The following is a 57,671-nucleotide window of genomic DNA, read 5'->3' as shown; positions in this document are numbered from 1 at the left end:
GAAAGGAAAGCGCATATAACAAAGGCACCAATGGCTTCACTTAAACGGTAGTCACCAATACTCGTTAATAGAAAAGCCGCACCAGGCGTAGACCATGCGGTAACAACGGGCAGTTTAGAGAGCCATGAAAACAAAATACAGGTAATGCCCATACCTAGCCCGAGTGCGAATAACCAGCTCACCACCATATCGTCGCTGGCGCCGGCTTTGCGCGCAACATCAATGATGATAACAACAGAACTGCTATAACCTACCGTAACGGCGGTTAGCCCTGCGCTAATATGGCTTAACTTCCATTTGCTCATGAAAATACTCGTGCTAGAACGTCGATTCGACATTGATTGAGCGATAAGAAAAAGCTCACCATGTTTATCGAATTTTTATTGTTAAAGTATGCTATCTTAACTATCTGTGCGTTATAGCGCACAGAATGTACCATAGCACTTGTGCGCTATAACGCACAAGTGGTTTGATAGCATCGGCGACTAAATAAAGGGCTTTGATTAGATGACAAAAGCGAATATGCAGCCTTCTGCAATGTCAAAAAGTATTTCACATCACCTGCAGTCGGTTCGCAAAACACGGGGGCTTTCCCTTGATAAAACAGCGCAGCTGACGGGGGTATCTAAAGCTATGCTCGGGCAAATAGAGCGGGGGGAGTCGAGCCCTACCATCGCGACACTATGGAAGATAGCCACAGGCCTTGAATGCTCGTTTTCTTCATTTTTATCCGATGACGACTTGGAACCTTCGTCTGAACACGCCGACACCAAGTTCGCTAACGACACAAACGTAACCATAAAAACCTTGTTTTCATTTAATGCCGCGACGCAGTTTGAAATGTTCGAGCTTTGCTTAAAAGACTGTCACGAACAGCACTCATCTGCGCATCAAATAGGCGTCACCGAACATATTCACGTATTACAAGGAAAGTTAGGTGTGTTGCAAGACGGCCAGTGGCAAACCTATCAGACGCAAGAGCAATGTGTATTGCGCGCAGACCAGCCCCACGGTTATAGAGACGAGGTAGGGGAAACCCGTTTTATTGTGGTAATTCACTATCCTACTTGAAACGGCAGTAAGGCATTTACCGCAGCGAAAGTAGGTAACTGAAAAGAAAGCGTAATTGAATGAGAGCGCTGAAAAGCCTAATCACCGCTGAAGCAATTAGGCATTGGAATAGTGGTAAGTTATCTTACTCTTTTCCCTATCAATTTTATGTACTTTTTATTCGTTTACAAACAATCTTCGTACTTACAAACTCTCGTCGTTGAGATTGAGTGCGCCACGAAGAAAGTTAAGCAGCGTACAAATTTCCGCTGACATTAGCGCAAATTCTGCGTCAAGACGGGCCTCTACCTGATCTTTCGGTACGTCGTCAGTTTCTTCTTTAATGCGGTCGGTGAACTTAATGCGCTTAATGGCACCGTCTTCACACATGATAGCCGTTAGTGTTTCTGCATATTCGAATGCGACTTTTTGAACCAGCTTACCTGCATCTAGGTGAATACTGATTTCTTCGCTGTCTAGCGGCTGATTTTTACAGCGAATAACGCTGCCTGTGTCATCGGTTGATTTAAGTTCAGCTTCTTCAAGTAACCCTACGCCCTCTGGCGTTGACTCAGTAACCCAATGCGTAAGTTCGCTTTGAAGGCTTCTGCGTGTAAACGGCACAACGGGCAGCGAGCCGATGGCCTTTCTTACCATAGCCAAAAAGGCCTCGGCTTTTCCATCAGATGACGCGTCAACCACTACCAAATTGTCGGCAAGCGATATAAAGCCGTGAGTGTAGGTATTTTTTGTAAAGGCCTGGGGCAGCAAGCGGGTCTGAATTTCTTGCTTAAGGTCGGCTTTGGCTTTTTTGCCAACCGGCGAGCCGGTTTCCATTTCAATCTTAGCTGTCATTTCATCAAGCTCGGCATTTACCACAGCCGAAGGAAGGATCTTTTCTTGTTTCTTAAGCGTTATCCAAAAACGCTGCTGAACAACATGACACATGGTGCCTTGCTTTCCAGCTTGAGAAAACGGGGAAGCAAACCCCATGGTTGCCAAATCTTGACTGCCGCACGGTCGGAAAGCATGCTCGTTAAGGGCGCGCTCTAGATCGCCCTCGTCTAGCGATAACGGCTGAGTAATTTGATAGGCTTTTACATTTTTAAACCACATAGTGTAAGCATTCTCTTGATAGAAATAGGGCGCAAGCGTACCAATGTAGGACGAGCTGTGCAATTGATTAAAAGACGCTTATAAGAATAAAAGCGCGTACGCTACGCGCTTATTGAAAAGGAAAACATTACAGGGCTGGATATTAGTTTTTAGGAAAGCGAATGAAGTATTCTAAGCCCTTGTCTATGGCGCTTTGCGCATCTATCTGTCCATGTAGAGACTGTGTTACTAGGTTATACATAATGTGGGTTCCCAAACCACTGCCGCCTTTGCCCCGTTTGGTGGTATAAAACGCATCAAAGAGTTTACTTAACTCTTCTTCACTGAGTCCCTTGCCATTGTCGCTGTAATAAAGACTTACGATGTTGTCTTTTTCTTTTACCTCTAAGGTAATAGTGCCCGTAGCACGCCCTTCAAAACCATGAGTGATCGAGTTTATAACCATATTTGTTACGATTTGAGCAATAGCACCTGGCGCGCATGTAACCACGAGGTTATCTGGACAAGAGACATTAATTTGGTATTCGGTATGTTTAAAGCTTGGCTTCAACGATTGAATGACCTCATTGATATAGTCATTCAAAACAATTTCACGTTCAGTCTCGCTTGTTTGGTCTACCGCAACCTGCTTAAAGCTAGCAATGAGGTCAGAGGCACGCTCCAAATTATTTAGTAATAACAGCGCAGTTTGCTCCGCTTCATCGATAAAGCTCGCCATATTTTTACTGGTGAGGCTTTTGTCTTCAAAGTCAGTTTTTAAATTATTAAGTCTTTCCTGGAGAAAACTAGCGGCTGTGACGCTAACGCCCAGAGGCGTATTTACATCATGTGCAATACCGGCAACCAGACCACCGAGTGATGCCATACGTTCAGATTCTAGCAACTGCTCTTGTGCTTGCTTTAGCGTATCCATTGAGCCTGCCAACTCCTTATTGCGCTGCCTAAGCTCCGCTTCGATGTATTGGCGGTTTTCGTTTTCTTGCCGAAGCTCTCGCTGATGGGCTATCAGTTCGTCTTTTTGTTGTTCGAGGTCGAGCATGATTTGCGATAAAGAGGCGGTTTTTTTCGCGACCTCTTGTTCCAAAATGAGGTTTTGGTCATCAAGTTTTTTGTTCGCGAGGGTTAACTCATTTTGCGCTTCGTTTAACTTATTATTCGATGCAATAAGGTCGTCAATGACACCATTGTAAGACCTTTTAAGCTGAAGTAACTCATTGTCATCATCTAACTTAATGCTGAGTTTGCTTTCTTCGGGATGCTGAGGATCAAAGTTCCCCATCTGCTCGGTAATGTTTTGCAGGGGCTCTGAAAGCATGGTGCGAAACGCCGTCATGAATAGAAAAACCAAAAACGTGGTTTTCACAATAGCGTTGCCGATTAGAAAAAATACCCCAACTTCAATACGACTAAAAATCGTGTCGAAGCTTGAATATAGGGTTACGTCGCCAACAGTAGACTCTCGCCCAGAAAATTTAAAAACTAAAGGAAAACTAAAGCTAAATACACCGCCAGAGTGATCCTCAATAATTTCGCGATCCACGGGAGCGGGGGAACGTCTAGCACGGAGCCCGTACTCGGCAATATAATTGCCATTTTCGCCGCGGACTTGTAGGCCTTCAACAATAGGCAGGGACATCAAGCCTTCGGAAATAGCGCGGACTTGATCATGATTGAGTTCCCACAACGCCCGAGTAAGGCTAGAAGAAAACGTATTTTTCAATGTCTGTAGTTCGCTTTCCACGTGATTCTTCGTGCTGAGGTACTCTGTAAAGATCTGACCTACCGTAACAAGTAGTGTCAGAGAGAAGTAAACTGACAATACTCTGGTTAAGAGCTTCCTTGATAACCCTGTCTTGACCGCGGCCATTTATAAACATACCCCTGTTACATCAGATCTTTGATTTACGACACCTTTGCAACTTGAATGCTGATAAGGTGTTGGTAATTTTGACAATTCAAGAATATGCGTAAACGAATGAATAAACAAGATTGAGCGGTTAAACTTTGGACGGAACATGTTTATAACTGTCTTAAGCTTGACACATTAATGTAATCGTTTTAATAAAACTGTCACAGACCACATTAATAATAGCGACGATTAAAAATGAGCAGGAATATAACGATGTCTCGTACAGTGTTGGTGGTTGAGGACGAAGCGCCTATCCGTGAAATGTTAAAGTTTGTGTTGGAACAATCAGGATTTAACATTATTGAAGCGGAAGACTTCGATGTCGCGCAGGAAAAGATTTGTGAGCCGTATCCCGATTTAATATTGCTAGATTGGATGTTGCCCGGTGGTAGTGGTGTTCAATTAGCGAAAAGCTTGAAACAGCACGAGTTCACCCGTGATATTCCCGTCATTATGCTTACAGCTCGCGGAGAAGAGGAAGATAAAATCCGTGGTCTTGATGCGGGCGCGGATGACTATGTGACCAAGCCCTTCTCACCCAAAGAACTGGTCGCGCGAATAAAAGCGGTAATGCGCAGGGTTACACCCACCTCTAGTGAAGAGCCAATCGAATTTAATGGCCTTAAATTAGAGCCGGTATCTCATCGCGTTATGGCAAATGACGACCCGCTAGACATGGGCCCAACGGAATTCAAACTCCTTCACTTTTTCATGACGCACCCAGAACGCGTATACAGCCGAGAGCTATTGCTTGATAATGTGTGGGGAACCAACGTATATGTTGAAGATAGAACAGTCGATGTGCATATTCGACGTTTGCGTAAGGCTATCTCTCGTCACGGTCACGATGCAATGATTCAAACAGTACGCGGCGCAGGTTATCGTTTTTCTACTAAGCTATAAAGTGAACACAATGAGGGGAGAAACACGTCGTTGCTCCCCTTAGTTTTTTCGCCCTTATTGATGTGCGCTTCTTTTTACTCTTAACAACGCGAGCTATCTCATGTATTACCCTTTCTCTTGGCTGAGAAGTACACTGCGCTTAGTCTTATTCCTTGTGATATTTGCGCTGGTCGGGTGGTATTTAGATGACATGCTATTTGCGGTTGCCATTGGCGCAACGCTTCTCCTACTGTTTAATTATTGGCATCTTTATAAGCTAAACCGCTGGCTGTGGCACAGCCGTAAGATGTCTCCTCCCACGGTGCGCGGCGTGTGGGAACATATTTATGAAGGTATTTACTACCTTCAGCGTCGCAATAGGAATAAACGCAAAGAACTAGGCGAACTCGTTAAGCGTTTTCGGGAAGGTTCTGAAGCCTTGCCTGATGCGGCTGTTGTTGTAGACGCAAAGGCGTGCATTATGTGGTGTAACCGCCTGGCCCGCTTAGATTTGGGATTAAAATGGCCTCAAGACTCAGGCCGCCGCATCGATAACTTGATTCGCCACCCTGAGTTTATTCAGTATTTTCATGCGGGCAACTACAAGTATCCCATTGAAGTTCCATCGCCCACCAATCCAAACAAAACCTTTGAATATCGCATCATGCCCTATGGTGACGAGCACCTTTTACTTATTGCCCGTGATATCACCCGTGTTTCACAGCTCGAGGAAATGCGAAAAGACTTTGTAGCGAATGTGTCTCATGAGCTCCGCACGCCGCTAACGGTAATAAATGGTTATTTAGAAATTCTACCCATAGATGAAGACGCTGATCCATTTATGCAAAAAGCGATGAAAGAAATGACATCACAAACCCAACGGATGCAAAGTTTGATAGAGGACTTGTTGGTGTTGTCTCGCATTGAAGCAAGCTCAGAGCGAATTTACGAAAACGTCGTTAATGTTCCTGTGATGCTCGCGCAAGTTGAAAGAGAAGCGCAGTCACTTAACAAAGATAAAAATCATACGATTACATTCCATGTGGATGAAGACCTTTACGTATTCGGTGTAGAAACTGAGCTTAGAAGTGCGTGTTCGAACCTTGTTTTCAACGCAGTACATTATACCCCCGCTGGTGGTGAAATTAACGTGTATTGGCAGCGTAAGACTAATGGTGCAGAATTTTCTGTTGTTGATAATGGAGATGGTATTGAGCAAAACCATCTCAATCGCCTAACCGAACGTTTCTATCGGGTTGATAAAGCGCGTTCAAGAAAAACCGGCGGGTCAGGTTTAGGCTTGTCCATTGTAAAACACGTGCTCAGCCATCATAATTCGCGCTTAGAAATTTCAAGTACGTTGGGAGAGGGAAGCAACTTCTCATTTGTTCTGGACAACGAACTCATTACAGAAACACTTTAGATTGGGGATGTTACGTGGTTAAAGGCCGAGGAAAGATGAAAAGTCTGTGGTGTTTTCTTTCAAACGTACTTTTACTAGCAGTGGTATTATTGTTTACCAAAGCGTTCGCTACTACCTCGAACAAAATGCCCACTCAAATAATTTCTCAGGTTTACGACGTTCCAGCTTACGAGCGAGTTCCTGGCGTAGCGGGAAAAATATCGTCTGTGGGCTCAGATACGCTAGCTAATTTAATGACCTTTTGGTCACAGGAATTCAAAACGCTCTATCCCCAAGTCGGCTTTCAAATCCAGGCGTCAGGTTCATCGACAGCACCACCTGCGCTGATTGAAGGCACGGCAACTATTGGCCCTATGAGCCGAGAATTAAAACCCAGTGAAATTCGAGATTTCACGCGTATACACGGCTATCCCCCAACGGTTTTAAAAGTCGCAATGGATGCGATTGCTATCTTTGTAGATAGACGTAACCCACTTCCAGGTATGACGTTAGAGCAAGTCGACGCTGTGTTTTCGGAAACACATTTTTGCGGAAGTGAAAAGGAAATAGCAAATTGGTCGCAGCTTGGTGTTGATGATATCGCTTACCGTTCTCCTATCCGACTTTATGGAAGAAATTCTGTTTCAGGAACCTATGGTTTATTCAAAGTGATGGCATTGTGCGATGGTGACTTCAAAAACACGGTGAATGAACAGCCAGGCTCTGCATCTGTAGTGCTATCTGTGGCCAGTGGTACAGGTGCTATTGGCTATGCCGCGTACGGCTACAAAACAGCAGGCGTTCGTGCGTTGCCGCTGGGGAATTCGCTAGATAATTTAATACCGTTATCTATCGACACCGTGCGTAACGAGACCTATCCATTTGCTCGCTTTCTCTATTTAGTGATTAATAAGAAGCCAAATGAACCGCTACCCACATTAGAAAGAGAATTTCTTCGCTATATTTTGTCAAAGGAAGGGCAGCAGCAGGTATCAAGAGACGGGTACTTTCCAATAAGGGAAGATGTTCTTGTGCGTCAACGACGGTTATTAGCCGAATAAACAATTCTTCCTATGTGAGTTCACATACGCGGCGCATAAAATTTGTCATAATTGCGTCACAAATGGAGTTTCAACGCTCTTGGTATTTAGGTCTTGGTGGTTGAATCTAGAAGTTGTCATCTCTCGGCATATCTGGTGGCCAATTTTATCGAATCAGCAAAGCTAGCCATAAGTATAAGAAAAGTAAAAATAATTGCTCCGATTTGGTTATTTTTCCAATTTACTTATCCTCGAAAGCCAAAAATTGAACTTTTTATATGAAACTTTTGTTACAGCGCCTTAATGTAACAAATGTGTCATTTACCTCAGTTAAAGTTTCCGCGTTTTCTAAATCCATAATTATACCGTACTTGGAGAAACACATGGAACTTAAGCAACTTTTCAAAGCTTCAGCTATTGCTACTGCGCTTGTGCTAGCTGGCTGTGGCGGCGACATCAATATTAGCGAAGGCGATATTGATAACAGCGTTACTAATACAACTAATAACAATGGTAGTGACACTGACGGCGGCAATACAGGCGGTGATACAGGCTCAACTGACACGGCTCCAGGTGAAGTAAGCTCTTTTCTAAGTGGCGAAGTTTCTGAAGCGTTCGGCCAAACGGTAGAAGTACGCGTTCTTTCTGGTCGTTTGACTGCTGAAGATGCAGACGACCAAGGTGTTATCACACTAACAAACGACAAAGTATGGGCGCTTGAAGGTCCTGTATTTATTGGTAACGACAAAGCCGACAGCGTAACGCTTGCTATTGAAGAAGGCACTGTAATCTTTGGTCGTACTGGTGCTGATTACCTTGTAGTTAGCCGTGACTCAAAAATTGAAGCAGAAGGTACAGCATCTTCTCCAATCATCATGACTTCATTCAACGATGTTGTTGGCGACGAAGTTGGTGCTGGTCAATGGGGTGGTGTTGTTATCCTTGGTAACGGTACATCAACTAAGTGCCCACAAGATGGTTCTGACTGCGCGCTTCAGGTTGAAGGTGCAGAAGAAGGTGCAGTATTTGGTGGTACAGACGATACAGACAGCTCTGGTATCCTTAAATACGTAGTAGTTAAGTACGCTGGTTTTGAAATTGCGCCAGACAACGAACTTAACGGTATCACTTTCGGTGGTGTTGGTTCAGGTACAGAAGTTGACTATGTACAAGTACACAGCAACGCAGATGACGGTGTAGAATTCTTCGGCGGTGCGGTAAACGCGAAACACCTAGTTTTAACGGCTAACCAAGATGACTCAGTAGACTGGGACAACGGTTATAAAGGTAAGCTTCAGTACGTTTATGTTCAGCATGCCGCTGACAACTCTGACGCGAACCGCGGTATTGAAGGTGACGGCGACGGTGGTGACGGTCTAGAATTCTCTAAGCCAATGATCGCTAACATGACAGTGATCGGTAACACTTTCGATACAGCTGACGCTGACTCTGAAGGTCTACTACTTCGCGACCAAACTGGCGCAAACCTAATGAACTTCCTTATCACTGGTCCAGAAGCAATGGGCGAGTGTTTAGAAATGGACACTGACGAAACGGTTCAAGCTAACCTTTCTGACGGTGACCTAACCATGACTTACTCAGCGATTGCTTGTTCTGAGCCGTTCAATACGCCAGAGGGTGCAGTTGACCTAGAAGCATGGTTCACAGGCCAAGAAGGTAACCAGCTAATCGCGTTTGAAGACCGTGCAAATCTTGGTCTTAACCCGGACGGTACACTTACAGCAGAAAGCGCACTTCTTACTGCTGGTGGCGACGCATCTACATTGCTTGATACTTTCTTTGAAGCAAACACATTCGTTGGTGCTGTTGGTGAAGACGACTGGCGTCAAGGTTGGGCATTCGGTTTCGGTGGCGGTAACATCGAACTAGCACAATCTGCTTCTGGTTGCCCTTCAGGTACAACGTCAATTACGCCAGTAGACGGTTCAACCACTACGTGCGAAGTGTCTGGCACTATCACGTCTGACCTAACACTTACAGAAGGTAACTTCTACGCGCTTTCAGGTGCAGTATTCGTAGGTGGCGACAAAGAAAACAGCGCAACCCTTACTGTCGAGCCTGGCGTAACTGTTTATGGCGCATCTGGTAACGACTACCTAGTAATTAGCCGTGACTCAGAGATTAATGCAAACGGTACTGCTGAAAACCCAATCACGTTTACTTCACGTGACCACGTTGTTGGCGGTCTTGAAGCGGGTGAAGCTGGCCAATGGGGCGGCATGATCGTTCTAGGTAACGGTGAATCTACTAAGTGTCCTCAGGACGGTACTGATTGTTCACTTCAAGTTGAAGGTGCACAAGAAGGTGCAGTGTTCGGTGGTACAGATAACACTGATAGTTCTGGTACGCTTCGCTACGTTCGCGTAATGCACGGTGGTTTCGAAATCGCCCCAGATAACGAACTAAACGGTATCACGTTTGGCGGTGTAGGTTCTGGTACTACTGTTGAGTATGTACAAGTACACAAAAACGCGGATGATGGTGTTGAGTTCTTTGGTGGTGCAGTAAACGTTAAGTACCTTACGCTAACAGGCATTCAAGATGACTCTGTAGACTGGGATAACGGCTACGTAGGTAAGCTTCAGTTCGTACTAGTTAAGCACGCTGAAGACAACTCTGATGCTAACCGCGCAATTGAAGGTGACGGTGACGGCGGTGACGGTCTAGCGTTCTCTAACCCAATGATTGCTAACATGACTATCATTGGTAACGAGTTCGACACTGCTGACGCTGACTCAGAAGGTGTTCTACTTCGTGACCAAACTAACGCGCAGTTATACAACTTCGTAGTCACTGGCCCAGCGGGTATGGGTGAATGTTTCGAAGCTGACCTTAGCGATGGCGACACTACGCTACTTGCTAACATGGACGGCACTAACACGCCTCAGCTTACTTTTGAAACATCTGTACTAGCGTGTGCGGAAAATATCAAAGACTCTGGCGACTTTAGCCAAGAAGAGTGGTTCACTGCGCAAACAGGTAACAGCCTACTTGATAATACTGCGACAGTACTTAACGGTATCTACACAGTAGACGCAACTGCTGCGACTGACGTATCGACGCTAGACAGCTTCTTCTCTTCTGTAGACTTTATCGGTGCAGTTAAAGACGCTGACAACGATTGGACTGCGGGCTGGACTGTAGGTCTTGAATAAGACCCACATCGCATAGCCTAAGACAAGCAAGTGTGTTGCGGATAGTGACGCACTTGCTTTTAAGTTTGTAAGACACGAATTTTTCATTCGTAAAAGTATTCCTTTCTAAAGAGGTTAATCATGAACAGACCTGCTAACAGGTTTCTTCTAAAACCCATCAGCTTAGCCGTTGCAGCAAGTATCTTGTTTCCAACGACTATGGCCTACGCTCAATCAGATGAAGATGAAGTGATTGAAGAGGTAGTGGCTACCGGTACGCGCCTAAAAGGCACCGCAACGGCAGTAATGGAAGAACGTAAGAATCAGGCTTTTGTTGCCGATATTATGGGCGCAGAGCAAATTTCACGTACAGGCGATAGCGATGCTGCTGGCGCACTTAGACGTGTAACCGGTTTGACCCTTGTAGATGGTCGTTTTATCTACGTTCGCGGTCTTGGTGAGCGTTATTCATCAACGCAATTAAACGGTGCAATCGTACCTAGTCCGGATCCAACACGTAACGTAATACCGCTGGATTTATTCCCTGCAAGTATTATCGAAAGCTTGGCCGTTCAAAAATCATACTCACCGTCAATGCCTGCTGCATTCGGTGGTGGTAACGTTGATATTCGCTTAAAGTCAATCCCAACGGAGCGCGTTTTCAACCTGTCAGCTGCTGTTGGCATAGATACTGAAAACTCGGGTGATGTATTAGATTACGCTGGTGGCGGTCGAGATTGGACGGGTGAAGATGATGGTACACGCGCAGCTTCAGAAGCTATCCAGGATCGTTGGGATTCTAAGAACTTCTTAGACGACCTAGAGCCGGAAGAAGCACTAGAGTTGTTTAAAGGTACGAACAGAGCATACGGCTTAGAAAAAACATCAGCCGATCCAGATATGCGCTTTAACGTTACCTACGGTGACAGTTACGACTATGACGACGATTGGCGTTTTGGCTTTTTGGTAACTTCTCGTTACTCAGCCCAAACTCGCTCTTCTGAAGAATACGAGCTACAAGACCCTGACTTAGTGGGCGATGACATTATCAATGTGCGCTTCTTTGACGATATTCAGGGTACTGAGCAAACCGTTACTTGGTCTTCTCTGTTAACGCTTGGTGTAGACTACAATCGTCAGCACCGTATTGACTACAGTCTTATCGTACTAAACGATACCCGTGATGAAATTCGCGAAATGTTTGGTAATACAGAAAACTTGAACCAAGCAGAAGGGTTGCGTATTCGCGATATCGACATCCAGTACGAAGAGCGCTCGCTGTATACCAATCAAGTGAAGGGCCAGCATACATTCCCTGAACTTAACTTTATGGGTGTTGACTGGACGTATTCACTGGGACGTTCTGTTCGTCATGCGCCAGGTAACTTCAATGCGCGTTTCGTTATGGAAGACGTGAATGATGACGGCATCTTCGACGATGAAAACGAAATTTTCTTGGCAGATGCACAAACTGCGGCACGTTATACCTTCCAGGACCTTCACGATCGTTTGGAGAACTTTGGCTATAACGTAACTTATCCAATGACATTGGGTAAGTGGGAAACTGAGTACAAAGTGGGTACAAGCTTTGTAACTAAAACACGGACTGCTGAAAACCGCCGTTTTGACATTAATACACTTGGTGTTGAAGACCGTTCAATTTTAGACGGAAACGACTTTAGTCAAATCTTTAGCGACGATGTATTAGATACGCTTTCATTGTCTAGCCGCCCAATTATACGTGACACTACCATTGCTGGTGACGATTACGTTGCAGGGCAGAAAATTGATGCTTACTATTTTGAAGCTGACTTTTTCTATGACAACAAGTGGCGATTCACTGGTGGTGTGCGATGGGAAGACTTCCGTCAGGTTGTTGCTCCACTCGACCCACGTACTAACCAGTTCGATTTAAGCGACGAAGCCGATCGTGCACAGTTAGCGTTCCAAGAAGATGATTTCTATCCAGCGCTAGCGGTCACGTACTTCTTACAAGATGATATGCAGCTACGTGCAAGTATCGGTCAAACGGTTGTACGTCCTGACCTTCGTGAAGTTTCTTCAGCGACTTATTTGGACCCGTTGACGAACTTCCCAATTGCAGGTACGCCTGGTGTAAGTACCACCGATATCATCAACTATGATGTGCGTTGGGAATGGTATCGCGAAGCGGGTAACAACGTGTCGGTAGGTCTTTTCTATAAAGACATGGAAGCGCCTATCGAATCCGTTCAGTCTCCAGCTCAGGATGGTCCGCCACTTATCCGTATCGCGAACGCCGAATCAGGCGAGGTATATGGTATGGAAGTCGAATTCCTGCAAGACTTAGCTTTTATCGGCGACGGTATCTGGGACAACTTGTTCATGACAGGTAACATCACAGTCAGTGACTCTGAGATTGTGTTAGATCGTCAGCAAATCGTTGAACAAACCGGTGTATCAGCAGCAATCACTAATGAAGTTCGTCGAATGACGGGACACTCTCAGTACGTGTTGAACATGCAGCTAGGCTATGACTCAGACAACGGCGAACACTCAGCATCTTTAGTGTACAACGTTTTCGGTGAGCGTATCTTGATTGCCGGTATCGATGGATTTGACGATAACTTTGAACAGCCATTCCATTCACTGGATATGGTGTACAAGTACTATCCTGATTTTAATAGCACTGTCACATTACGTGTTCAGAATATCTTAGGTGAAGATCGTGAAATTGAATTTAACGATACCCTGCTTAGGTCTGAGACACGAGGTACTGGAATTAGATTGTCATATAAATATGACTTCTAATTACCGAACTTATCCTTAAGGCCGCTACATGCGGCCTTTTTTATGAGTTAAACATGACACTTTCGGTTCTAATATGACAGTTTCGTAATAAAACTGTCACAGAAAAACTCTATCCTACGCGCAGAAATTTATAGTCGGATACAACCGATTTCTTTTAACTTTAAAGGTTTGAATGTATGAAGCTTATCAATGCTTTGCTAGTTGCAGGTGCGCTGACAGCGACACCAGTACTGGCACAAGACGATGAAGTCTTAAAACCCGTTGTCGATGAGGCAGCGAAAATCAATGAGTCAGCGGCAAAATCGCAAGAAAAAATAAACGGTATTACCGATCAAATTGACAGCAAACTTCAACAGTTCAAAACATTGATGAAAGAAATCGAAGGCCTTGAGGTTTATAACACTCAGCTTCGTAAGCAAATCAATAACCAAGAACAAGAAATGGCAGACCTAAACTCGGCTATTGACGAAGTGTCTGTTGTCGAGCGTCAAATCACGCCATTAATGATGCGCATGATTGACGGCCTAGAGCAGTTCGTTGAATTAGATGTTCCTTTTCTTCCAGAAGAGCGCGCGAACCGCGTTGCCGACCTTCGCGCCATGATGGACCGTGCCGACGTTGCTGCGTCTGAAAAATTCCGTCGCGTAATGGAAGCTTATCAAGTAGAGATGGACTACGGCCGCACTATGGAAGCGTACAGCGGTATTCATTCAATTAACGGTCAAGAGCGTGACGTTGAATTCCTACGCCTTGGTCGTACAGCGCTAATTTATCAAACACGTGATGCAAGCATGCAGGGTGTTTGGAACAAGCAAACCCGTCAGTGGGAAGAGCTTGATAGCAGCTACCGTACACAAATCACAAAAGGTCTGCGCATGGCAAAGAAGCAACTTGCACCAGACTTGCTAATGCTGCCAGTGGCAATTACAGACTAAGAGGTTGATGAGAATGTTTAACACAGTAAAACGTATCGCTGTTGGTCTAGCAGCCCTTAGCATCAGCGTTGGTGCTTTCGCACAAAGCGACCGTGCAATGGACTTGGACGCACTTCTTAAGCAACTAGAAGAAGGTCAGTTCGCACAGTCTCAACAAAACAAACAGCGCGAGCGTGATTTCCAAGCGCAACGTGCAGAGCAAGATCGCATTCTTCGTGAAACGCGCGAGCAGCGCGATCAAATGCTTGCGCAATCTGAAAAGCTCGAAACTCAGTTTGAAGAAAACGAATTCAAACTAGCAGACCTTAACGGTGCACTAGACACACGTCTTGGTTCACTTAAAGAGCTATTCGGTGTGTTGCAGCAAATCGCTGGCGACACCAAAAACAAATTCTATAATTCAGTGGTTTCTGCACAAATTCCTGGCCGTGCTGACTTCCTTGATAAGATGGCGCAAGACATGGGGTCAAGCTCAAAACTAGCATCAATTGAAGAAATTGAGCGTGTTTGGTTTGAAATGCAGCGTGAAATGACAGAATCGGGCAAGGTGACTACCTTCACCACCGACGTTGTTGAAGCGGGCGGTGAAAAAGTGAACAAGCCTGTTGTGCGCGTAGGTCCTTTTGCGTTAGTTGCTGACGGTAAATACCTTGAGTACAACGGTGTCACTGGTACAGTGTCTGAGTTAGTACGTCAACCTGCTGACCGTTACATGAGCTCTGCTGCTGAACTACAAGCATCAAGCGGTGAATTAGTACAGTTCGGTATCGACCCAACGGGTGGTTCAATCCTAGGTCTTCTTGTTCAAGCGCCTAACCTTCAAGAGCGTGTAGAGCAGGGCGGTGTAGTAGGTTACATCATTCTTATCGTTGGTGCGTTCGGTCTTCTACTTGCCTTAGAGCGTCTTGTAACGCTGTCGCTTATTCGCATGAAAGTGAATAAACAGCTCAAGAGCAAAGAAGTAAATACAAACAACCCGCTTGGCCGTGTTCTTAAAGTACGTGACGAGCATCCAAACGCAGACGTTGAAGCGCTTGAACTTCACCTTACAGAAGCGATTCTGGGCGAAGTGCCTAAGCTAGGTCGTAACCTAACTATCATTAAGATTATCTCTGTTGTAGCGCCGCTTATGGGTCTACTAGGTACAGTAACGGGTATGATTAACACCTTCCAAGCAATCACGTTGTTCGGTACAGGTGACCCGAAACTGATGGCGGGTGGTATCTCAACAGCGCTTGTAACAACAGTACTAGGTCTTGTTGTAGCGATTCCTATGACACTGCTTTACGCAATGCTTAACACACGTTCTAAAAACATCGTGTACATCCTACAAGAACAGGCGTCTGGCGTAATTGCAGAGCGCGCTGAGCGAGGCTAATCATGATCGAGTTTCTAGAAGCAATTCGCGATTTCACAGAAACAGGTGGCCAGGTTCTCCTAGTTATCGGTCTGCTGATATTCGTTATGTGGCTTTTGATCCTCGAGCGTGCGATGTATCTGATGGTTTGGCATAAGCAAGCTAAGAAAGAAGCGGTTGCAATGTGGACAGCACGTGCCGACCGCTCTTCTTGGTTCGCAGAGCAAGTTCGTCAGAAAACAATTTCACAGTTAACCATGCGCCTAAACGGCAGCATCCCCATTATCCAGTCACTGGTTGCGCTTTGTCCGCTGCTAGGCTTGATGGGAACGGTTACCGGTATGATTGAAGTGTTCGATGTAATGGCGATTGCGGGCTCAGGTAATGCTCGTTCAATGGCGTCAGGTGTATCGAAAGCCACCATCCCCACAATGGCGGGCATGGTTGGCGCACTTTCAGGTGTATTCGCCGCTACCTGGTTAACTCGTATGGTGAAATCAGAACGCACGCATCTTGAGGATGCATTGATTATTCAACGTTAATGCTAGCAAAGCATTAAGGTAAGGTATTTATTATGAAGCAGCACTTTCAAAACCTAGTCGATGAGGAAGAAGCAGCCATCGACATGACGCCCATGCTGGACGTTGTATTTATCATGTTGATCTTCTTTATCGTGACTGCGTCATTTGTGAAAGAAGCAGGCATTGACGTTAACCGCCCAGAAGCAGCTACTGCTGTGAAAAAGGACCGCGCTAACATCCTTATCGCTATTTCAGATAAAGGCGAAATTTGGATTAACAAACGCCGCATCGACGTTCGCGCAGTTCAGGCGAACATTGAGCGTCTTCGCGCAGAAAACCCACAGGGTTCTGTTGTCATACAGGCTGATAAAAAGTCAACAACAGAAACGCTGATTAAGGTTATGGACGCGTCGCGAGCCGCTGGCGTTTACGATGTTTCGATTGCAGCCCAAGAGCAATAAATCATGCCACGATATTTAATCGCATTTGTACTATCCCTTGCGATCACGTTAGGCCTGTTCTTCTTGATGCAATCGCTTATCAAGATGGGTGGCAGCGCTTTAACTGAGCCGCCTAAGGGAAGCGTGCTTGATTTCGTAAGGGTCAAGCAGGATGAACAGGTTGAGAAAAAAGATCGTAAGCCGAAGAAGCCACCTAAGCCAGAAGAGCCGCCACCGCAGATGGAGCAGCCTCAAATGGATTCACCTTCTCCTGATGCAGAAGGCACGTCGATGGACTTTGGCGCTGAAGTGGGTGATGACATCTCACTGGAAGGCGGGTTGGCCCTTGAGTCTGGTGACGGTGAATACTTGCCTATTGTTAAGGTTGCGCCGGTTTATCCACGACGTGCGCTTCAGCGCGGTATCGAAGGCTTCGTTATTGTGGAATTTACAGTAACTAAGCAGGGCGCGGTGCGCGACCCCATTGTTGTTGAAGCGAACCCAGAAGGTATATTCGAACAAGCGGCCATCGACGCTGCAATGAAGTTCAAATATAAACCTCGTGTGGTAAATGGCGAAGCAACAGAGGTTTCTGGTGTGCAAAACCGTATTACGTTCCAAATTGACGGGTAACAGAACATGATGAAAAAACAGACGAATACATTGCTTAGTGCACTGGCGTTTGCATTTGCATCGGCCACGGTATCTGTACCTAGCATGTTGGTTGCCAACGACGCTGTTGCACAAGAGCAAAAGGCCAGTGAGAAGAAAACTCGCCGTGTACCTACATTACGCGGCAAGGTTTACGAACAGCTAGCTCGAGCACAAACGGCGGCGGATGAAGCAGGCAATATTGAAGAAGCTATCGCTATTTTGAAAGAAGTAGAAGATAAGTCTGACTCGATGAACGCCTACGAAAAAGCCATGATGTATAACTTTTTCGGCTTCATTTACTACAACAACGAAGACTATGCGAAAGCGTTGGAGTCGTTTGCTAAAGTGGTAGAGCAGCAGCCAATTCCTGAAAAGTTTGAAATGACGACACTTTTCAGCTTAGCGCAGCTCAATCTGATGCAGGGTAATTACGACGAGACTATTACTTATTTAGAGCGCTGGGAAGTCTTAAACGAAGGGCCTATCCCACCAAAGAATAAAGTGATAAAAGCGCAAGCGTATTATCAGAACAAGCAGTACGAAGAGGCAGCGACGTGGATTGCAGAAGCTATTGCAGGTCACGAAGCCGAAGGCATGATCCCTGATGAAGGGTGGTTAATTCTTCAGCGCGCTATCCATTACGAACTAAAACAGCCTGCCAAGGTAAAAGATGTTTTAGTTAAAATGGTGAAGTTGTTTGATGAACCTAAATATTGGATCCAGCTAGCCGGTATGTACGGTGAGCTAGGTGAAGAGCGCAAGCAACTGGCTATTATGGAAACCGCTTATCAGCGCGGGTTCGTCAATACGTCAGCCGATGTGTTTAACATGGCACAGCTTTACTACTATCATCGCGTACCTTACAAAGGTGCAAAACTGATGGAACAGGCGATGAACGATGGTGTGCTTGAGAAAAACCTGCGCAACCTTAAGTTCTTAGGTCAAAGCTGGTCGCTTGCCAAAGAGCAAGACAAAGCAATCCCGGTTATGATGCAAGCGGCTGAACTGTCTGAAGACGGTGAGTTAGATGCTCAGATTGCCCAAATTCTTCTGAATGAAGAGCGCTTTGATGAGGCCATCGCCGCGGCAGACCGTGCGGTTGAAAAAGGTGATTTGAGAAACCCTGGTTTGGTTTACTTGATTAAAGGCATGGCGCTTTACAATAAAAAGCAATATGCCCTAGCGCTTAATCAGCTAGCTGAAGCAGAAAAGCATCAGAAGAGCCGTGCAATGGCGCAGCAGTGGAAACAGTTTGTTCAAGGCGAGAAACGTCAGGCAGACGCACTTGCTTCTGAGTTAGGCGCAAGCTAAGCTCAGCGCATTGGGACAGTCTGAAAATTAAAGGGTCGAGAAATCGACCCTTTTTTGTGCGCGCTAGTTATTAATTTCATGAGCAATATAACCACGCTAATTATGCCAATATCCTAACTTTACCTGTGTATGTGCGGATAGTTTCTTGTGCCTGTATGCCGTTAACTACAGTTTTTTAGGGAGTAAATCACTCACTGATACAACTTTTCCTTCCGCTTCTAATTTGTTCCAATAGTGCTTGGTTTCGATAATTTCTTCTTTTATTGATAAAAAGCAGTCAACTAATCTAGGGTCAAAATGCGCACCTGCACCTTGACGTAAATAGTCGAATGCTTCCTCGTCATCCCACGCCTTTTTGTAAGGGCGCTTCATAGTAAGTGCATCAAAAACATCAGCAATGGCTACAATACGGGCGCTTTCTGGGATGTTCTCTCCTGCCAATCCTTGCGGGTAGCCTGCACCATTCCATTTTTCGTGGTGACATAGGGCAATCTCAGCAGCAAGATTAAACAGTGGCGTATCACAACGGGAGAGAATTTTATGTCCTATTTGCGCATGAGATTGCATAACTTCCATTTCACTGTTTGTAAGCCTGCGCGGCGCTTTTAAAATTGAGTCAGGGATGCCAATTTTCCCCGTATCGTGCATGGGGGCGGCTTGTGCGAGTAAGCATGCATCATCATAAGACCAGCCCGAGGCCATGGCTAAGCATTTGCTGTAAGCAGCCATGCGCCAAATATGATGCCCTGTGTCAGTATCATTGTAATGGCCTGCAGCAGCTAGCATGGTAATAGCGCTTTGCTGACTTTTGCTTAGTTCCTCAGTGCGTTCAGCCACTAAGTTTTCGGTAGTACGCATTTGATGTGCGAGACTGAGATGAGTTTTTACTCGCATCAGCGCTATGCTAGGTGAGACAGGTTTCGTAAGGTAATCTACTGCACCAAGCTTAAACCCTTTTTCTTCGCTTTCTCCTTGGGTAAGTGCTGTTACGAAAATAACGGGAATCTGGCTAAGTACTTCATCTGATTTAAGTCGCTCACATACCTCAAACCCATCCATATCCGGCATCATGATATCGAGTAAGATGAGATCAGGCGTGTGTTGCTTTGCAATTTTGAGGGCTATAGGCCCTGAGGGGGCGACTTTAACATTGTAAAAAGGGCTGAGTATCCCAAGCAATATATCAATATTCGCTGGCTCGTCGTCAACGACAAGTATATTGAATACATGTTCATCTATGTTAGGCACGTTCATGGGTAATTTCATTAATAAGCGTTTCTATAATAGTTAAAGCGCCTTCAAAATCATAAACAGAAGTGAGTTGCTTTAAGTGGGCTATGGTGTGTGAATAGCTTGATTCACTGTATTGAGTGGCAAGCAGGGATATGTGCTCTAATGCTTTTGCATCATAGGTTTCAAGGGCGCTTTTTGCGTTCTTTAATGTGGCAAGTAAAGCTACATTGTCAACATGGAAATCATCATGAGAAGTTCCACTTTCTTCATTTTTATCAATGGTATGAGCAATAAGACGAAGTGTGGCATCCAATGCATAAGACAAGTCAGCAACACGCTTCGCGATAGCTGTGTCAGGCCTTTGAAGCGACTCAAGTAACACCTCCAGACAGTGCGCTAATGTAGAAGCCCCTATTTTATGAGCATCAACGAGTAACGCGTTTAATAGGTCGCTCGTATTTGATGGCGAGTACAGGATGCTAAGCAAGTCTGTCATTACACTGCGTTGGCTATATGTGTCGTAGAAGGCCAATAATGATAAGGTAAAGTCATCGGCATGTTCGGGCACATCAATGTCGATGTAACCAGCGTGAATGTGAGAGTCAATAGTGTGGACTATTTCATCAGCCGTTGCTGGCTTCACTAAGTGATAGCACATACCTGCCGTTAATGCTTTTTCTGAAGCTTCATTTGTCTCATCTGCACTCAACGCTATGATAGGGGTCAGCCAGCCGTCTTTATTTACGAGCTCGTCTGCAACATCGTAGCCAGAAATTCCAGGTAAGTGACAGTCCAGTAAAATCGCGTCAAAGGTGTTCGATTCGCACAAGGTTAGTGCGTGTTCCCCAGTGGTTGCCGTTACGACTTTCATGCCTAAATCCACTAAGATTTGCTGGCTTATTTCAACGCTGATTAAGTCGTCATCTACCACCAAGATACGTTTGTTAGACAAACGTTTGATTCGCCACTTTTTACTCTCAAGTTTGTCATTTTCAGTCTCTCTCGACGGCAGTTGAAGTGGAGATAGCGCTGAAAGAAGCTCTTTATCAGAGAAAGGTAATTCCACCACTCTGAACTCATTGTAACGCTTTTTGCCTAAGTGTTTTTGTACGTTGGCCTTGCTGAGTGGGCTTACTAATATATTGCAATTTAGCTGAGCATCGTGGTTATTCTGCAACGGGTTTGAAAAGGTTTTCCAGTCGGCGTCGCGATCGCTTAAAAATGCAATGGCTTGTTGTCCGGATGAAGTAAGATGCGCTTCGCGCTCATCAACAATCTCGCAGTTTATATTCAGCCTCTTCAGTGTTTGCGCAAGAATCTGACATCCTCGCGCTACGCTTTCGTGGGTTTGTATGCAAAGTACTTTTGAAGGCAATGATTCCGGGATGAATGGTTTTACAGCAGCGTCGTCGACGCAAACTGGGAGTGAAAAAGCGAAACAACTTCCTTCGTTGATTTTGCTTTTAAGAGTAAGCTCTCCGCCCATCAATTCCACAAGACGTTTGCAGATCGCTAAACCGAGCCCCGTACCACCAAACTTCCTAGATATGGAAGCATCTGCCTGTACAAATGCATTGAAAAGCTTGGACTTACCAACGTCGGTAATACCCATGCCGGTGTCGCTTACGCTGAAAAAGAGCCTATCTTCCCGTTTGTTTACTTTAAGTAAAACATAACCGTTGTCAGTGAACTTGATTGCATTACTTAAAAGGTTCAGCAGAACCTGATAGATTTTTTCGCTGTCACCACGGCATGGCGAGTTTGTGTTGTAGCGTATATCAAAAAGCAGCTGTAGGCCTTTTTGTTGCGCTTTGACTTGAAATACTTGTGCAAGCTTATCAATGGTTTTGGTTAGCGTGAAAGGTTCGTTTACGATATCTACCTTATCAGCTTCTACTTTAGAAAAATCGAGAATACTGTTCATTAGTTCTAGCAAGGCGTTAGCGCTTCGCTGAACTTTTTCAAGGTATTGCAGGCGTTGGTCATTGTCCTGCGTTTCCAAGGCCAAGTGAGTAAGACCAATAATGGCATTCATTGGCGTTCTAATTTCATGGCTCATAGTAGCGAGAAAATCGCTTTTCGCTTTGTTGGCACTTTGGGCGTTGTCGTAAGCTTTTTGTAATTTATGCTCGATAGCTTTTTGACTACTTATGTCGCTAAAGACTCCCACATGCCCATCTGGTTTGCCGTTATCGTCTAGCAGTGGAACGGCAACAATAGAGATAGGGAATAAGCGTCCCCGTTTATCCGTAAAAAAGTCTTCGTAAGAGGAGTATGATTTGCCCGTTCTGATAGTCAAATTAACTGGACATTCCTCTCTAGGTAGAAACGTGCCATCACCTTTTTGATAATGAACAGTATCGTGAAAACGTCGGTCTTGAAGATCCTCGACAGTCCAACCTAACAGTCGTGAAGCGGCTGGGTTGAGAAACTGAGCTTTTCCTTCGCCATTTACCGCATATACCCCTTCACCAATGCTATTGGTGATACTTTGGTAAAAAGCACGATCCTCTTTGAGCTTGCGGGCAAGGCGCATTTGTTCTGACATGTCTGTGCAGATAACGACAAGGCGATTGACCCGTTTATTGTATTCTACAATCGGCACGACGGTCGCAAACACAGTCCATGGCTCATTTTTCTTAGTAAAACTATGCAGTTCCCCTTGCCATATTTCACCCTTAATTAGTGTTCCTAATATTCTTTCTTGCTCAGAAATTGGGATGTTTTGGATACGAAAAATGGCGGTACTCTTTCCTATTAATTCGTCGCGAGAGTATCCGGAAAGCTGACAGCATTTATCGTTCGCCGACAGCAAAATGCCGTTGAGATCTATAGTTGCTACGATACCGTGTTTATCCATGGCTTTGCGCTGAAGCAATAGCTCATTATTTGCATTTTTCTGTTCGTTGATCAGTTCATAGGTCAGCGTACTGAGATCGGAAAGGTTGGTGAAATGTTCATCTATAAGCGGCTTGTTTCGCTCTTCGAGCAATTGGTTTACCGCCCGTCTAAGGGTTTCAATTACCGCTTTCTGCTCGTCGTACTCTTGGCGAACTTTCTCATTTACCGTCATCAGTTCCTCTGAACTGATGCGTAAACTTCTATCTCTTAACGTTATATCTCTTTCAAAGAAAGCGTAAGACTCATTGACCCGCGAAACGAGCAGTGCCAGTCCTTGTTTAAAATCACTCGCTCCCTCAGTTTTATCGTCATCACTTTTAGATTTGAGCTCATTGAGCCAGCGCTCGAGCGACACCGTGTCGTCAAGGTTAAATGCTCGGCGTAACTGGCGCTCTAATAATGGAGTCAACATGCTTCCCTTAATAACATAATAGTCAAGGTTTGATTGTGTAACTCACACTGGCCTTTATTCAGTAAGGGGCTAATTTCACCATAGGAATAAAAGCCAGCAATACACACGGGCCCGGTAAGTTGGCAGTCTATCTCCTCAATTTCTTCTTCAACTCGGTCACCCATAACGAGTTTGCGCCCAACACAGCTCGTAACAAGGGCTAAGTAATCAGTATGATAGTTCATGTTCGAATGAGTAATGCCGTTTATTGCCCTATGAGCACCATCGATAAGATCATCCGTCGACGCATGCATTAAACGTAGGTAGTGACTTGTCTGAACTTCACCCGCCAGAATGAGGCTTTTCGATGACTCGTCTATGCCGAGTATCGTTCTAATGACCTGTGTAGGTTGGCCTTCCTCGTTCAAAACTTCGAAGGGAAATAAGAGCCCACTTGCAGGCAGGTCGTTAGCGTAGTCGCCCAGGTAGTCTCGATAGATATCAAGCGCAGGTCTACCATCTAATTCAAAGAGTTGATTCGCAATAGCTGATGTTACTGCTCTCGCCGGGCCAAACGAACGCCAACCGCCGTTAGCACTATAATCAAAGGACAAACTCTCACCATAAAAAGCAATAGCGCTAACGCTTCTGCTGTCGACGCCTTCAGGGTGCAACACATAGGTTTGTTCAAACGCTCCGTAGTCTCCCGCGAGTCCTCCGCTTATCCCTACCTTTTCGGGTAACTTGGTTGCTAGACCTGCTAACAAGGCTGAGCCATTTACATCAACACCGGGCGCTAGAAGGTACACACCTCTCAGTCCTTCATTGTCTATACCATCTGCTAACGACTGTCCGGTATTGAACGAACTCTGCATGTCTTGTAGATGTGTATGATGGATTTTAACCTGGGCGCTGCCACTGAAACGTATCGCTACGAGCGAGATCCCATTCTCAAAAACTCTGTTTCCAGAAATCTCACCAGCAGTACTACATCCAACGCAATTGACGCAGATTTCAGTCAGCGTTTGATGAAATGAAGGAACAAGAAAAAATGTCGGTGATGCGAAGGCGATAACAAAAGATGGTGCAAACGCTCTCAACGCCTCACTCTCAGACTGCAGCTCTTCTAGGCTGGTAAAAAAAAGCGTCTTTGAAAGCATTGATATGGATAATGAATGGATAATCTGTAATTTATAGTAATAACTAGACTATTTTACAAATTTTGAGCGTTATCCTTTCGTAGTAATAAACTGATTTTTAGAGAAAAAAAGCCGTTTAAGAAAATATAAAACGGCTGTTTTTTAATCATGCCGAGCGAAGCTCTCTACGTAAAATCTTACCTACGGTGGATTTAGGTAATTCGTCAAGAACGGTTATAGATTTTGGAATTTTGTAGTTAGTTAATTGTTTTCTGCAGTGTTCGATAACGTCGTCGGTAGATACGTCGGCTGACACCGTAATGAAAGCATAAACTCTTTCACCCGTTTTGTCATCTGGTTTGCCCACGACGGCGGCTTCCATTACGCTAGGGTGCGTGGTTAAAACGTCTTCGATTTCATTCGGGTAAACGTTAAAGCCAGATACAATGATCATGTCTTTTAAACGGTCTACGATCTTTATAGCGCCTGAGTCGGTGCGTATACCAATATCTCCGGTCTTAAAGAAGCCGTCATTGGTCATTACTTTAGCGGTTTCGTCATCGCGGTTCCAATACCCCATCATAACTTGGGGGCCGCGCACTGCGATCTGCCCAGACTCGCCCTCGGCCACAGGTTTATCTGAACTGTCTAACAGTGCCACCTCAGTGTCTTCTAATTCATGACCGACCGTACCGATTTCTTCTTTTCCGGGGATGTTGAATGAAACCACGGGTGCCGTTTCAGAAAGACCATACCCTTCAGTAATAGTATTGCCCGTAACATCTCGCCATATAGAAACGGCGGCCTGCGTCAGCGCTGTGCCCCCTGACATGGTAAGGTGAAGTTTAGAGAAATCTAATTTTGAGAACTCAGGATGGCGTCCTAGCCCAACAAATAAGGTGTTAATACCCATGAAAGCGGAAATTTTGTGTGGCTTAAGTGTTTGAATAAAGCCGTCAATGTCTCGAGGATTTGGAATAAGGATGATTTGCGTACCCTTAGCAAATAGCGCCATCATACCTACCGTGAATGCATAAATGTGATAAAGAGGTAACGGGCAGACAAGCACTTCTTCACCGTCTTTAAAGCCTTCTCCGATGCGTTCTAGCATCTGAATGCAGTTAGCTAGCACGTTCTTGTTGCTTAACGCAGCACCCTTAGATACACCTGTGGTTCCCCCTGTATATTGCAACATGGCAAGTTCATCTAGGGTTAATGAAGGGCGTTCGAACTGAGGTAGCGCATTCCCTATTTCAATTGCTTTACTTAGCGATACCGTACCGTCGAGCGCTGGCGCTGTATTCGGGTCTAAAAGTTCAGTTGCAGACGTAGTGATGACGGTACTGATGTCTGTTTCAGTCTGTATGCTGGTGAACTTTGGAAGTAAATCGCCAAGAATGACCAAAGCTTTTGCACCACTGTCAGTGAACTGATGCTTCATTTCCCTTTCTGTATAAAGTGGGTTTGTATTCACTACCACTAAACCTGCTCGCAGTGCTGCATATACGGCAATGGGATTCTGAATCAAGTTAGGAAGTTGAATGGCCACTCTAGTGCCCGGTGCAAGTTTAGCTTCGTGAACAAAGTAGCGTGCTAGTGCAGAAGATTTGCTATCTATTTCAGCAAAGGTGAGGGTTTGTCCAAGCGCTGTGTAAGCGGGTCTATCGGCAAACTGGTGCATTACATGTTCAATGTAGTCGGCAAGACAGGTCACGTTATCAGGATAAGTTATCATAATGCTTGTTCCTAGTAGGGCATGGTAATTCGGCATTCATCATACATTACCAAACTTAACCTTTTATTTACATCTGTGTTGGTTTATTCAGTACTATTAATATCAATTATGTTTTTGCTGTAGATTTATTATTTAAATAGGCAAAGACACACCCAGCAATAAGCCCTGCTAAACACTGGGCTAGCAAACCTGCTAGAGAACGAGCGCCAGCGATAAGCGTAACGTTAAGAATAGGCTGCATTGCCATAAGCATTAACCAAAACGATATGGCGCCAGCTGCTGAGAACAGCGCTAAGCGGGTTGGGAATGATGTACTTTCAAGTCGTCTACTCTGACTACGATTTATAACGTACTGTGTAATGTAAAAGGCGAGCGCGAGTGTTACCGCGATAATGACGCCATAGGTTGGAAGAAGTCCCAGTAAATCTTGCTTTATCATAAAAAGCCAGTCGCTTAAACCAACAGAAACGTCAATCTTGGCGAGCTCTATCAACACAGAAGTGGTGTGAAGAATGCTTGCTAATATAAAACCCATAGCCCATGCCGGTATGAAAACAAAAAACGTATGTCGTATAAATTTTTTCATTGTTTTAGCCAAAAAGCTTCCGATGGTTGTTAAAGATAAATATAGAATTGCCCTAGTTAACTGCTATTTTTATCGAATGTGCACGGCATAACATAGTACGTCTATCCACATACAACAATCAGTTGATTTATCCATTAACGCAACGGGCCACTTGAGTGCTACTCGCCAGCCTCATTGATATTTCTGTTGAAATTACGCCAACCCTTTGATGTATTTCGCGTTTGCTTAGGACTTTTCAACCAATCCCCTTCACTGGCCAAATGGAAAGGTTAGGGAATATATTAGGTTTAACTGCTAACCGATCTGTTCTGCAAGGGTGTCCGTAAAGATTAACAAATATTTATGGAAATATATTAGCTGGGAGAGAAGTTAACTTTCGTCTCATGTCAAAATCAGAGGCAAGTCATCTTCCCAGTTATGGCCTTGAGGGCACTGGCATGTCAGATGAACAACACACTACCCCAAAACTACTGCTCGCGTTAACGCCCGTTATACTTACATTGATGATATTAGGCACGCAGATATTTTATTTTGGCGTGTTCGAACCCCATATCCCTCTTGCCATTGGCGTGGCGCTGACAAGTTTTGTTGGTATTTATCTTGGCCGTACTTGGTTGGATATTCGCGCGGGAATATTCAAAGTCATACTGGTAGCTTTACCGTCTGTCAGCGTTCTTATTGTTGTGGGCATGATTATCGGTATATGGATTGCCAGCGGAACCGTGCCCACCATTATCTATTACGGCCTAAAAACCTTGTCTCCTCAAATTTTCCTCGCAGCTGGTATGGTTATCTGTGCAGTTGTGTCGGTATCACTTGGTACTAGCTGGGGGAGCGTTGGCACAGTCGGACTTGCGCTAATGGGTATCGGTGAAGGGTTTGATATACCAATGTACTGGACAGCCGGTGCCGTCGTTTCAGGCGCATTCTTTGGCGACAAGGTTTCTCCTTTATCTGATACGACAAATCTTGCCCCTGCTGTTACCGGCACTGACGTTTTCTCGCACATCAAGAATATGATGGCAACCACCATTCCAGCTATGTTAATTGCGTTTCTGATCTACCTCGGTGTCGGTTACTTCGTTATCGACTCTCAAAGTGTGTCTTTTGGGAAAATAGAGGCGATCACTACGGCTTTAGAATCTAATTTCACCATTTCTGGTTGGGCACTGCTGCCGGCTCTTGTTGTTATGGCATTGGCATTAAAGAAATTCTCGCCTCTTCCTTCGTTATTTGCAGGTGTTGTCGTGGGCGGCGCTTTTGCAATGGTCATGCAGGGGCAAAGCCTTCAAGCTGTATTTGACTATGCGAATAACGGATATGCCATTCAAACCAATATCGTCGAGATTGACACCTTGCTTAATCGAGGTGGTGTTCAATCAATGATGTGGACTATCTCGCTAGTGCTTATCGCCCTGGCATTTGGGGGAGCGCTCGAGACGACAGGCTGTTTGAGAAGTATTATCAATGCAATAAAAAGTAAAGCGAAGACGTTCGCAAGTACGCAGGTTGCTGCGGTTGGAACGGCGTTTTCAACAAACTTAGTAGCGGGCGACCCCTATCTGTCAGTAGCCTTGCCAGGGAGGATGTATTCGCCGGTTTACCGCGGCATGGGATACTCTACCCTTAATTTATCACGAGGAATTGAGGAAGGCGGAACGTTAATGTCACCACTCATTCCTTGGAATGCGGGGGGAGCATTTGTTATATCCGCACTCGGTTTGGGCGTATCTGGAGGCAACTTAGAAAACTTGTTATACATACCGCTAGCATTTGCATGCTGGACCGCGCCTCTCATTGGCATCTTCTATGCCTATGTTGGGTGGTTTTCGCCCAAAGCCACAGAGAAAGAGCGAGAGGAGTGGAAGTTGACAGGTGCGAAAATTGCGAAATTTAACGATGACGGAACGCCAGTCACCGATTGAAGAGCTTGCTACTGAAAGCTTGCATAACGTACAACGCTTAACGTAGATTCATCAACACTGTTATTGAACGAGACTTTTTGAAAGCAGATAAAAAGTCTCGTTTTCGGTTGTGCCTGTGTCGCCCAACTTTTTTGAGTAGTCCGTTATGAATAGTATAAAAAATGTTTTTGTGTTCTCAATATTGCTTGTTTTAAGTGTGAAGAGTTGTTTGGCGCAAGTAGATGATTATGTCATTCGCGAGTACGCAGGCGGGCTGGCTTTTCCTAAGTCGATGACGTTACTGCCTGATAATTCAATGTTAATTTCACATAAGCACGGAGTGATTACCCGAGTAACCAGTGAAAAAACGCAAAAGGAATTTTCATTGTCTTTGCCTGAGCTTTACAGTGAGGGGCAGGGCGGTGTACTCGATATACTGGTTATCAGTGGGTTTAGCGAATCTCACACGACGTCGGGCGAACTTTTAATATCATACTCAAAGGGAACTGCAGACGATAATCGATTAGCGGTCGTGTCAGCGACGTTTTCTTTAAGTGAAGGGATTACAAACCTCAAGTCTGTTTTTGAAGTGAACGAAGGGAAAGACACACCTGTGCACTACGGCGGTAAATTGCTTAAATTACCTGAAGGCGGCTATCTCGTAACAACGGGAGACGGTTTTGATTACCGTGAGCAAGCGCAGGTTATTAGCTCGCATTTAGGTAAAATCATAGGTTTCACACTCGATGGTCAACCGTTGCCGTCCCCAGCGTTTAAAGATGCACCATACGTTTACAGCTTGGGCCACCGTAATCCGCAAGGACTGGTAGAGTTTAACGGGGACATTTATCAGCATGAGCACGGTCCAGATGGCGGCGATGAATTAAATATCATTATCAAAGGTAACAATTATGGCTGGCCGGTCATTACGAAGGGGATCGATTATTCCGGCGCCCGAATCTCTCCCTTTACTCAATACAAGGGAATGGACAACCCTCTTGTTGATTGGACGCCTTCTATCGCTCCCTCTTCCATGGCGGTTTATGCGCATACCGCGTTTGCGTCGCTAAAAGATACGTTACTGGTTACTTCGCTTAAAGCTCAGCAGTTATTCGCGGTATATGAAACAGATAATGGTTGGAAGCCTGTACCCATTATCAATCAATTAAGGACACGGCTGCGAGATGTTAAAGTCGATGAATTTGGTAATATTTGGGTTTTAACAGATGGCGAAAAGGCAAAAATCTTCAAAATTTCGGCTTCATAAGAGATAGTCGACACGATAATGTGGCGTTGAAGATAATCAATACCACCAAACTAAAGGTCAGACCAATAGATTTCGTGAGATGTACATACTGTTTATTATTTGAACTGGTCGCACCATAAATATTATAAATGTCTGACATAAATACAACACGGTTATTTATTAGCTTTATCACTGACGTGATCAGTAAAAACGTTGAGTTGAATATCCTGGACTTTTTTAACGTAATGATAATAAAGAATTAAATTTCGCTTTTTTTCATTTTCGTTCTGTTCAGCCATTTGTACGAACGAGGTTAACTGGCTCGTATTTAGATAAAGCGGTGATGCCTGTATACCCTATCTCTTTTCATGCAAACATTACGTAAGCCGTGAAAATCGGTTAAAATACCCTTCATTTTTATATGCGTATAGCTAAGACCGACTTAACACTACGCCCAAGTAAAACTAAGACCGAGAGAACTATATGAGTTTGTATTCAGAATATCTGGCAGAGATCGAAACCCGTAAAACGGAATTAGGTCTTAACCCTAAGCCTATTGACAGTGCAGATCTGCTGTCTGAAATTATTGCTCAAATCAAAGATACAACAAACGAGCACCGCGAAGACTCTCTAAAATTCTTTATCTATAACACGTTGCCGGGTACTACTCCTGCAGCTGTTGTTAAAGCACAGTTTCTGAAAGAAATTGTACTTGGCGAAGAACAAGTAGAAGAAATTACGCCTGAGTTTGCACTTGAGCTTCTTTCACACATGAAAGGTGGTCCATCGGTAGAAGCTTTGCTAGACCTTGCGCTTTCTGACGATGAAGCGGTTGCAAAGCCAGCGGCTGAAGTATTGAAAACGCAGGTTTATCTGTACGAAGCGGATACTGAGCGTTTAGAGACAGCATTTAAAGCGGGTAACGCGATTGCTAAAGACGTACTAGAAAGCTATGCAAAAGCTGAGTTCTTTACCAAGCTACCTGACGTTCCAGAAAAAATTGAAGTGGTAACCTATATTGCCGCAGAAGGTGATATCTCTACTGACCTTCTTTCTCCAGGTAACCAAGCGCACTCTCGTGCAGACCGTGAACTTCACGGTAAGTGCATGATCACCCCTGAAGCACAGCAAGAAATCGTTGAATTAGGCAAAAAGCATCCTAATGCTAAAGTTATGCTAATTGCTGAAAAAGGCACCATGGGCGTAGGTTCATCACGTATGTCTGGTGTGAACAATGTTGCACTATGGGCAGGTGAGCCAACAAGCCCGTACATCCCATTTGTAAACAAAGCACCTATCGTTGCGGGTACTAATGGTATTGCCCCAATCTTCCTTACTACCGTAGATGTAACGGGTGGTATTGGTCTTGACCTTAAAAACTGGGTTAAGAAAACAGATGAAAACGGTGAAATTGTTCGCGATGCGAACGGCGATCCAGTGCTAGAAGAAGCGTACTCGGTAGCAACAGGTACGGTGTTAACTATCGATACCAAAGCGAAGAAGCTTTACAACGGTTCAGAAGAATTAGCTGATGTGTCTGCGTCGTTTACTCCTCAAAAAATGGAGTTCATGAAGGCAGGTGGTTCTTACGCGGTAGTATTCGGTAAGCAGCTACAGTCTTTCGCAGCACGCACGCTCGGTGTTGAAGCACCAGCGGTATACGCACCTTCTAAAGAAGTATCGCACGAAGGCCAAGGCCTAACTGCTGTTGAGAAAATCTTTAATCGCAATGCGGTTGGCGTTAAGTCTACAGCACCACTGCATGCCGGTTCTGATGTGCGCGTAAGAGTGAATATCGTCGGTTCTCAGGACACCACGGGCCCAATGACGTGCCAAGAGCTAGAGTCAATGGCTGCGTCAACAATCTCTCCACTTGTTGACGGTGCATATCAGTCTGGCTGTCACACAGCGTCGGTTTGGGATAAGAAAGCGCAGGCTAACATTCCTAAGCTTATGTCATTCATGAATAACTTTGGTGTAATCACAGCTCGTGACCCTAAAGGTGTGTATCACTCAATGACTGACGTTATTCATAAAGTGCTTAACGATATCACGGTAGACGACCGCGCTATCATCATTGGTGGTGACTCTCACACCCGTATGTCAAAAGGTGTAGCATTCGGTGCCGACTCAGGTACGGTTGCATTAGCACTTGCAACAGGTGAAGCGGCAATGCCAATTCCAGAGTCTGTGAAAGTGACCTTTAAAGGCAGCATGAAAGAGCACATGGACTTCCGTGACGTGGTTCACGCGACACAAGCGCAAATGCTGAAGCAATTCGCTGGCGAGAATGTATTCCAAGGCCGTGTAATTGAAGTACAAATCGGTACGCTACTGGCTGACCAAGCGTTTACTTTCACAGACTGGACTGCAGAAATGAAAGCGAAAGCGTCAATCTGTATTTCTGACAACGAAACTATGATTGCGTCTCTTGAGCTTGCTAAGACGCGCATTCAAATCATGATCGACAAGGGCATGGACAACGAAGCTAACATGCTTCAGGGGCTAATTGACCTTGCCGATAAGCGTATCGCTGAAATTAAGTCTGGTGAAGAGCCAGCGCTTGCACCAGATGGCAATGCTAAGTACTACGCAGAAGTGGTTGTTGATCTGGACCAAATCGACGAGCCAATGATTGCTGACCCAGACGTAAACAACGACGACGTATCTAAGCGTTATACTCACGATGTTATCCGCCCGGTTTCTTACTACGATGGTAAGCCAGTAGACCTAGGCTTCGTGGGTTCTTGTATGGTGCACAAAGGCGACATGCAAATCATCGCACAAATGCTGCGTAACCTAGAGAAGCTAAACGGCTCTGTAGAGTTCAAAGCGCCGCTAGTTGTTGCGCCACCAACATACAACATTGTTGACGAGTTAAAAGCAGAAGGTGATTGGGAAGTACTTGCTAAATATGCAGGCTTTGAATTCGACGATGCTAAGCCAAAAGAAGCAGCGCGTACTAAGTACGACAATATTCTTTACCTAGAACGCCCTGGATGTAACCTATGTATGGGTAACCAAGAAAAAGCTGAGCCGGGCGATACCGTAATCGCAACGTCTACTCGCTTGTTCCAAGGCCGTGTGGTTGCTGATTCTGAAGAGAAGAAAGGTGAATCACTACTTGGCTCTACGCCGCTAGTAGTACTTTCAACCGTACTTGGCCGCTTCCCAACAACGGAAGAGTACAAGCAAGCGGTTGCAGGTATCGACCTAACCAAGTTTGCGCCTCCTTCAGAAGATTTAGCGGTTAAGCCTAAGTTTGAAGCAGATGTAGCGGTTAAGCGCGTATAAGCATTTACCGCTAAACAAAACATTAAAAAGCCCCAACCGTGGTTGGGGCTTTTTTATCTGGAATAAAGAAGTTATTCAGAGTCGGTTGCTACGAGTTCATCAAGTATGCCAAGTAGCAGTTTGGTGCCGGTACCAGAGGCTATTGCGTCAAAAACATTCTCTACATTTTTACCGTGCTGCCCCCCTGCTAAATCGCTTATTGAGCGGATAATTAACCAATCCACATCGTTAACAAAGCTCACCTGTGCAACGGTTGCCGATTCCATCTCTGCTACATCGGCAGTATAGACGTCGCGCAGCCACTCGCGGTATTTAGCATTGTCTACAAATACCGAACCTGTCACCCCATTTCCACCGATATCCACCAGTATCTCTTTACCAGATGGCATAGTGATAGGCGGGATCTTTTTCAAGGCACGCTGTGCCATCGCCAATAGCGCTTTGTCTGCCGTAAAATATGGCATTCTTCTGCGGGTGTTCCAACCTTCTTTAACTACAGCAACCTCGGTAGGGTGAATAAACCCAATGTTTTTATAGTTAGGCGAGTGCTTATCAGTCTCCCGTCGCTCTTTGTAGTGTTCGAGCTGTTTAGCGTAATAGTCCGGAAGCTCGTAGGCGCTCGCATCATCCTTTTTCGGGTTGATGTAGACAGATTCATCGTGGAAGTACCAGCGCTCAGGCACGGCAATATCTCCAGGCGTGTATTTAGGATTAATCGCACCTGCAATGCCCATCATTACCAATTTATCAATGGGAAAATAATCCAGTGCCATCTGTACGGTCATCGCTGCATTAGTAATGCTTACGCCGGTACTAAATACAACAATGGGTTCGCCTTTGTAGGTGCCAAGTTGGTATTTAACCCCTTTTATATAGACGGTTTGCGTAATTTGAGCGTCATCTATATCCGCAAATGCAGCATCTATGGCTTCAATTTCGGGCTCGTAGGCGGCAACAACAGCCGTCCATTTGTTCGATACATTTGAAAAATCTTTCGGGCCATATTGGCTGGTGTCGTCGTTAGCGAAAGACGACAGTGATATACACACGAATAAAACAAAACTACTTAAGCGCATAGTGACCTTATTTAATTTATTTGCGCACCAAACAGGTGCGGGAGATGGAAAAAGAACGAGTTTAAAAGCCTTTGGGAGCTATCGGCAAGGCTTAAGACAACACCGTTCGTTATATTTGCAAGATTTTTGCAAGGCTTGGGCCAATCGCAAGGCTTGGGCAAATAAATAGCAAACCCATATGTTTCACCGCAAGGAGGACCCTTAGTGCACTGGACAACGGTCTGGGTTAATCAGGAGGAAGCGAAGCAGCATTCGCGTTGCGGCAGGCAAATATCACCATTCCCATTATCGTGTTTACAGCCGCTGTGGTTGCAGAAGATATAGATAAAGCGCTAGCGTCAGGAATGGATGGATGCCTCACGAAACCAGTCAATAGGTCGGAGTTATACGCGACCCTGACCAAATATTTGGGCGGGGATATGTCTATAAAAAATTCCCGTATTGCCAAAGTGGAGGACTCGGAGTAACTTACACGCTTGAGTAAAGATAGTTCGAATAAACTTCTTTAAAAACATAAACTAAAAAAGACGCCCGTGCCCCAGTCGAGTCGATATTTAAATTCTTTACTTAAAGATAGTGCTTGTGGAACGTGGAGCGCTATATAAAAGGATTTAAATTTGAAGTCATATATACACACCATTATTGCCCTATTATTTTTTGCTTTGCCGAGTTTTACGGTTAGCAGTGAGCCTGACACAAACAGTCAGCGTTATGAACTGAAAGTAGAAAAACTCCAATCCAAAGTGTTAGGCGAGCTACGAGAGGTGATTGTTCAGCTTCCTAAAAGCTATGCCAAAAATCCCGATAAAAAATATCCCGTTATTTATCGACTAGACGGGGCGGGCAATCTGCCTATGATGAATGGAGTTCTTGAATCGCTTCAATCTCAAAATGCTGCGCCGGAAGTAATTATAGTCGCCATTGAAAATACCGACCGTCTTCGAGATTTTTACCCCACAGCAAATGAAGATCCAAACGGGCCTGTCGGCTATGGTGGTGGCGGAGCAAAGTTTCTGTCTTTTATAACTACCGAACTTATGACTATGGTCGAGAGTAAATATCGTGTGCATGACTTTCGGGTGATAGAGGGCGCATCAGCAGGTGGTTTATTTGCGTTATACGCGCTTTCCCAAAAACCTGAGCTTTTTAACGCCGCGCTTACTTACAGTGCTGCAGTTTGGTGGAATTATGGCGCATCTGCAAAGCGGATGATTGCGTTCTTAAAATCTGCCAACCAATTAGACCATTATATTTATACGTCTATTGGGAATGAAGGTGCCCCTATGCGTTCTTATTACAACGACATGATTTCTGGAATACGAGCTAACCAACCCGCTGGCTTAAGGTGGGAAAATGAAGCCTATGCCGATGTCCCGCATAATCTGGTTACTGCCGCGTCTACTTTTAGCGCTTACCACCACTTGTTTCTATCAGCCTATTTAATGCCGCAGCAGTACACTGGAGATGTGAATAGTATCGGCGAGTATTATGCCCGCGTTTCAAGACAGCGAGGCGAAAAACTGGAAGCACCGGAATGGGTCATTCGTGAGTTAGGCTATCACTACGTAGATATACAGAACTATGACAAGGCTATTGACTTGTTTAAACACGCTATCACCAAGTATCCGCAGACTCCAGATGCGTATAATGGCCTAGCGTATGGTTACGAGCGCATGGATGAATATGAAAAATCGCTGGAAAGTGTTAATAAGGCTTTGGCCCTTTCGACGCCAGAGCACGACGGTCATCAGGTGTATTTAAGCCGACAAAAACGTCTGCAATCTTTGCTTAAGGAATAAGTTACTTTGAATAATCCAGATACATATCGAAAGCTAAAACCTTTGGCCACTGCACTTGTTATGGTTGCTATCGTAGCAAGCGTCAACGGTTGCAGTTCCGTTACCACAGGTCAAACTGATCATTGCATTGAGCAAGCTAATAACGCAGATGTTCTTGGAGTGAGCACTGCCGATGAGCAGTTAAATGCCTGTTTAGAGACTTATCAAATGCGACGGAATGAAGAAAGAACCTTTGGTGAAGCCTTGGCGGAAGAGGTGCTGATCTCTGTCATTGATTTAATTACTGACTAAAGCCTCGGTTAAACGAAAAACTATCTAACGTACAGTTAAAAAAGATTAGAAGGCAGAGTAATTTACTCTGCCTTCTTTGTTTTAGCTCCGTTTTTGAAAGCGTTAAAGCGGGTAACGATTAATAAATAAAGGTGAATCTAGTGCGCTCCTTTTTAACTTTATTTTGGTTGTTTTTTGTTACGGGTCTTGTTCATGTTAATGCCAATGACAAGTTCGAATCTGTCGATGGGATACAACTTGCCAAGCAGTACGATTTCAATGGTGTTGAAATCAACATAGCCGATTATTGGGTGAGCGAAAAGTTAGACGGCATTCGCGCAAGGTGGAACGGCACTGAACTGCGCACCCGCAACGGTAATAAGATTTTTGCGCCCGCGTGGTTTACCGCTAACTGGCCAAAAGCAAACATTGATGGTGAACTGTGGATTGCAAGAGGGGAGTTTGAGCGTACGGCTTCTATTGTGCTTTCAAAATTATCGACCGTTGCGCCTTTCTCTGTCGCCAGATCCTTACCTCGTACTGAATCTGCAGCCGACGCCATGACTGCTACACATTCCCAATCAAGCAAACGCTGGGCCGAGATTAGGTTTATGGCTTTCGACATGCCTGTAGCGGGCCAGCCCTTTGATAGTCGACTCGACATGCTGAACAGCCTTAAAGAGGCTACCTCCAACCCTACATTTGCCGTTGTTCCCCAATTTAAGCTTTCTTCGCTTAATGCGCTTGAGGAGAAGCTTGAACAAGTAACATTACGCGGCGGGGAAGGGTTAATGCTCCACCATGAAAAGGCGTTTTACCATTCAGGGCGCAGTGACAAACTACTTAAGGTAAAGCAGTTTGAGGATGCTGAAGCGAAAGTACTGGCGCACCTTCCCGGTAAAGGAAAATTTAAAGATATGGTGGGCTCGCTGCTTGTAGAAACGCCGGCCGGAATTCAATTCAAATTAGGAACAGGCTTTTCTGAAAAAGAGCGTCGAGCGCCGCCCGCTATTGGCAGTTGGGTGACCTATAAGTTTTACGGTGTAACCAAAAACGGCAAACCGAGGTTTGCGAGCTTTCTACGCGTAAGGCCGCACTCTGATTTACCCCAGCAGTAGCTTCCCCCAATGTTCCAGCATATCTAACTAATCGACTACAAACGGCTTTTTTGCCGTTTGCGTTTTCAAACTTCGTACAAGGGTATCTAAAGGTGGCTCCTTGTGTTTATCTGATAAAGCCTTATACCTAATTGATATGTTAACTGTTAACCTTGCTTTAATGGTTTATTTTAATCGGTTTTAACGTTTAAAAGTAATGCTATGAATAGCGATTATAAGTGAATTAAAAGGGCTTGAAATGTAAAAATCCAGCCCTTGAAGTTATACTGTTGATGATTTATTAAACACACCTTGCGTCCAGTGTGTACAAGACCGTTTACTCCCATTGCGCAAGCTAACTTAGAGGAAGAGACTGTGTTACAAGACTATCGCAAACACGTTGAAGAACGTGCACAACAAGGCATTCCCCCAAAAGCGCTTAATGCCGAACAGGTTGCTAGCCTCGTCGATTTATTAAAGAATCCGCCAGAGAGTGAAGGCGAATTCTTACTAGAACTACTTTCAGAACGTGTGCCGCCTGGCGTAGATGAAGCTGCTTACGTTAAAGCCAGTTTTTTAAGTGCCATCGCAAAAGGCGAAGACAGCTGTGAGCTTGTTTCTAAAGAAAAAGCGGTTGAACTGCTAGGAAACATGCATGGCGGTTACAATATTGCCACCCTGGTAGAGCTGCTTGATGACGAGAGTCTAGCGCCGTTGGCTGCCAAAGAGCTTAAACACACGCTGTTAATGTTCGATGCTTATCACGATGTAGAAGAAAAGCACAAGGCAGGTAACGAGTACGCCACTGACATCATCAAATCTTGGGCTGAGGGTGAGTGGTTTACGTCGCGCAAGCTAATGGACGACAAAATTACCTACACAGTTTTTAAGGTAACAGGTGAAACCAATACTGATGATTTGTCGCCCGCCCCTGACGCATGGTCTCGCCCAGATATTCCTCTGCACGCTCTTGCGGCTTATAAAATGCCGCGCGAAGGACTTGTGCCAGAAGAGCCGGGCGTTAAAGGCCCAATGACACAAATAGAAGAAGTCAAAAGTAAGGGATATCCGGTTGCTTTTGTCGGTGATGTAGTTGGTACAGGGTCTTCTCGTAAGTCGGCAACGAACTCAGTGTTATGGTTCTTTGGCGAAGACTTACCGGGTGTGCCGAATAAACGTGGCGGTGGTGTATGTATCGGCTCAAAAGTTGCGCCTATTTTCTTTAACACCATGGAAGATGCTGGCGCACTCGTTTTCGAAGCGGATGTGGAAAAAATGAATATGGGGGATGTAATAGATATCTACCCCTTTGAAGGTAAAATTACCAACCACGAAACCGGTGAGCTGCTAGCAGAATACACTTACAAGTCTAAAGTGATTTTAGATGAAGTTCGCGCGGGTGGACGTATTAACCTTATAATCGGTCGCGGCCTTACTGAGAAGGCGCGGGAGACACTTGGTCTCGGCCCAACCGATCTTTTCCGCACGCCTGAACAACCAAAAGACAGCGGAGCGGGTTTCTCGTTAGCGCAGAAAATGGTGGGCAAGGCTTGCGGTGTTGAAGGCATTCGACCGGGCACTTATTGCGAACCTAAAATGACGACCGTGGGCTCACAAGATACCACAGGGCCTATGACTCGCGATGAGCTGAAAGACTTAGCTTGTCTTGGTTTTACTGCCGATTTAACCATGCAGTCATTCTGTCACACAGCGGCTTATCCAAAGCCGGTGGATATAGAAACCCAGCACACATTGCCTGACTTTATTATGAACCGTGGAGGTGTATCGCTTCGCCCGGGGGACGGTATTATTCACAGCTGGTTAAACCGCATGTTGCTGCCTGATACCGTAGGTACTGGAGGTGATTCCCATACCCGCTTCCCACTAGGTATTTCATTTCCCGCAGGTTCGGGCTTAGTAGCGTTTGCTGCGGCCACGGGCGTGATGCCCCTTGATATGCCTGAATCTATTCTTGTGCGCTTTAAAGGGGAAATGCAGGCGGGTATTACGTTGCGCGACCTAGTGCACGCCATTCCGTTTTATGCCATTAAACAAGGGCTGTTGACGGTAGAGAAAAAAGGCAAAATCAACGCCTTTTCTGGCCGTATATTAGAAATTGAAGGCCTGGAAAACTTAACGGTAGAGCAAGCGTTTGAGCTATCTGATGCATCGGCAGAGCGTTCAGCGGCAGGTTGTACCATCAACCTTTCTGAAGAATCGATTGCCGAGTACCTGCGTTCAAATATCACTATGCTTCGCTGGATGATTAACGAAGGTTATGGCGATCCGCGCACATTAGAGCGCCGCGCGCAGAAAATGGAAGAGTGGCTTGCAAACCCAGAGCTAATGCGCGCCGATGCCGATGCAGAATATGCTGAGGTTATCGAAATCGACCTTAACGACATTAAAGAGCCCATTGTGTGCTGCCCTAATGATCCAGACGACGCGAGAACTTTATCTGAAGTTGCTGGCGATAAAGTAGATGAGGTCTTTATTGGTTCATGCATGACAAACATTGGTCACTTCCGCGCAGCCGGTAAATTGCTTGAGCAATACAACAAAACGTTACCCACCCGTCTATGGATGTCGCCACCAACCAAGATGGATAAAGCTCAGTTGATGGAAGAGGGCTATTACAACATTTACGGCCGCGTGGGTGTGCGCACAGAAATGCCGGGCTGTTCGCTATGTATGGGCAACCAAGCTAGGGTAGATGCGGGGGCCACCGTACTTTCAACCTCTACCCGTAACTTCCCGAATCGCTTGGGTGACGGCGCAAACGTGTACCTGACATCCGCTGAACTCGCAGCAGTAGGAGCAATTGTGGGGCGCATTCCAACTGCCGACGAATACATGGAATATGCCAGCAAAATTAACGCGATGTCGGGTGAAGTATTCCGCTATTTAAACTTCGACAAAATGCCGAGCTTTAAAAAGGCTGAAGAAGAAGCGAAAGCACGCATTATTCCGACATTGAATGTTGCATAAAATAGTGTATAAACTACAAAGCCGGTTGCCTTCGTGGTGACCGGCTTTTTTTATGGCGAAAAGGAATGTCTAATGGGAAAATCTTTCTTTATTGTTGCTGTACTTGTATTAACCTTAGGCTGTGCAAAAGCGCAGGTTGATCCTGTTGCCTCGCTAAATTCAGTGGAATTCAATGCCATTAAACTGAAGATAGGCGGCAAGCACTATGAAGTTGAGTATGCCAAAACCTTTGAGCAGCGGGCGCAGGGTCTAATGTTTCGCAAAACGTTGTGCGAAGATTGCGGTATGTTTTTCAAGTTTTCTAGCCCCAAATTTGCGGGCATGTGGATGAAAAATACCTTTGTTCCCCTAGACGTAGCATTTATCGACAGAAATGGCGTAATAACGGATATAAAACCTCTCACTCCCCACAGCTTGGAGTCGATCGGATCATCGAAAGAGGTACTTTACGCGTTGGAAATGAACCAAGGGTGGTTTGCCGAGAATAATATAAAAGTAGGCGACCAAATAACGATTGATTAACTGCGCAGAGCGCGCGGTTAGTGCTAGTAAAATGCTAGTTTTATTCTGGAGTTAAATATAGTGACAAATGCCTTATCGATAGCTAAGTTCGGTGGAACTAGCGTTGCGAATTACGAAGTAATGCAAAACTGCGCCCGAATTGTTGCCGGTAATGACAAAACGCGCATTGTGGTCGTGAGCGCTGCCGCTGGTGTAACCAATCATCTAGTAAGCCTAGCGCACACACCTATGACGCAACAGCAAATTGAAGAGACCTGTCAGGCAATAACCAATATTGAGCTGGCTATCCTCAACAAGTTGAAAGACAAGGACGCCGTTGAGCCAAAACTCAATGACTTGTTGGATGAAATGCGAAGCTTAGCCTTTCATGAAGAAATTCTTCACCGGGACGACTTGAAAGATCAACTGCTTTCAATGGGTGAGCGTATGTCATCGCTGATGTTCTCATCAGTGCTTGCAGAGCAGGGCGTTAAGACTATGAACTTCGACGTACGTAAGGTGCTACGCACGGACAGTGAATATGGAGAAGGCGCCCCACAAATTGAAGAAATCGAAAAGCTTTCTAAACAATTGCTTGCACCTGAAATTGAGAACGCCATTGTCGTTACACAAGGCTTCGTCGGCGCAGATGAACAAGGCCGCACGACAACGTTAGGTCGAGGCGGGTCTGATTTTACGGCAGCACTGCTTGCAGAAGCGCTTGATGCCGAGTCCTGTGAAATTTGGACCGACGTAACCGGGGTGTACACAACTGACCCGCGGATCACGCCTGCGGCGCATCCTCTTCCAGAGCTCAGTTTTGAAGAAGCGGCTGAAATGGCGACTTTTGGCGCCAAGGTTCTCCACCCAGCAACTATGGAGCCCGCGCTTCGCAAAGATATTAAAGTGTTTGTAGGGTCAAGCAAAGAGCCTGAAAAGGGCGGTACATGGATTGTGCGTGACTGTAAGCACGAGCCACCGTATCGCGCTATCACACGCCGCAAAGAACAGGTAATGGTAACGGTTAAAACGCCCAAGATGATGTACGCGCAGGGCTTCTTACAGCAGGTGTTCGCGATTATCGCTAAGCACAAGCTGAGTGTTGATTTGGTGACAACGTCTGAAATCTCGGTATCGTTCACGCTAGATAACCCTGCGAACTCTGTGGCTCAGCGTCTGAATAAAGAGACCATTGCTGAACTTGAAACTATCTGTGATGTGAAAGTGGAAAAAGGCTACGACCTTGTTACCGTTGTAGGTAACAACATGCAAACGGCAGTAGGCGTTTCAAGCAAGATCCTCTCTGCCGTATCAGACTTCAACCTGCGTATGATTTGCTTTGGTGCGAACCCACATAACCTGTCGTTCTTAGTGAATGAAACAGATAGCGACGTGATTGTTCGTAAGCTTCACACGACCCTATTTGAATAACATCTGTAACTGCATTGATTAAGTCTCAGCGGCCGCTCATTAAAGCGGCCGTTTTTTTGCTGACTACACAAGGTTTATTCAATTTCGACAGGAATAATGATCTCATGGCGTTTATTCCAAGGGAGCGTAAAAGGGGAGTCATATCCCATATAACTGGGTGCTCCGCCAACCTTGATATTGTTATCACTCAGCGTCTTAAGCAGTTTATTTTTATACGCCTCTTTTTTATCGTCACCATTTAACCCAGAGTATCGAATCGCAGCCACTGTTCTGGCTGGCACGGTGACTAATGACACATCGTTATGGGTTGGCACTGGAGCGTTGTCAGCATTGTATTTACTTGGTAAGAAAAACATCATCTTATCTGACGATGATATTTCTACCGGAGAGGTCATCGAAATTTTCGCAGCGTTACTGCCCACCTCCACAGGTGATGTCATTGATACATCAGTGTTCGCTTCGTTTTCACCTGAAATGTAATTAAACAAGAGTCTGAAAGCGCCGGTATCTTTATTGCCGGACGACTCTACGCCTATAGACGCTTCATAGTGCCTAATTTCCGTATCGTCTGACAGCGTTTCGATAACCGAGTAAGAAAGCGTTTCTGTTTCTTTATAATATGAAGGTTCAGCGTGACTCATGGTATGAGGTATCCAAAAAGCGGTTAAAACAGAAATAAGGCAAATTCGACGTAAAGGCATAGTGATAAAAAAAGTTAAACAATCGTATTTTTAATACGTGCTTCTATCGGTTTGCGCTCAGTTGTATTCCATATCGCTAATAAGGCGCAGTGGCGCTAAGGGGCTAAGGCCGTTTCGGTAAGTAAAAAATAAAAGAAAAGGGGCGAGCGCCCCTTTTAAAATAGTCTGCTGAGCACGTTTACACTTTAAACTGTCTGATAGATTGCTGTAGCTCTTCAGCAAGACGAGCCACTTCATGGCTAGACTCAGACGTTTGCTGTGCCCCCGCTGTTGTCTCTTCAGCGATACCTACAATGGTTTCAAGCTTTTCACTGATTTCTTGAGATACTGTGTTCTGTTCGCGGGCTGACTGCTCAATTTGAGAGCTTACGTCATGTGCTTTATGAACCGCATCGGTAATGATATCTAGTGCCTGGGTGGCTTTTTCAGTTTGCGCAACACAGGCTGCAGTTTGCTCTTTACCTTGATTCATTACTGCTACCGCTTTCTCAGCCCCAGCTTGTAGTACTTCAATCATGGCATTGATTTCTTGCGTTGACTGTTGTGTGCGGCTCGCAAGCGTTCTTACCTCATCGGCAACTACCGCGAAGCCTCGGCCTTGCTCACCGGCACGTGCAGCTTCAATAGCCGCGTTTAATGCGAGCAAATTGGTCTGGTCCGCAACACCGCGGATAACGTCAAGGATCCCGCCAATGCTCGCGCTGTCTTGGTGAAGCTTATTAATAACGTCAGCGGCTTCTTGTACATCGCGAGATAAGATCTCAATCGTGTTCTTATTCTCAAGAGAGATCTTACGAACATTTTCTGCTTCAGCATCCGCATGGCGAATTTGACTAAGCGTATCTTCAGCGTTTTGCACTACCAACTGTGATGTTGAGTGCATTTCTGTTGTTGCCGTTGCCACTTGACCAATTTGAGATTTTTGATCTTGAATCGAATGAGTGGTTTGTGCCGTAACTGCCGAAGTTTGTTCTGACGCTGCAGCCAACTGCTCTGCGCGCACGTTAATCGCAGTGATAAGCTCTTTCAGGTTCCCGATTAGTGTATTACAGTTACGCGCTAGAAGACCAAATTCGTCTTGTGCTGAATCATCTAAACGATGTGTAAGGTCGCCAGATGAGGCAACGGTAAGCAGTTCGTTTACTCGGTAAAGCGGGCGTGTTATCGCTCGTACTGTCATGTAACCGATAAATGCTGCTACGGCGATAGAGATAAGTACCACTACAATAACAAAGGTGTTACCCGTTGCAATCGCACTATTTACTTGGCTTTCTACATGTGATGCTTTTTTATCTGCGAGCGTAAGCAGGTTTTCTAGCGCTACCACGCCTTGCGTAATATTTTCATCTGACGCGTTCAATGCTTTCTCAGCATCGTTTCTGCGCTCTAATCTGTCTACGTGAAGCTGCATTACCCCGTCGTTTGCTTTGATAGCATTAACAGCATTGTTAACTAAATCGTTAATATCATCCAGTGTGCCCGAGTCGTCGCGTCCGCCAGCGGCCTGCATCATGTCGCTGAGCTGAGTTACCACTTTCTCAACCACAAGATCGACTTCGTTCCCTAGGGTTTGTGAACGAACTAATGTCTGTGTTTTAATATATTCATTAGATACGGTGAGCAAAGAAAGTAATGAGGTTTCAAGTTGACCACCCACCTCGGCCGCTCGGCGAAGGTTAGCATCTCTCTGGACACTGTCTAAATCTGAAAAGTCTAAAAGATACGTCGATGCGTCGTCAGCATTGTCTTCTGCGTCACCTAATCTGTCCTGAATCGTGTTGCGTAAATCAAGATACATTTGGTGGTTTTTGTACAAAGCCTCAACGTTAGTAACATAACTTTCGTAAGACTCGCGGACTGAGCTAAGCGTATTTTTTAGTTCTGGCTCGTTATTAACGGCCTGCGCTAGCTTTTTATACTCACTTTCGAAGGTATCTTTGGCTGAGTTGAAAGCGCTTCGTTTGTCTTTCAACTCATTTAAACTCTCTTCAATGTAGCTTTCAAAGGTGAGACGGCCCATGTTAAGGAAGCTTGCTTTAAGGGCGTTACTGCCCGCTACCGTAGGTAGAGCAACATCGTTAACTTCTTCAGTGGCTGAGCCTATTGAATTGAGGTTATAAAGTGAAACAACACTAATGACGATTAGAAGTGCGCTAATCGCGACAAATCCCCCGATTACGCGTGTGGCTACCGTTATTTTCATCGGAACTCCTGGATGAGTGTTTTTTATTTTTTTTCACTAACGATATTACCCGTCTCAGCCAACAAAATATAGCGCTTAAGCACGTAGGTTTACTTTTGGGCAGAGAACATAATGAAACATCATCGTTGTAAGCTGACGTAATTGTATCGGCTACAATAACTTAATGTTTATTTTATTTAGCAACTTAGTATGGAAATAATCAGTAAAACCTAACTGGTAATACCAGTGAGGTTTAAAACCACCTCGTCAGGAGATGCCTTTAACCGTTGCTGGGGGTTAAGCGTCTATAGCAACGAGGGATGAATTTCTTAAGTTAAGCAAAGTCATGCTTTGACCCCAAACAAACCCCGTATCCAGCCCTATAAATTGCAGACTGTTGGTTTGGCCAGAAAGCGCAGCCCAATGCCCAAAAACAACCCGCTGTTCAGATGAAAGTTGGGTGTTTTTTCGCTTGAACCAAGGCATGATTATATTGCTTGTACTATGAGACACAGCGCTAGGGTGGGACTTATTATCAAAGTCAAGTGTGCCATCATCGTAAACGAAGCGCATTCGGGTGCATGCATTTACGATAAAGCGAAGACGTTCTTCACCTTTTAAATTCTCAGACCATTTATCGGGTGTATTACCGTACATGCGACCCAAAAAATCAGCATAGGTATCAGACCTTAAAATTGTGCTTACTTCATCGCTAAGAGATAGGCTTTGTTCAATAGACCATTGAGGATAAAGTCCGGCGTGGATCATAACCGAGCGGTGGTCTATTTTCATCGCCAGTGGGAACTTTCGAAGCCAGTCAACAAGGTCGCTTAAATCAGAAGCGTTAAGCAAAGGTGCTAACTTATCTGACTTTTTGGCTTTGCGTATACCGTTAACCACAGACAGTAGGTGTAAATCGTGATTCCCCAACACACTCTGAAAATTGTTACTGAGAGATTTCAAAAACCGGAGCGTGCTCAGGGAGTCTTCTCCACGAGCAACCAAATCACCCACAGCAAAAAGTCTATCGTTAACCTCATCAAAGTTAACTTTGTCTAGAACGCGACGCAGACCGTCATAGCAGCCTTGAATATCGCCAACGACGTAAGTATTACCTTGAGACATAAAATCCTTAATGGAGAATACTAGGAATGGCTAAACGAAATACATTAATAGGAACCCGAAAACGCTCGCCGTCTTCCAATTCCATTTCATAATAGCCTTCCATATTACCCACGGGTGTGTCAATGACTGCGCCGCTTGTGTAATCAAATTGCTCGCCAGCTTTCAATATGGGTTGTTTCCCCACGACACCTGCGCCTTGTACTTCCGACGTTTTGCCGTTTGCGTCAGTGATTTTCCAATAGCGATTAATAAGTTGCACGGTTTTATCGCTATTGTTCTCAATAGTGATGTGGTACGCAAAGGCGAACTGCTTTGAATCGGACGGAAGGTGTTCCGGGAGGTGGCGGGTTTTAACCCGCACCTTAATATCAAGTACATCCATGAATGGGGCTATTGCTCTTGTTGACTCTCTTTTGCCGTTACGGCATTAGCCAGCTTAGCAAAATCGTTGAGTGATAAAACTTCAGCACGACACGTAGGGTCGAGACCTAGTTCACGAATTTCATCTTCACTTAAACAGTCTTTAAGTGAGTTGCGTATGGTTTTGCGACGCTGATTGAAGGCTTGCGCGCAAACACGTTCGAGCGTGTTCACTGACTCAACGTCTACAGGGGGGGATTGGTGTGGCACAAGCTTCACTACAGCCGAGTCGACTTTTGGTGGTGGCTTAAAGGCGCCTGGTGGCACATTCAGTACGGGAATAACATGACAATAGTATTGCGCCATGACTGAAAGCCTGCCGTAATTTTTCGACCCGGGCCCTGCTGCCAGACGATTAACCACTTCTTTTTGTAGCATAAAATGCATGTCTTCAATGCAGTGAGCGTGGTCAAAAAGGTGGAACATCAGCGGCGTTGAAATGTTATAAGGCAAGTTGCCAAACACGCGAAGTTTTTTGCCTTTTACCGGCATTTCTTTTGCCAACGAACCAAAGTCCATGGTCATCGCGTCTTGTTCTATGACGGTAAGCTTATCGCCGTTGAACGGATGGTGGCGTAAGCGTTTTGCTAAGTCACGGTCTAACTCAATAACCGTTAGCGCGTCGACTTCTTCACAAACTGGGTCTGTTAAGGCACCTAAGCCAGGCCCTATCTCTACCAAGTTTTGTTCGTTTTTAGGCGCGATTGCGGCGACAATTTTTCCTATTACGTATTCATCGTGTAGGAAATTCTGCCCAAAGCGCTTTCTGGCCGTGTGGCCTAAATGTGTTTTACTCATTGTTGATGATATGCAAGCTCAATGGCTTTTTCCAATGCTTTTCTAAAACTGCCGGCGTCGGCCTCGCCCGTACCCGCTAAGTCTAGCGCAGTGCCGTGGTCGACCGAAGTGCGAATAAAGGGTAATCCTAGTGTTATGTTCACAGATGCCCCAAAACCTTTATATTTTAACACGGGAAGGCCCTGGTCGTGATACATCGCAAGCACAACGTCGGCCTGTTCTAAGTATTTAGGTTGAAAGATGGTGTCGGCCGGTAAAGGCCCCGTTATTTTTAGACCTTCTTCCCTAAGCTCATCAAGCGCAGGAATAATAGTATGAATTTCTTCAGTGCCAATATGCCCATCTTCTCCAGCATGCGGGTTTAGACCGCACACGTAAATGTGGGGCTCTTTAATACCAAACTTAAGTTTTAAGTCGGTATTGATGATATGGATGACTTTATATAGACGGTCTCGAGTTATGGCTTTTGCTACGTATTCTAGAGGAATATGTGTCGTTGCAAGCGCAACGTTCAAGCCTTCAGTGGCTAGTAGCATCACCACGTCAATCGTATTAGATTGATATGCAAAGAACTCGGTATGGCCGCTAAACGATACACCCGCTTTGTTGATAATGCCTTTGTGAACGGGACCGGTAACAACCGCGTCAAAATCGCCGTCTATATTAGCCTGACAAGCTTGGCGCAGCGTTTCTACCACGTACAAACCGTTTTCGCTATCAAGCTTGCCCGGTATAACGTCGACCGACTTATCAATTTGCTTAATAAACAAGGAACCCGCAGGTTGAATCTGCGGGTTATTGGCATCGTAATCGATAAGCGTGAGGGGCAGGCCTAACGCGCTTGCCCGCGCTTCAAGCATCTCTCTATCAGCAAATACGACAAGCTGTGCTTGCCATGCTTCCCGGGCCAGTTTAATGATTAAATCTGGCCCGATACCTGCGGGTTCCCCCGGTGTTATTGCTATTTTTATTGGTGTACTCATGAATAACTTATTGTTACGAGTCGATAACTTCTACGTATGCGGCATCGCGCATTTCACGTAACCAGTTCTCGGTTTCCTCTGCAAATTTACGGTTAAAGATAAGCTGGTAAGCTTTGTCTTCTTTACGCTTATCCGTCGCATCATCCATACGGCGATCGATAAGTTGGATTAAGTGCCAGCCATGAACGGTGCGAACAGGTTCACTGAACTCACCCGGCTCTAGTTGAGATAACGCTTCTTTGAATTCTGGAACATAATTACTTGGGTCTGACCACCCTAGTTCACCACCACGAAGGGCTGACCCCGGGTCTTCTGAATATTCTTTTGCTAAATCAGCAAATTCTGACTCACCATTTTTCACTTCTTCCTTGAAGCGGGAAAGCATTGCTTTTGCTTTGTCTTCACTAAGGATGATAGACGGCTTCACAAGAATGTGACGAGAATTTACTTCTTCAACAGTGACTTTTTCAATTCCGCGCGTGTCTAGCACCTTCAAAATGTGAAAACCCGCACCGCTTCGAATGGGCCCAACAAGTGCCTCTTTATCTTTGTCCTGAACGGCTTCAGCGAACAGGGTAGGCATGGCATTAATGTTTAGCCAGCCCATATCACCACCCTCTAATGCTTCATTACCTGAAGATGATGCAATGGCGATCTTAGCAAAATCAGAACCTGACTCTAACAACGAAATAACCTTATCAGCGCGCTCACGTGCTGCTTGAATGTCTTCATCCGTTGGTTCCTGTGGGAAGCCAATAAGAATATGACCTAATCGGTATTCTGCCTGGGTCGCGCCCTGTTGCTCTATGAGGTCAATAAGTGTATCAATTTCTTGTGGCGTAATGTAAACACGGCGGCGCACGTTTGCACGGCGAACTTCTCCCATAATAATTTCTTCACGAATATCTTCGCGGTAATCATCATAGGCAATACCCTCAGCCGCTAATTGGGCGCGAAGTTGTTCAACGGTTGCATTTTGGTTAGACGCAATATTGCTAATGGTCTGTTCCAACTGTGGGTCGCTGATGCGTATACCCATACGTTCAGCCATTTGAAGCTGAAGGTTTTTGGTGATCAAACGCTCAATAGCCTGTGTGCGCAGCGCTCTGTCTGAAGGCAACTGTTGATTATTCGCTTCTGCGTTGCGTTTTACTTCTTGTACAAGGGCATCGATTTCGCTTTCAAGTACCACGCCTTGGTCAACAATGACAGCAACACGGTCAAGCATGACTTCTTGCGCAAAACTGTTAAACGAGAGTAGGGCACCTAACATCAATGCACGGATAATGAACTTCATACACACTCTTTTATTATTGGTTAATGGCATTTAAGCGCTTAAAAACGCTCAACTGCGGGTTAATTTAAACTATAAGGCTGACGATAGCCAAACATACCGTCTTGTAGCATGCTTCTTCGGGTTCCCGACGAACCAATGCCTTTAAAGATAAACTGCAGCGATATACCAGAATCAAAGTCGTCTGTTGTTTGCTGGCCAACGTCATTATAACGATTATTTAAGCTACGTTGTGCGACAACGCGCACTGCCCAGCAGCAAGACTCGTACTGAATACCGGCGTAAGTTTCTACACTTCTATTGCGCTCAAGATCTCGATACGTACGGCCAACCCATTGCCAGTTTTCGGAAATAGGCCAGCTTGCAGAAATGCCAATTTGATCTATCGTCTCGCCGCTGAGGTCGCGAACATACCGATGACTTAATTGAATAAAGCGCGCGTCGTCTTTTCGGTATTCAATACCTACGCTGCTTAAATCAACTTTGTCAGTATCAGTGGTTACCTGTACATCAGAATGGAGAAACCAATTGTTGTTAACGCGCCAGTCAATTTCAGCTGCTAGTGCAGAACGATCTTGATTTTTGGTTGCCGCAATGACTTTGTTATCTTCAAGGTAGAATATCTGACCCACACTAAGAACGAATTGTTCCCGATTGTTTTTATCAAGCATGCGTGTGGTAGCGCCAAGGGTTATTTGATTGTTATCGCTAATTCGGTCAAGCCCGGTAAATTCCTGGCCTCTAAATAGCCCTTCCACATCGGTAAGTAGTGGCGTAGAGTCGTAAAATCCGATGGCAGTTTGATCTTCATATGATGTGTAAAGGTACTGTATTTTCGGTTCTAGCGTCATTGACATGTCGTCACTGAACCACGATGTATCTCGCTCAAAATACAGTGCGCCGTAGAGGCGCGCTTGGCCAAGGGTGCGTTCCACGTCCTCGTTTAAGTCAGTGCCTTCCACATTGTCTTGCTGATAAACCGTCTGGAATAGCGTGGTTTCAGCGACAAATTCACCCCACGCGGCGCGAAGCGGCATGGCTAGAGTTGGCGCAATGTGAAAACGGGTGGCGGTTGGCGCTGTATCTAACGTATTGTCAAAATGCGCGACTTCCGAATCCAAGTTAAATTCAAAATAGTCGCCCAACGGTTTGCTGTAATTCACCTTTATTTCAGGCACGGCGCGATAGCTGTCGGCAGTATCACCAAGTACTTCGAAATCTTTTATTTGCACACTTACAGATAAATTTTCGGAGTAATAACTGAGCCCAACGATACGATATAGGTGGGTGTCTGCACGGCTGTAATAGTCAGAACCTAAATCTACAAGATAGTTATCATCACTCAACCCATTAAAATCTATGTTGAGTAACCAATTGTCAGCGATGAGGCCTTGGTGTTCTAAACGATAAAAATAGCGGTCGGGATTGCCTTCGATATCAGAATCACTAGGTAAATACTCAACGTAGGCTTTACCTTCGCTGCGTTCAGTTAAATAACGAAATTCGGTGTTCAGCTGCAAGCCGCGAAGTGACATTAAACGGGGGGATATCGTCATGTCATAATTAGGCGCAATATTCCAGTAAAAAGGTTGAGTGTAATCGACACCTGTTCTGCTCGAGCTTGTGAGTTCGGGAAACAACAAGCCAGTCTGTCTCTCATTGCTCACAGGAAACGCAAAATAGGGTAAGTAAAATACTGGTACGTCGGCAATATAAAAACGCGTGTGCTTGGCTTGTCCCCATACTGTCCCCTTTTCCAAGCTTATCTCACTAGCGCGTATTAACCAGTCTTCTTCACCTTCAGGGCAGGTAGTAAAACTAACCTCTTTAAGCACGATACCTGAATCGGTATCTAATACGATGTCTTTGGCAGCACCCTGGCCCACAAAACCCGTGAGTCGATAGCGGGTATTTTGCATCTCTAAACGCTCTTCTTCGGAACGAAGAGTTACCGCATCGCTTTCAACCTTCAGTTGGGCATCTTGATAGGTTACATCGCCCTTCGCAATAAGGTCACGACCACCGCCGTTTATTTGGGCTTGTGATGCACTAATAACAGCAGTATCTGACGTAATATCTACATTTCCCGAAAACAGCGCTACAGTGTCTTTGATAATTTCAGTGCGGTTAGCTTCTACTTTAACATGGCCTTTAGGCATTAGTGCCTGGCTGTTAAAGGTAACAGGTTCAACCGAACAAAACGCCAGTGGGGCTGCATCTGTTAAGGGTGTAGCGTCTGAAGCTGTTGTTTCCTGTGCAAGCGCGACAGCAGGCAAAAGAGTCGCGGAAACAAGCATGGCGCAGGTGTTTTTCATGCGTTAACGGGTGGCCTGTTTTGTTGTATGTTGCTTTTAAACCCAAATAAGACGATGTGCGTCTTGGTTAGTTCGACATAACGTTTAAAAAACCAGTGATAGTACTCGTTTCAACTAAAGCTTAGGATGAATCAGTTTATCACTTGCGATTACTTTTTATTTAAGCGCCCAATTCTAAGCACTTCTGGCATAATTACCAACCATTCAGGCAAAAAAATGCACTTTTATCCGTTTATGATCACAATGAGTAAGACAAATATCTGTCGATTGCTTGATTTTGAGCCACTGAAACCAAAAAACGAAAACAAGTGATTGCCCAATAGCGTCGAACATCAGTGTTAGTTGGGTGCATAGTAAGAAAATGAATAGCAACGCGCTGCTTGCGCTAGTTAACTAAGTTATGTATTTGATATGATGCGACACTTGTCACGCTGTGCACGGCGTGTACAGGAAAAAAACATCACCTTTATGATTCGTGCACTAATGGAGTATGACGCGATGTCAATTTGGGGAAAAATCCTCGGCGCCTTATTCGGCTTTATGTTCCTAAAAATACCTGGAGCAATTTTAGGTTTAATAGTTGGTCATTTTTTCGATAAAGCTTACCGTCAAGATTTCAATCAGTTAGGTGGCTTTGGGCGCTTTTTTACTGACCAGAATAACTTAAAACAACAGGCCATTTTCTTTCACAGTTTGTTTAGTGCATTAGGGCACTTAGCTAAGTCCGACGGTAAAGTAACCGACCGCGAAATACAGATTGCTACGGCACTTATGGATGAAATGCGACTAACCGGCGACGCGCGACGTGAAGCACAAGATGCGTTTAGGGAAGGAAAAGCACGGGATTTTCCTTTGGTCGACACCCTAAAAGGATTTTACGAAGCAAGCCATGGAAGAAGAGACATTCTTCAAGTGTTTCTGGAAATACTTATCCAAGCGGCCTTTGCAGACGGACAGCTCTCCCAAGAAGAATATAATGTACTTGAGAAAGTAGCGAAACCACTAGGGTTCAGACGTAGAGATTTAGACTACTTAATTTCTATGTACGAAGCCGAAATTCGCTTTAGGCAACGAGGCGGACAGCGCACGCATTCGGGCGCGGGTCAGCGTCAATATGCTGGGCAACAATCGGCGTATTCAGAGCAGCAAAGTATGGACGACGCTTATCAGATATTAGGCGTCTCGTCTTCCGATGATGAGAAAACAATTAAACGTGCTTATAGAAAGCGCATGGCAGAACATCATCCTGACAAACTTGTCTCAAAAGGGTTACCAGAGCAGGCCATGGAGATTGCTAAGAAAAAAGCACAGGATATTCAGTCAGCCTATGAATTGATTAAACAAAAGCGTGGCTTTTAGATGGCAAGAACTGAACGAGAGCTAACGTATGTACCGGCGGCCAGCCAAGCGCATATCGATGGATTTATTGAAATGCTGTGGCTTGAAAAAGGGTTGTCAGAGCATACTCAGCAAAGCTATCGCACTGATCTTACTAAGCTCGCTATTTTCAGCAATAACGTAGGCGTGAAGGATATCGCAGTGTTAACTACCGAGCAGCTTCAAGACTACCTAGCCTTTCGCCACAATAAAGGTTTATCGACACGCAGCACCCAACGAGCGCTGAGCGCAATTCGTGCGTTCTTCGTTTACCTTATTAGTAAGCAAGTTCGCGTTGATAGCCCGGTTTCAGCGCTGTCTAACCCTAAAACACCCAAAGCGTTACCCTCTTCCTTAAGTGAACAGCAGGTAGAAGACCTGCTTAATTCACCGCTTACTGACGATCCCATTGAATGCAGAGATAAAAGCATGCTTGAAGTGCTTTATGCGACAGGCCTTCGAGTAAGCGAACTTATCGGGTTGACGATGGATCAGATAAGCATTCAGCAAGGTGTAGTACGAGTAGTAGGTAAGGGTAACAAAGAGCGCCTAGTACCCCTGGGGGAAGAAGCTATTGAATGGCTGCTGACGTATATCAAAACGGCGCGCCCCATTCTTGCAACCAAGACCTCTGATTTCGTGTTCCTGAGCAAACGAGGCCAGAAAATGACTCGTCAGACGTTTTGGCATCGTATCAAATACTATGCTGTGAAAGCCGGAATTGAGCAGCATTTATCACCCCACACGTTAAGGCATGCCTTCGCAACACATTTGCTTAATCACGGCGCTGACTTGCGAGTTGTGCAAATGCTGTTAGGACACAGTGACCTCTCTACTACTCAAATTTATACCCATGTGGCAACAGAGCGACTTCAAACGCTTATTCACAGTCATCACCCAAGAGGCTAGTGTTAAAAGAACCGATCTTTACATCACAAATGCTACAAGTTGAGTGCTGTAAAAGACAAGGTTCATTTTCGGCGTGTATTAAGTTGAAACGGGTATGGTAGGATGTCCGAGTTAAACAAATATTTCGTGACCGTATCATATGCACTATTTCTAAATAGTAAGAGTTCACGGCTAGCCTTTTGGCGTGGATATTCGCGAATATTCCTTGAAATTTAGCATGTGACATGCAATTTTTTGGTAATTAATACGGTCTGATGAGAAGTAACGTTATATTGTGAGCGGTTGCTTTATGATTAATGAGAGCACCAGCGCAGTTGCCCAAAAGGCACAATGGAGAAATGTTTAGTGAAAGTAGTACAGAAAATATTGTTAGCTGGCGTCGTCGCAGCAAGTTCATTACTAGGGCTTAGCGCACACGCCGCTGATGAAGCCGCTATCCGTGACAAGTTAACGTCAATGTTAGGTTTAGATGTTGAAACGATCGCTGACTCTCCAGTGTCAGGTTTGGTGCAGGTATCGACTAATCGCGGTTTGTTTTACGTCAGTGAAAATGGCCAATACTTACTTCAGGCCCGGGTATTTAACATCGACGAAGAAATGCGCAACGAAACAGAAATTGCGCTTTCTGGTCTGCGTAAAGACGGCGTAAAAAAAATGGAGTCATCCTCAATAACGTTTAAAGCGAAAGATGAAAAGCACGAAATCAGTGTTTTCACCGATATCACGTGCGGCTACTGCCGCAAGTTCCATAACGAGATTGATGCGTTGAATGATGCTGGCATTACGGTTCACTACTTAGCCTTTCCACGTTCAGGTCTAAATAGCCCGAATTACGAAGATATGGTGTCAGTATGGTGTGCCAAAGATCCTCAAAAAGCACTCACAAGAGCAAAAGCGGGTAGCGATGTGGCAAGCGCAAGCTGCAATAACAAAGTAGCCGAGCAGTATATGCTGGGGCAAAAGCTAGGGGTAAATGGTACTCCAAATATCATAATGCCTGATGGTTCATTGATCCCTGGATATCAGCCTGCTGCATTGTTGACAAAGGCGCTAGAAGCGACAGAGTAACGCTTTGTAGAATTCCAAAAGACTATAGAAAAAACGCACTTGTGCGTTTTTTCTTTTTCTGGGGTATTATCTCTTAAATTCTTTTCCAAAAAGTTTTTCATCACATTTTTGTACAGTGAGACATTGCGATACTGAAAGAGTAGGTTGTTGCTGCAAACAGCAGAACTACACTGTACATCATCAATTGTAACGACAATGTTTTTTAGTGGTATCTCATGATTTTGCCTATTGTTCGCCGCGAGGTTTCCGGCGCCTCGCTAAGCTCAGACTTACACCCAGTTATCGACAGAATTTATCGTGGCCGCAATGTGGCGAATATGGATGATTTGGAAAACGGTCTTAAAGGATTAACCCACTTTAACGCTTTAAAAGGGATGCCCCAAGCGGCGCATATCCTTGCTAATGCGGTAGAGCAAAACAAACGCATAGTCATTGTTGGCGATTTTGATGCCGACGGTGCAACCAGTACCTCAGTGTGCATATTGACGCTTCGCGCCATGGGCTATCGCAATGTGGATTATTTAGTACCTAATCGATTCGATTTTGGGTACGGACTTAGCGTGCCCATCGTAGACGAAGCTGCTAAACAAGGGGCAGAGGTTATTGTTACGGTGGATAACGGTATATCCTGTATTGACGGTGTGACCCATGCTAAAGCGTTAGGAATGCAAGTTGTTGTTACCGATCACCATTTACCTGGTGAAGTGTTACCGCCAGCTGACGCGATAGTAAATCCTAACCAACCTGGCTGTACGTTTCCGTCTAAAAACTTAGCGGGGGTGGGCGTTGCCTTCTATATCATGCTTGCGCTAAAGGCTGAGTTGCAGCAGCGAGGGTATTTTGAAAAAGTGGGCATCGCGCCGCCAAATTTAGCTTCACTGCTCGATATCGTTGCCGTTGGCACTGTTGCCGATGTGGTGGTACTAGATAAGAATAATCGAATTTTGGTTCACCAGGGGCTTCAGCGCATTCGGGCAGGAAAGTGTCGGCCTGGCATTAAGGCGCTGGTGGAAGTAGCCAATCGTGATTGTGCTCACTTGACCTCAACTGACTTAGGCTTTGTTGTTGGACCAAGGCTCAACGCAGCAGGACGCCTTGATGACATGTCGCAAGGCATTGCCTGTTTGTTAGAAGAAGAAACGATTCAAGCGCGAATGATAGCGGCTGAACTTGATGCGCTTAACAAAGAGCGCCGTGAAATTGAAACCGGTATGAAAGCGCAAGCTGAAGCTGTGCTTGAGCAAATGGCACTGGATGAAGGGGATATGCCAAGTGCCCTAGTGGTTTACAGGGAAGACTTTCACCAGGGCGTCATTGGTATTGTCGCAGGGCGTTTAAAAGAGAAATATCTTAAACCCGTTATTGCTTTTGCCCATCAAGACGACGTAATTATCAAGGGTTCCGCCCGCTCTATTCCGGGGGTACACATTCGTGATGTGCTTGAGGAAGTGAATACTCGCTACCCTGGCGTTATAGATAAGTTTGGTGGTCACGCCATGGCCGCAGGCCTAAGCCTGCCTCTTGAAAAACTGCAAGACTTCGAGAAGGGGTTTATTGAAATCGCGGCCAGGCATATGGAAAAGCTCGACGGTAACCATGCATTACTCTCTGATGGTTATTTATCTTGTGAAGAACTCTGTTTGCCTTTTGCACACCTGCTGCGTCAAGCCGGCCCGTTTGGACAAGGCTTCGAGTCTCCGCTTTTTGACGGTGAATTTACCCTTATCGATCAGCGTTTAGTGGGGCAAAAACACCTTAAAATGGTGCTAAAGTCAGACGGTGTCAACGAAGTCGACGCTATTGCTTTTAATGTTGATGTCAATATATGGCCAAATGCTATGATTAAGCGCGTTCGTATTGCTTATCGACTCGATATCAATGTCTTTAGAGGGCAAGAAACAGTGCAGCTCATTGTGGAGCAAATAGAAGCGATATAGTTCAATAGACTTGTTTGTAGGGTAAATCAAAGGATAGAAAAGGGTGAAGAGCGAAAGGCACAAGTTGGTTGAAAAGCACCGTCAGCTTAATCAAACCGACAATGTTAAAGTATTGTCACATGTGCAGCGTGAAGAAAAAGACGGCGACTGGATCCGCCACACCATTATGCTGGAAGGCATCGATGTGCCCTTTATCTACCGACGTAAACAGCAGTACCAGAGCTTAAAAGGTGCACGGGTCAATGTGACTTACTATCGACATGTGGAAGATGTAGCCGGTATTGAATTTGAAACTATGAAAGTGGTTCGAATAAAACGCAGTTAAGTATGTGGTGAGTTGAGTACTCCGTTGCAGTTTAACTGCTAATAATTTTAATGTAATCGCTGCTACGGGTAGCAATATCGTATG

43 protein-coding genes and 1 pseudogene (1 of these 44 running past the window's edge) are annotated in these 57,671 nt (G+C 45.2%); 27 read left to right on the top strand and 17 right to left on the bottom strand.

What is annotated here, in order from left to right; all coding sequences use genetic code 11:
- On the bottom strand, window positions 1-305 hold the 5' end (the start) of the coding sequence (locus JC525_RS04330) for a benzoate/H(+) symporter BenE family transporter (RefSeq protein WP_198814697.1). Its footprint begins 925 nt before the window's first position; the window shows 305 of its 1,230 coding nt (coding positions 1-305); its start codon is at window positions 303-305; the stop codon falls past the left edge of the window.
- Window positions 306-507: 202 nt separating this feature from the next.
- Here JC525_RS04330 and JC525_RS04325 point away from each other — a divergent pair, with 202 nt between their 5' ends.
- Window positions 508-1,071, top strand: a complete 564-nt coding sequence (locus tag JC525_RS04325) for a helix-turn-helix domain-containing protein (protein ID WP_198814696.1) — start codon at window positions 508-510, stop codon at window positions 1,069-1,071.
- 183 nt (window positions 1,072-1,254) lie between these two features.
- Here JC525_RS04325 and rdgC read toward each other — a convergent pair whose 3' ends face one another.
- Together rdgC and JC525_RS04315 are read right to left on the bottom strand one after the other, a co-directional pair.
- The gene (gene rdgC / locus JC525_RS04320) at window positions 1,255-2,166 is read right to left on the bottom strand and encodes a recombination-associated protein RdgC (protein WP_198814695.1); all 912 of its coding nucleotides are present in this window, start codon (window positions 2,164-2,166) and stop codon (window positions 1,255-1,257) included.
- Between the two features lie 142 nt (window positions 2,167-2,308).
- On the bottom strand, window positions 2,309-4,033 hold the full coding sequence (locus JC525_RS04315) for a sensor histidine kinase (RefSeq protein WP_198814694.1): 1,725 nt from the start codon (window positions 4,031-4,033) through the stop codon (window positions 2,309-2,311).
- Window positions 4,034-4,288: 255 nt separating this feature from the next.
- Between JC525_RS04315 and phoB the strand changes: the two genes are divergently transcribed.
- From phoB to JC525_RS04260, 11 genes are all read left to right on the top strand, one after another.
- A complete protein-coding gene (phoB, locus tag JC525_RS04310; protein WP_120960870.1) occupies window positions 4,289-4,978 on the top strand; it encodes a phosphate regulon transcriptional regulator PhoB in 690 nt (229 codons plus the stop codon).
- Window positions 4,979-5,078: 100 nt separating this feature from the next.
- Window positions 5,079-6,380, top strand: a complete 1,302-nt coding sequence (gene phoR / locus JC525_RS04305) for a phosphate regulon sensor histidine kinase PhoR (RefSeq protein WP_198814693.1) — start codon at window positions 5,079-5,081, stop codon at window positions 6,378-6,380.
- Window positions 6,381-6,505: 125 nt separating this feature from the next.
- On the top strand, window positions 6,506-7,420 hold the full coding sequence (locus JC525_RS04300) for a PstS family phosphate ABC transporter substrate-binding protein (RefSeq protein ID WP_233094985.1): 915 nt from the start codon (window positions 6,506-6,508) through the stop codon (window positions 7,418-7,420).
- 362 nt (window positions 7,421-7,782) lie between these two features.
- Window positions 7,783-10,575 (top strand): hypothetical protein, encoded by a 2,793-nt coding sequence (locus JC525_RS04295; protein ID WP_198814691.1) that lies wholly within the window; start codon window positions 7,783-7,785, stop codon window positions 10,573-10,575.
- 120 nt (window positions 10,576-10,695) lie between these two features.
- A complete protein-coding gene (locus JC525_RS04290; RefSeq protein WP_198814690.1) occupies window positions 10,696-13,344 on the top strand; it encodes a TonB-dependent receptor domain-containing protein in 2,649 nt (882 codons plus the stop codon).
- Window positions 13,345-13,520: 176 nt separating this feature from the next.
- A complete protein-coding gene (locus JC525_RS04285; RefSeq protein WP_198814689.1) occupies window positions 13,521-14,279 on the top strand; it encodes a DUF3450 domain-containing protein in 759 nt (252 codons plus the stop codon).
- 13 nt (window positions 14,280-14,292) lie between these two features.
- Complete coding sequence (locus JC525_RS04280; protein WP_198814688.1) at window positions 14,293-15,657, top strand: MotA/TolQ/ExbB proton channel family protein; 1,365 nt, start codon at window positions 14,293-14,295, stop codon at window positions 15,655-15,657.
- 2 nt (window positions 15,658-15,659) lie between these two features.
- A complete protein-coding gene (locus tag JC525_RS04275; protein ID WP_025256525.1) occupies window positions 15,660-16,178 on the top strand; it encodes a MotA/TolQ/ExbB proton channel family protein in 519 nt (172 codons plus the stop codon).
- A 32-nt stretch (window positions 16,179-16,210) separates the two neighbouring features.
- Complete coding sequence (locus JC525_RS04270; RefSeq protein ID WP_198814687.1) at window positions 16,211-16,618, top strand: ExbD/TolR family protein; 408 nt, start codon at window positions 16,211-16,213, stop codon at window positions 16,616-16,618.
- A 3-nt stretch (window positions 16,619-16,621) separates the two neighbouring features.
- Window positions 16,622-17,230, top strand: a complete 609-nt coding sequence (locus JC525_RS04265; protein WP_198814686.1) for an energy transducer TonB — start codon at window positions 16,622-16,624, stop codon at window positions 17,228-17,230.
- Between the two features lie 6 nt (window positions 17,231-17,236).
- The gene (locus JC525_RS04260; RefSeq protein WP_198814685.1) at window positions 17,237-18,562 is read left to right on the top strand and encodes a tetratricopeptide repeat protein; all 1,326 of its coding nucleotides are present in this window, start codon (window positions 17,237-17,239) and stop codon (window positions 18,560-18,562) included.
- A 165-nt stretch (window positions 18,563-18,727) separates the two neighbouring features.
- Here the strand turns inward: JC525_RS04260 and JC525_RS04255 are convergent, their stop codons facing one another.
- The 5 genes from JC525_RS04255 to JC525_RS04235 form a co-directional block, all read right to left on the bottom strand.
- Window positions 18,728-19,816, bottom strand: a complete 1,089-nt coding sequence (locus tag JC525_RS04255; RefSeq protein WP_198814684.1) for a response regulator — start codon at window positions 19,814-19,816, stop codon at window positions 18,728-18,730.
- Window positions 19,803-23,108, bottom strand: coding sequence for an ATP-binding protein (locus JC525_RS04250; protein ID WP_198814683.1), 3,306 nt, complete (start codon window positions 23,106-23,108; stop codon window positions 19,803-19,805). Before JC525_RS04250 ends, JC525_RS04255 begins: the two co-directional genes overlap by 14 nt.
- Window positions 23,102-24,187, bottom strand: a complete 1,086-nt coding sequence (locus tag JC525_RS04245) for an FIST signal transduction protein (protein ID WP_233094973.1) — start codon at window positions 24,185-24,187, stop codon at window positions 23,102-23,104. The genes JC525_RS04250 and JC525_RS04245 overlap by 7 nt, the downstream gene beginning before the upstream one ends.
- 205 nt (window positions 24,188-24,392) lie before the next feature.
- Complete coding sequence (locus JC525_RS04240; protein WP_198814681.1) at window positions 24,393-25,961, bottom strand: AMP-binding protein; 1,569 nt, start codon at window positions 25,959-25,961, stop codon at window positions 24,393-24,395.
- A 106-nt stretch (window positions 25,962-26,067) separates the two neighbouring features.
- Complete coding sequence (locus JC525_RS04235) at window positions 26,068-26,496, bottom strand: hypothetical protein (protein ID WP_233094972.1); 429 nt, start codon at window positions 26,494-26,496, stop codon at window positions 26,068-26,070.
- A gap of 488 nt (window positions 26,497-26,984) precedes the next feature.
- Between JC525_RS04235 and nhaC the strand changes: the two genes are divergently transcribed.
- From nhaC to JC525_RS04220, 3 genes are all read left to right on the top strand, one after another.
- Complete coding sequence (nhaC, locus tag JC525_RS04230) at window positions 26,985-28,472, top strand: Na+/H+ antiporter NhaC (protein WP_198814792.1); 1,488 nt, start codon at window positions 26,985-26,987, stop codon at window positions 28,470-28,472.
- 145 nt (window positions 28,473-28,617) lie between these two features.
- Window positions 28,618-29,718 carry a PQQ-dependent sugar dehydrogenase gene (locus JC525_RS04225; RefSeq protein ID WP_198814679.1) on the top strand — a complete coding sequence of 367 codons (1,101 nt, stop codon included), beginning with the start codon at window positions 28,618-28,620 and terminating at the stop codon, window positions 29,716-29,718.
- A gap of 462 nt (window positions 29,719-30,180) precedes the next feature.
- Complete coding sequence (locus JC525_RS04220; RefSeq protein ID WP_198814678.1) at window positions 30,181-32,991, top strand: bifunctional aconitate hydratase 2/2-methylisocitrate dehydratase; 2,811 nt, start codon at window positions 30,181-30,183, stop codon at window positions 32,989-32,991.
- Between the two features lie 71 nt (window positions 32,992-33,062).
- Here JC525_RS04220 and JC525_RS04215 read toward each other — a convergent pair whose 3' ends face one another.
- Window positions 33,063-34,067: a 5'-methylthioadenosine/S-adenosylhomocysteine nucleosidase family protein gene (locus JC525_RS04215; protein ID WP_198814677.1), complete on the bottom strand. Its 1,005-nt coding sequence runs from the start codon at window positions 34,065-34,067 to the stop codon at window positions 33,063-33,065.
- Between the two features lie 248 nt (window positions 34,068-34,315).
- On the opposite strand from JC525_RS04215, the pseudogene JC525_RS04210 reads away from it, so the two are divergent.
- From JC525_RS04210 to lysC, 7 genes and pseudogenes are all read left to right on the top strand, one after another.
- Window positions 34,316-34,534 (top strand): annotated as a pseudogene (locus JC525_RS04210) (response regulator); the annotation flags it as partial.
- Window positions 34,535-34,684: 150 nt separating this feature from the next.
- A complete protein-coding gene (locus JC525_RS04205) occupies window positions 34,685-35,866 on the top strand; it encodes an alpha/beta hydrolase-fold protein (protein WP_198814675.1) in 1,182 nt (393 codons plus the stop codon).
- 6 nt (window positions 35,867-35,872) lie between these two features.
- The gene (locus tag JC525_RS04200; RefSeq protein WP_233094971.1) at window positions 35,873-36,157 is read left to right on the top strand and encodes a DNA ligase; all 285 of its coding nucleotides are present in this window, start codon (window positions 35,873-35,875) and stop codon (window positions 36,155-36,157) included.
- 140 nt (window positions 36,158-36,297) lie between these two features.
- On the top strand, window positions 36,298-37,254 hold the full coding sequence (locus tag JC525_RS04195) for a DNA ligase (RefSeq protein WP_198814674.1): 957 nt from the start codon (window positions 36,298-36,300) through the stop codon (window positions 37,252-37,254).
- 354 nt (window positions 37,255-37,608) lie between these two features.
- Entirely contained in the window at window positions 37,609-40,221 is a 2,613-nt protein-coding gene (gene acnB, locus JC525_RS04190; protein WP_198814673.1) for a bifunctional aconitate hydratase 2/2-methylisocitrate dehydratase, read from the top strand.
- 72 nt (window positions 40,222-40,293) lie between these two features.
- A complete protein-coding gene (locus JC525_RS04185; protein ID WP_198814672.1) occupies window positions 40,294-40,743 on the top strand; it encodes a DUF192 domain-containing protein in 450 nt (149 codons plus the stop codon).
- A 60-nt stretch (window positions 40,744-40,803) separates the two neighbouring features.
- On the top strand, window positions 40,804-42,153 hold the full coding sequence (lysC, locus tag JC525_RS04180) for a lysine-sensitive aspartokinase 3 (RefSeq protein ID WP_198814671.1): 1,350 nt from the start codon (window positions 40,804-40,806) through the stop codon (window positions 42,151-42,153).
- A gap of 74 nt (window positions 42,154-42,227) precedes the next feature.
- Here the strand turns inward: lysC and JC525_RS04175 are convergent, their stop codons facing one another.
- The 8 genes from JC525_RS04175 to JC525_RS04140 all read right to left on the bottom strand — a co-directional run bounded on the left by JC525_RS04175 (window position 42,228) and on the right by JC525_RS04140 (window position 51,971).
- Window positions 42,228-42,794: an SOUL family heme-binding protein gene (locus JC525_RS04175; protein WP_198814670.1), complete on the bottom strand. Its 567-nt coding sequence runs from the start codon at window positions 42,792-42,794 to the stop codon at window positions 42,228-42,230.
- Between the two features lie 238 nt (window positions 42,795-43,032).
- Window positions 43,033-45,057, bottom strand: coding sequence for a HAMP domain-containing methyl-accepting chemotaxis protein (locus JC525_RS04170; RefSeq protein WP_198814669.1), 2,025 nt, complete (start codon window positions 45,055-45,057; stop codon window positions 43,033-43,035).
- Window positions 45,058-45,333: 276 nt separating this feature from the next.
- Window positions 45,334-46,161, bottom strand: a complete 828-nt coding sequence (locus JC525_RS04165) for a symmetrical bis(5'-nucleosyl)-tetraphosphatase (RefSeq protein WP_198814668.1) — start codon at window positions 46,159-46,161, stop codon at window positions 45,334-45,336.
- 7 nt (window positions 46,162-46,168) lie between these two features.
- Window positions 46,169-46,543, bottom strand: coding sequence for a Co2+/Mg2+ efflux protein ApaG (gene apaG, locus JC525_RS04160; protein WP_198814667.1), 375 nt, complete (start codon window positions 46,541-46,543; stop codon window positions 46,169-46,171).
- 8 nt (window positions 46,544-46,551) lie between these two features.
- Window positions 46,552-47,379, bottom strand: coding sequence for a 16S rRNA (adenine(1518)-N(6)/adenine(1519)-N(6))-dimethyltransferase RsmA (rsmA, locus tag JC525_RS04155; protein ID WP_198814666.1), 828 nt, complete (start codon window positions 47,377-47,379; stop codon window positions 46,552-46,554).
- The gene (pdxA, locus tag JC525_RS04150; protein ID WP_198814665.1) at window positions 47,376-48,362 is read right to left on the bottom strand and encodes a 4-hydroxythreonine-4-phosphate dehydrogenase PdxA; all 987 of its coding nucleotides are present in this window, start codon (window positions 48,360-48,362) and stop codon (window positions 47,376-47,378) included. Before pdxA ends, rsmA begins: the two co-directional genes overlap by 4 nt.
- 13 nt (window positions 48,363-48,375) lie before the next feature.
- Window positions 48,376-49,689 (bottom strand): peptidylprolyl isomerase SurA, encoded by a 1,314-nt coding sequence (gene surA / locus JC525_RS04145; protein ID WP_269822330.1) that lies wholly within the window; start codon window positions 49,687-49,689, stop codon window positions 48,376-48,378.
- A 29-nt stretch (window positions 49,690-49,718) separates the two neighbouring features.
- On the bottom strand, window positions 49,719-51,971 hold the full coding sequence (locus JC525_RS04140) for an LPS-assembly protein LptD (RefSeq protein WP_198814663.1): 2,253 nt from the start codon (window positions 51,969-51,971) through the stop codon (window positions 49,719-49,721).
- 498 nt (window positions 51,972-52,469) lie between these two features.
- Between JC525_RS04140 and djlA the strand changes: the two genes are divergently transcribed.
- The 5 genes from djlA (at window position 52,470) to JC525_RS04115 (ending at window position 57,587) form a co-directional block, all read left to right on the top strand.
- Window positions 52,470-53,330, top strand: a complete 861-nt coding sequence (gene djlA, locus JC525_RS04135) for a co-chaperone DjlA (protein WP_198814662.1) — start codon at window positions 52,470-52,472, stop codon at window positions 53,328-53,330.
- Entirely contained in the window at window positions 53,331-54,257 is a 927-nt protein-coding gene (gene xerD / locus JC525_RS04130; RefSeq protein WP_198814661.1) for a site-specific tyrosine recombinase XerD, read from the top strand.
- A gap of 345 nt (window positions 54,258-54,602) precedes the next feature.
- Window positions 54,603-55,325 (top strand): bifunctional protein-disulfide isomerase/oxidoreductase DsbC, encoded by a 723-nt coding sequence (gene dsbC, locus JC525_RS04125; RefSeq protein WP_198814660.1) that lies wholly within the window; start codon window positions 54,603-54,605, stop codon window positions 55,323-55,325.
- 215 nt (window positions 55,326-55,540) lie between these two features.
- Complete coding sequence (recJ, locus tag JC525_RS04120; protein ID WP_198814659.1) at window positions 55,541-57,262, top strand: single-stranded-DNA-specific exonuclease RecJ; 1,722 nt, start codon at window positions 55,541-55,543, stop codon at window positions 57,260-57,262.
- A 43-nt stretch (window positions 57,263-57,305) separates the two neighbouring features.
- The gene (locus JC525_RS04115; RefSeq protein ID WP_198814658.1) at window positions 57,306-57,587 is read left to right on the top strand and encodes a hypothetical protein; all 282 of its coding nucleotides are present in this window, start codon (window positions 57,306-57,308) and stop codon (window positions 57,585-57,587) included.
- Window positions 57,588-57,671: the final 84 nt, after the last annotated feature.

Origin of the sequence: Alteromonas sp. IB21 (assembly GCF_016405965.1) — a bacterium.
GTDB lineage: Bacteria > Pseudomonadota > Gammaproteobacteria > Enterobacterales > Alteromonadaceae > Alteromonas.
Note: the sequence above shows the minus strand (reverse complement) of the source record. Positions and strands in the feature narration are given on the sequence as shown.

Bases quoted from the DNA above. Each gene is read 5' to 3' on its own strand.
- JC525_RS04325 (WP_198814696.1), top strand. From the start codon at position 508: ATGACAAAAGCGAATATGCAGCCTTCTGCAATGTCAAAAAGTATTTCA.
- rdgC (WP_198814695.1), bottom strand. From the start codon at position 2,166: ATGTGGTTTAAAAATGTAAAAGCCTATCAAATTACTCAGCCGTTATCG.
- JC525_RS04315 (WP_198814694.1), bottom strand. From the start codon at position 4,033: ATGGCCGCGGTCAAGACAGGGTTATCAAGGAAGCTCTTAACCAGAGTA.
- phoB (WP_120960870.1), top strand. From the start codon at position 4,289: ATGTCTCGTACAGTGTTGGTGGTTGAGGACGAAGCGCCTATCCGTGAA.
- phoR (WP_198814693.1), top strand. From the start codon at position 5,079: ATGTATTACCCTTTCTCTTGGCTGAGAAGTACACTGCGCTTAGTCTTA.
- JC525_RS04300 (WP_233094985.1), top strand. From the start codon at position 6,506: ATGCCCACTCAAATAATTTCTCAGGTTTACGACGTTCCAGCTTACGAG.
- JC525_RS04295 (WP_198814691.1), top strand. From the start codon at position 7,783: ATGGAACTTAAGCAACTTTTCAAAGCTTCAGCTATTGCTACTGCGCTT.
- JC525_RS04290 (WP_198814690.1), top strand. From the start codon at position 10,696: ATGAACAGACCTGCTAACAGGTTTCTTCTAAAACCCATCAGCTTAGCC.
- JC525_RS04285 (WP_198814689.1), top strand. From the start codon at position 13,521: ATGAAGCTTATCAATGCTTTGCTAGTTGCAGGTGCGCTGACAGCGACA.
- JC525_RS04280 (WP_198814688.1), top strand. From the start codon at position 14,293: ATGTTTAACACAGTAAAACGTATCGCTGTTGGTCTAGCAGCCCTTAGC.
- JC525_RS04275 (WP_025256525.1), top strand. From the start codon at position 15,660: ATGATCGAGTTTCTAGAAGCAATTCGCGATTTCACAGAAACAGGTGGC.
- JC525_RS04270 (WP_198814687.1), top strand. From the start codon at position 16,211: ATGAAGCAGCACTTTCAAAACCTAGTCGATGAGGAAGAAGCAGCCATC.
- JC525_RS04265 (WP_198814686.1), top strand. From the start codon at position 16,622: ATGCCACGATATTTAATCGCATTTGTACTATCCCTTGCGATCACGTTA.
- JC525_RS04260 (WP_198814685.1), top strand. From the start codon at position 17,237: ATGATGAAAAAACAGACGAATACATTGCTTAGTGCACTGGCGTTTGCA.
- JC525_RS04255 (WP_198814684.1), bottom strand. From the start codon at position 19,816: ATGAACGTGCCTAACATAGATGAACATGTATTCAATATACTTGTCGTT.
- JC525_RS04250 (WP_198814683.1), bottom strand. From the start codon at position 23,108: ATGTTGACTCCATTATTAGAGCGCCAGTTACGCCGAGCATTTAACCTT.
- JC525_RS04240 (WP_198814681.1), bottom strand. From the start codon at position 25,961: ATGATAACTTATCCTGATAACGTGACCTGTCTTGCCGACTACATTGAA.
- JC525_RS04235 (WP_233094972.1), bottom strand. From the start codon at position 26,496: ATGGGTTTTATATTAGCAAGCATTCTTCACACCACTTCTGTGTTGATA.
- nhaC (WP_198814792.1), top strand. From the start codon at position 26,985: ATGTCAGATGAACAACACACTACCCCAAAACTACTGCTCGCGTTAACG.
- JC525_RS04225 (WP_198814679.1), top strand. From the start codon at position 28,618: ATGAATAGTATAAAAAATGTTTTTGTGTTCTCAATATTGCTTGTTTTA.
- JC525_RS04220 (WP_198814678.1), top strand. From the start codon at position 30,181: ATGAGTTTGTATTCAGAATATCTGGCAGAGATCGAAACCCGTAAAACG.
- JC525_RS04215 (WP_198814677.1), bottom strand. From the start codon at position 34,067: ATGCGCTTAAGTAGTTTTGTTTTATTCGTGTGTATATCACTGTCGTCT.
- JC525_RS04185 (WP_198814672.1), top strand. From the start codon at position 40,294: ATGGGAAAATCTTTCTTTATTGTTGCTGTACTTGTATTAACCTTAGGC.
- JC525_RS04175 (WP_198814670.1), bottom strand. From the start codon at position 42,794: ATGAGTCACGCTGAACCTTCATATTATAAAGAAACAGAAACGCTTTCT.
- JC525_RS04170 (WP_198814669.1), bottom strand. From the start codon at position 45,057: ATGAAAATAACGGTAGCCACACGCGTAATCGGGGGATTTGTCGCGATT.
- JC525_RS04165 (WP_198814668.1), bottom strand. From the start codon at position 46,161: ATGTCTCAAGGTAATACTTACGTCGTTGGCGATATTCAAGGCTGCTAT.
- apaG (WP_198814667.1), bottom strand. From the start codon at position 46,543: ATGGATGTACTTGATATTAAGGTGCGGGTTAAAACCCGCCACCTCCCG.
- rsmA (WP_198814666.1), bottom strand. From the start codon at position 47,379: ATGAGTAAAACACATTTAGGCCACACGGCCAGAAAGCGCTTTGGGCAG.
- pdxA (WP_198814665.1), bottom strand. From the start codon at position 48,362: ATGAGTACACCAATAAAAATAGCAATAACACCGGGGGAACCCGCAGGT.
- surA (WP_269822330.1), bottom strand. From the start codon at position 49,689: ATGCCATTAACCAATAATAAAAGAGTGTGTATGAAGTTCATTATCCGT.
- JC525_RS04140 (WP_198814663.1), bottom strand. From the start codon at position 51,971: ATGAAAAACACCTGCGCCATGCTTGTTTCCGCGACTCTTTTGCCTGCT.
- djlA (WP_198814662.1), top strand. From the start codon at position 52,470: ATGTCAATTTGGGGAAAAATCCTCGGCGCCTTATTCGGCTTTATGTTC.
- xerD (WP_198814661.1), top strand. From the start codon at position 53,331: ATGGCAAGAACTGAACGAGAGCTAACGTATGTACCGGCGGCCAGCCAA.
- recJ (WP_198814659.1), top strand. From the start codon at position 55,541: ATGATTTTGCCTATTGTTCGCCGCGAGGTTTCCGGCGCCTCGCTAAGC.